The following is a 56,344-nucleotide window of genomic DNA, read 5'->3' as shown; positions in this document are numbered from 1 at the left end:
CGGCGGCCCTCACCGTGGTTGCCGCACTCAGCACGAGTGCCTGTGCGCACGCCGACCCCGAGCCGGTGCCGCAGGGACCGTCCGAAACCACGGCGCCTCAACCAGACTCGTCGTGCGCCGAGAACCTGGACGGGGCACTGACCCCTGCCGATCCCGCACAGACCGGCAACAACCGGCGTCTGTTGCAGTGCACGGCCGGGAGCTGGCAGACGTTCGGCGGCCCCTATCCCTCGTCGGATCGCTGGCTGACCGCCGGGCCCGAGGTGATCCTGCACGGGCAGGGCAGGCGAAACCCGGAAGCCCGGGCGGGCACCTGGACAGGGACCCCGCAGACTGCCGAGGCCCATTGTGGCGCCGAAGTTGTGGATGTCCTGGGCGCAGGCAGGACGTCGGAGCCGCAGACGTTCAGCGCAGACCCGGGCCAGTCGCTGACGATCGAGGTCAGCGACCACATGTTCACGACGAAGCTCAGCGGCTACTGCCTTTGGGCGCGTAGCTGACGAGCTACCCCACGCCCCTGTTCAGCCAGGACACCTCGGCGCCGTCGCCGCCGTTGCGGTAGGGCTCGAGCGACTCGTCCCATGCGGTACCCAGCACGGTGTCGAGTTCGGCTGCCAGCATGTCGGCGCCGCCGGCCATGAGGGAACGCAGCCGCATCTCACCGACCATCACATCACCGTTGGCACTCATCGCACCGCTCCACAGACCGAGGTGGGGGGTGTGGCACCAGCGGTGCCCGTCCACCCCGGCACTGGGGTCCTCGGTCACCTCGAAGCGCAGCACTGACCAGGAGCGCAGGGCATTGGCCAACTGCGCCCCGGTGCCGACGGGCCCAACCCAGTTGGTCACCGCGCGCAACTGGCCGGGCATGGCCGGTTGCGGCGTCCACTTGAGGTTCGCCCGCGCCGACAGGGTCGACGACAACGCCCACTCAACATGCGGGCATACCGCCGCGGGTGAGGCATGGACATACACCACGCCCGTCGCCGCGTCGGCGAACTGGTTCGACGCACGCATCTGCTACTCCTTCGGATACGAGGGACGTCTTCCCCAACGGCCTGGTATTCCGATCGAGCATGCAGTTGTGTGTGCCGCGCGTGTCTATTGTGCCCTGTGTGGCCAGTGTTGCGCTAGTGTGTCCCGTTTTCTCTCAGCACTCCATCAGATATCGCAGGCCACAGCGGGTAGGTCCAGTCGCCGAAGTCGCGGTCGGTGAGCACCACCAAGGCCAGGTCAGCGGCCGGATCGACCCATAGGAACGTCCCCGACTGGCCGAAATGCCCGAACGTGCGCGCGGAGTTCGCCGACCCCGTCCAGTGCGGCGATTTTCCGTTCCGGAGCTCGAAGCCCAGCCCCCAGTCGTTCGGCCGTTGCACCCCGAAGCCCGGCAACACCCCGTCGATCCCGGGAAACTGCACTGTCACCGCGTCGTCGTGCAGCTGCTGCGACACCAACGCCGGGCGGAGCAACTCCCGGGCGAATGCCGCCAGATCCCCGACGGTCGATACACCGCCGAACCCGGCGGCCTGCGTCCCGCCCAACAGAGTGGACTTGGTCATCTGCAGCGGCGCGAAGACCGCCTCGGTCAGATAGCTGGCGAACTCGATGTCGGCGGCATCCTCGACAGCACGCGCCAGCAGTTCGAATCCATAGTTCGAATAGATCCGACGCTGCCCCGGCCTGGCGAGCACCTCGGCCGAGCGCATCGACACGCCCGAGGCGTGAGCCAACAGGTGCCGGATCGTCGAACCGGGCGGGCCCGCCGGAGTGTCGAGTTCGACCGCGCCCTCTTCGATCGCGATCTGCGCGGCACGGGCGACGAGCGGTTTGGTCACCGAGGCCAACGTGAAGGGTTTGTCCAGATCGCCATGGCCGGCCATCACACCCGAGGGGCCGACCACTGCAGCAGCCGCTGTCTCGACGGGCCAGGTATCGATAACGCGGAGGACTTCGGCGGCGCTCATCGACACCAAATCTATCGGGCACGCCCCAGACTCCGGGACAGCAACTCCTCGACCATGCTCGCCGCCACCGCATCCACGTCGGCGACCAGGCGACGCAGTCCGACCACCCGCCGGACCAACTCCCCCGGATCGGGGTTCGCAACCGCCGAGAGCCGGTGCACGTCGAGGACCGCGCGGTAAGCCGACTCCGATGAGTCCGGTTCGGTGGCCTCACACCACTGCTGCATCGACTGCGTCCACGACGTCAACCGATCACCTGCGCCCTGGCGGTGCGCCAGGCTCAACGCCCGGCGGTACACATCTGCCGCCCATTCCACCGGCACCGGCTCATCGAGCACCGGCAGCAGCACCTGATCGAGCGCCTGGTAACCGGCCGGATCGCCTGCAGCGGCGGCCGCCACCCCGCCGAGCGCCCGCGCCAGTGTGGCCAAGGCGGCGTCGTCCAAGTTCTCTGCAAGGACGGACAACCGCCGCGTCTCAGCGCCGAATCGGTCGTTGTCGCCGGTATCGACCGCCGTCGCCGCGAGTAGGTATGCCAGGTAACCGTGCGCGGTGGTCTCCGGGACGCCGTCCAGCAGCATCTGCGCCCGCTGCCCCCAACTGCCGGCCAGCGACACGTGACCGCGAGCCAACCAGGCCAGGCCGAGTTCGGCCGCCTTCATCGCGGCCTGCACCTGGTCGGTGCGCAGCAGCCGGGTGTGTACCTGTTCGTTGATCCGCACCGATTCGCGGCCATGACCCTGCCGCCAGGCCGCCGCGGCGTACACGGCAAGATCGTCGGTGTCGAGGGACAGCACGCCGTCGACTCGGCTGAAGGATTCGTAGCTGGTACGCCAGTCATTTCGCTGATACGCAGAGCGTGCGACCACGAGCAGTTGGGTTCGATCGTCGACCACAACCCACGGTAACGCGCGGACGCTCCACCGGGCCGAGATTCAGTGGACGACGAGATCCGGCCACTAATTGGACACCTGTCCGGTTTGCATTAGGTTATAGGCATGAGCCAGACGGTGCGTGGTGTGATTTCTCGGTCCAAAGGTCAGCCGGTCGAACTGGTCGACATCGTCATCCCCGATCCGGGTCCCGGTGAGGTGGTGGTCGACATCATCGCCTGCGGCGTGTGTCATACCGACCTGACCTACCGCGAGGGCGGCATCAACGACGAATACCCGTTCCTGCTCGGCCACGAAGCCGCCGGCACCGTCGAATCCGTCGGTGAAGGTGTGACCCACGTCGAGCCCGGCGACTTCGTGATCCTGAACTGGCGCGCGGTGTGCGGGGAATGCCGCGCCTGTAAACGTGGCCGCCCGCACCTGTGCTTCGACACCCACAACGCTGCGCAGAAGATGACGTTGACCGACGGCACCGAACTCACCCCGGCGCTGGGTATCGGCGCGTTCGCCGACAAGACCCTCGTCCACGAAGGCCAGTGCACCAAGGTCGATTCCGAGGCCGACCCGGCCGTGGCCGGCCTGCTGGGCTGCGGTGTGATGGCCGGCATCGGCGCGGCGATCAACACCGGTGCGGTCACCCGAGACGACACCGTCGCCGTCATCGGCTGCGGCGGTGTGGGAGACGCGGCGATCGCCGGTGCCGCCCTGGTCGGCGCCAAGAAGATCATCGCCGTCGACACCGACAACAAGAAGCTGAACTGGGCCCGCGAGTTCGGGGCCACTCACACCATCAATGCCCGTGAGCTCGACGCGGTGAAGACCATCCAGGACCTGACCGACGGGTTCGGTGCCGACGTCGTGATCGACGCGGTCGGCCGCCCCGAAACCTGGAAGCAGGCGTTCTACGCGCGCGATCTGGCCGGCACCGTGGTGCTGGTCGGTGTCCCCACCCCGGACATGACGCTGGAGATGCCGCTGGTCGACTTCTTCTCCCGCGGTGGGTCGTTGAAGTCCTCCTGGTACGGCGACTGCCTGCCCGAACGTGACTTCCCCACCCTGATCTCGCTGTACCTGCAGGGCCGGCTGCCGTTGGAGAAGTTCGTCTCCGAGCGCATCGGGCTGGATGCGATCGAGGATGCGTTCCACAAGATGCACGCCGGACAGGTGCTGCGCTCGGTGGTGGTGTTGAAGAAATGAGCGGGCCTTCGCAAATCCAGCGGGTAGTCACCAGCGGCAAGTTCGAACTCGACGGCGGCAGTTGGGACGTCGACAACAACATCTGGCTCGTCGGGGATGACAGTGACGTCATCGTGTTCGACGCCGCCCACACCGCCGCCCCGATCATCGAAGCCGTGGGCGGCCGCAACGTCGTCGCAGTGGTCTGCACCCATGGCCACAACGACCACATCACCGTTGCGCCCGAACTGGGCAAGGCACTGGACGCACCGGTGCTGCTGCACCCCGCCGACGAGATGCTGTGGCGAGTCGTGCACCCCGACAACGACTTCCGCACGGTCGAGGATGGTCTCGTGCTGAAGGCCGGCGGCCTCGAACTGCACGCCCTGCACACCCCCGGACACTCCCCCGGCTCGGTGTGCTGGTCGATCCCCGAACTGGGCGCGGTGGTCTCCGGCGACACCCTGTTCCAGGGCGGCCCGGGTGCCACCGGTCGGTCGTTCTCGGACTTCCCGACGATCCTGGACTCCATCTCCAAGCGACTGGGGATGCTGCCCGGAGAAACCGTCGTCTACACCGGACACGGAGACACCACCACCATCGGCGACGAGATCATCCATTACGACGAATGGGTTGCACGCGGGCATTAGCCCTTGCGGCGGGAAGCGAGTCGATACCCTGACTCAATGGTCGACAGGCCAGTTCGCACCGCGGTGTTGCTTTGCGTGGCACTGCTGGTCTCGATGGCCTGTTCGCCTTCGCCGCCCGAGCCGATGCCGCCACTGCCCGGCACGACCGCCCAGCCCACCACCGGCCAGGCAGCCATTCCGCGGCTGGGTGTCTCGGGAACGTCGCTCACCCTCGATGGCAAACCGGTGTGGCCGATCGGCATCAACGCCTACCAGCTGGCCACCAACTGGTCTGTCAATGCTGGATGCGGCGCACAGGTTGATCTCGACGCGTACTTCGGCAGCCTGCCGGCGCATTCGGTGACGCGGTTCAACGCCTACTCCAGCTTCGCGGTGAACAAATACACCGGACAGCTCGATTTCACCGCGCTGGACGCGGTGTTCCGGGCAGCCGAGCGTCACGGCCAACTCCTGATCGCTGTGCTCACCAGTGACGACGGCGGTTGCGAGAACGACTATTTCAAGGATTACGACTGGTACGCGGGCGGCTGGCGCACCGAGGTCTCGCACGGTCTACCGATGACGTTCACTGCGTGGCTGGACACCGCCGTCAAGCGCTGGGGCGGCTCGCCATCGGTTGCCGGGTGGACGGCAGTGGGTGAACCCGAACCGTCCTACTGCCTGGATCACACCTGCCATTGGACCAAGCGCAGTTGCCATGCCACCGCCCCGGAAACACTGCGCGCGTTCCTGGACATCTCCGGGGCCCGGATTCGCGAATTGGATCCTGGCGCCATCATCTTCAGCGGTCACGCCGGCGGTGGGCAGTGCGGGTCGGCGGGAGACGAGTTCGAGATGGTGGCCGCCTCCCCCGGCGTCGATGTGCTCGAGTACCACTACTACGAGCAGATGGACTATCTGCCCGGAGACCCTTACGACGGGCTACAACGCCGCGTCGCGCAAACCCGTGCCGTAGGTAAGCCGTTGTTTGCCGCCGAGATCGGCATGGAGGCAGGTTCCTGTGCATCGCTGCGTGAGCGGAAACAGGTCCTCGGCGGGGCCATCGAAAAGATGCACGCATTCGGGGCCGCAGGAGCGATGTTCTGGGCTTTCGTGCCGGATCCACGGCCCAGCGAATGCACCCTCGACATCGGTCCCGCCGACCCCTTGCTGTCTATGATCGGCAACACCCCCGGGTAGAGAGGTTGCGATCACGCTGAGCCAGTTCCTTACCGGCAGGCGTCGACCCGCCCATAGTGGCACCCATGACGAGTTCAGATGGGCGGACCGCAGCGGTGATCGGTGCGGGACAAACCGGCGTGACGGCCGCCCTCGGGCTGCTGGACAACGGATTTGCGGTCACCCTCTACAACGACCGCGATCAACGCAGTTTGCGTGATGACGTTCCGGCCACCGGCACCGCGCTGATCTTCGGGGAGGCCCAGCGGGCCGAGGAGTCGCTGGGTCTGAACACCTATCTGGCCACCGCCCCGACCTTGACCGGGGAAAGTGTGCGCGTGGTGGACGGTTCCGGTCCGGACCGGTCGGAGGAGATCGCCTTTGACGTCGACTTCGACGGCTTCGTCGGGCTCGCGGTGGACACCCGGCTCAAGGCCGATGATCGGCTCACCTTGTTCCAGCAGCGCGGCGGAACGTTCGTGGTCGAGGCTGTAGACCCGGTGCGCCTGGACGAGATCGCCGCGAGTGTCGACCTCACGCTGGTTGCGACCGGCCGCGGTGGGTTGTCGTCCCTGTTTCCTGTCGACGCCGAGCGCTCCGCCTACGATCGGCCGCAGCGCAGCCTGTTGACGGTGACATTGACCGGTTTACCCTACGGTCCTGAGGTTTTCGCCCACCGCAGCGGCGCAGGGGGCCGCCACAGCGCCTTGACTGTGGTCTCCGATCAGGGCGAGGCTTGGTGGGGTGGGTACCTGCACAAGGATGCCGGACCGACCTGGGCGTTCCTGGGCTGGGCCCGCCCCGGTAGCGAGTGGGAGCACCGGTTCGCCGGCGCCCACGACGCGCAATCCGCGCTCGACATCGTCACCGCCCTGCACCGCGACTTCATCGACTGGGACCTGCCCGAAGTCGGTGAGCTCAGGACCATCGAGGCCGATCCGCACTCGTGGCTCAAAGGCGCCGTCACCCAGGTGGTGCGTGGCGGGGTGGGCCGCACCGCCAGTGGTCATCCAGTGGCCGCGCTGGGCGATACCGCGGTGTCTTACGATCCGATCGCCGGTCAGGGCGCACAAGGCGGCCTGATACAGGCCGCAGTACTGGTGCGCAAGGCAGCCCAACATGACGGACCGTTCGACGAGGCTTGGCTGCGCAACGCATTCGAGGATTTCTATGCGGACCGGGCACGGGCCGCGCAACTGGTCACCCGGTTGTTCCTGTCCGATCCCGAGCTGGCCGAGTACGGCAACCTGTTCTTCGCGGCGGCGCAGGGCAGCCCGCGGTTCGCCTCGAAACTCTATGGGCTGCTGAATGATCCGAGGCCGGTCGAACGTCTCGACTCGGTGGCCGCCGCCAAGCAGCTGATCACCGAGTTCTCCGGTGAGCCGGCTGACGCGTTACTGGAGCGGTTCGTGCCGGTCGGATCCTTCCAGCGCTCCGGCCTGGTGACGCGGGCCGCCTAGCCTCAGCTCCCCAGGATCCGGCGCTTCTCCGCTTCGAACTCGACCTCGGTCAGTGCACCGGTATCACGCAGGGCAGCAATGGTTTTGAGCTGTTCGAGCCGGACGGCCTGATCGTCGGGAACCTGGGATCCGGAATATGTCGGGGTGTACGTCGGGGTGCCGGTCGGTGCGTACGTCGGCGGGTAGCTGGGTGGCGGAGTCGGCCGCTTCCCCGAACGGAGGCTCCACATGATCGACAGGCCGAGCGCGACAGCGGCCAGCACCGTCATCCCGATGAAAGGCCACATCACCCAGTAGTAGGGACTGCTGTGCCCGAATGTCAGCCTGGGATTCTGAGACTCGAAGACCGAGGCCTTGGCGTCGATACGGTAGGTCCCTGCCTCCTTGATGTGGGCGGTGAAGACCCGCACCGTGATTTCCCGGTTGGTCTTCGATGAACTGCTCATCGAGTCGGTGATGAGCGGTGTGGCCACTCCGGCCGGCGGGGTGATGGCCAGTTGGATCGGAGGCACCATCACCCCCTTGCCGCCCACGGTGAGGGTCGTGGCGCGGTAGGCGATGTCCACGTCGCCGGCGGGCAACTCCAAACTCGCCGAGCCCGGGATCGGCACCTCGCCGTAGGCATCGTCATCTGCGATGACGAACGCGTTCACCATCACCGACGCGATGATGCCGAGAACACCGATCACCAAGGCGACGACGGACACGATGATCGCCGTCCGCGGGGCGCCCCCTCCGTTACTCATCGCCGAAGTGTGTCATAGCCGGTCGGTAGCGGGTTACCGTCGGGGTATGCCTCGCGACGACACGCAGAGCACCGAGACCGCCCGACCGGCACGCCGGTTGGCGCTGCGCTATTGGGTGGCGTTGATCTTGGTCGCCCTGGCCGCGATCTTCGTCGCGCAGAACCGTGATCGGGTGGGTGTACACGTGCTCTGGGTGACCGTCGAGTCGCCGATGTGGTTCATCTTGGTCATCATTTTCGTCATGGGCGTACTCATCGGACTGCTGCTGCGTCGGCGACGGCGAACCTGATCATGGCCAGGCCGCGCCGAGCCACACCCCGCCCGCACACCGCCGGAATGAGTTCGGCGATCAAGCTTCTCGAGCTCGCGGCGCACACGGTACCGATCCCGGCAGCGCCTCAACCCGTCGTCATCGCCGACTACGGAGCCGGCACCGCGCACAATTCGATGCAACCGATCAACGCCGCCATCGCGGCGGTGCGCAGCCGCACCCGACCCGAGCACTCGATTCTGGTGACGCACACCGATGTCGCCGACAACGACTTCTCCACGATGTTCCGGATTCTGGAGGAGGATCCGGAGTCCTATCGGTACAGGGATTCGGCCACCTTCAGTTCGGCGATCGGCCGGTCGTTCTACAGCCAGATCCTGCCGTCGAACAGCGTGCACCTGGGCTGGTCGGCCTGGGCGGTAGCACGACTGAGCAAGGTGCCGATGCCGGTCGCCGACCACGTCATCGCGGCCTACAGCAACGACGAGCAGGTGCGCGCCGCCTATGCCAGGCAGGCAGCTCACGATTGGCACGAGTTCATCGCCTTCCGCGGCCGCGAACTGTGTCCGGGTGGTCGCCTGGTGGTGTTGACGACGGCAGTGGACGACGACGGTGATTTGGGCTACCGCCCGCTGTTCCGCGCCGTCGTCGGTGCGCTGACCGAGCTGATTGCCACCGGTGTGGTGAGCGCCGAGGAGGCGACGCGGATGTCGTTGCCGATCGCGGGACGGCGTGCCGTGGATTTCACCGCACCGTTCGCCCCGTCGGGGCGGTTCGAGCGGCTTGAGATCCAGCACGTCGAACTGATCGAGGCGGAGGACCGAATCTTCAATGCTTACCGCAGCGACAGGGACGCAGGCGCTTTCGGCACTCGCTGGGCCGACTTCCTCAAGTTCACGGCATTCGCCGATCTGGGGGCGACGCTCGAGGGTGGCCTCGACCGGTTGCCGGTGTTCTACGACCGGCTGCATGCGGGCATCGCGGCGCGGCTGTCCGCCGAGCCCGAGGAGATGCGCATCCCGATCGCCGCGGTGGTGTTGGAGAAGCGCCGGCCGAGCCAGTGATCAAACCGGCGACCAGGCCGGTAGGGCCGCGTCGATCAGATGCGGTCCCGGCTCCGCCAGCGCCGCGCGGAACTGGTCGGCAATCTCGTCGGCCGTGGTGGCCCGGGTGGCCGGAACTCCGAATCCCTGTGCTATCGAGGCGAAGTCGATGTCCGGACGACTCAGATCAAGCAGTGAACGCGACCGTTCCCCGTTGGCCTGAGTCCCCACCCGCAACAACTCGAGCTGCAGGATGGCATACGCGTGGTTGTTCAGGATCACCACGGTGACGTCGAGCTGTTCGCGGGCCATCGTCCACAGGGCCGAAATGGTGTATGCGGCACTGCCATCGGACTGCAGGGCGATGACCGGTCGGTCCGGCGCGGCGATTGCGGCTCCCACCGCGACCGGCAGGCCCTGTCCGATGGCGCCGCCGGTCAGGGTCAGGACATCGTGGCGCGGAGCGGTTGCAGTGGCCGCCGGCAGAAACACGCCGCTGGTGTTGGCCTCGTCGGAGATGATCGCGTTCTCCGGCAGTAGCGCCGCGATCACCTGCGCCAGGTTCTGTGGATTGAGCGGGCCGGTGGGCAACTCGGTCGGGACGGGCGGCGGCGGGGCGGGTAGTTCACCGCCCAATTCGTCTGCCAGTGCGGCCAATTCATGCACCGACAGAGCACAGACCTCGGCACCTTCGGGCACCAGCACACTCGGCTTGCCCGGATAGGCGAAGAACGACACCGGCGATTTCGCGCCGACCAACACCAGATGCGTTGCCCCGAAGAGTTGTTGGGTGGCCTGCTCGGCCAGGTAGCCGAGCCGCTCGATGGGCGGTACGCCCCGTCCGCGGGCCAGCCGGGCCGGAAAAGTCTCGACCAGCACGCGCGTCCCGGTTGCCGCGCCGATCTGCGCCGCGGCCCGTAGACCCTCCGCGTGGGTCGCAGCACCGCCCAGCAATACCACCGCACGCTCCCCCTGGGTGCGCAGCAACTCGGCCGCACCGGCGACATCCAGGAGGCCCGCCGGTCCGTCGCCGACTGGATGTCCGATACCTGTGTCGGGCAAGGTGTTCTGCGGCGCGCTGCCCCAGGAGTAGTCAGCAGGCAGGACCAGGGTGGCGACACGTCCGGGCGTGCCAGTCGCGCTCTGCACCGCACCGTGCACGGCGGCATCGAGGTCGGCGGCCGATTCGGGCCGGTGCACCGAACCGCCCGTCCAGTACCCGAGCGCATCGATGTCAGACTCCAGCGGCGCGTCGAGCGGTTGATGGTAGGTCGCATGATCGCCGACGACGTTGACCACCGGAGTGAACGCGCGCCGGGCGTTGTGCAGGTTGGCCAGACCGTTGGCCATCCCTGGACCGAGGTGTAGGAGGGTCGCCGCGGGAGTGCCGGCGATGCGGGCGTATCCGTCGGCGGCTCCGGTGGCGACGCCTTCGAACAGACACAGCACCGGACGCATGGCCGGAGCGGCATCCAGCGCGGCCACGAAATGCATCTCCGAGGTGCCCGGGTTGGCGAAACACACGTCGACGCCCTCGGCCAGCAGCCGGTTCACCACCACTTCGGCGCCGGTGCTCACGAGACGCTCCCCGCGCCGTTTTCAGTTTTCTGCCAGCCGTTGTGCACCCGTCCATCTTGGTCGGCAGCCGTTCGGGATGCCACTACCAGACCTTGACTGATTATCAGTCAGTCTGGCACCGTGGGTCTACATCGTCCACATCGGGTCGACATCCCCACGGGCTGAGCGGAGCCAGACCATGCGACACCGCGGAATCCACCTTTCCGGCACGAAGGCTGTGATCACCGGCGCATCGAGCGGGATCGGACGCGAGCTGGCGCTGGCCCTGGCGCAGCGGGGCGCGACGCTGGCGCTCGCGGCCCGCCGCAAGGATCTGCTCGACGACCTCGCCGACGAGATTGCGGGCACGGGAGTGCCCCGCCCCGCCGTACTCCCCGTCGATCTGGCCATCCCCGGTTCCGCAGTCGAACTCGGCCGCCGGGCCCTGGATGCGCTCGGCGGGGTGGACATCGCGGTCAACAATGCCGGCACCAACTTGACCGGAGCGCAATCGCTCGTGGCTGACTCGGCCGCCGCCCGCGCCGTCTTCGAGGTCAATGTCTGGTCCCCGCTGGCGCTCACCTCCGCACTGCTGCCGGCCATGCGCGCGGCCGATTCCGGTGTGATCGTCAACGTCACCTCTACCGTTCAGGCCGTGCCACTCCCCCTGCTCGGTTATTACTCCGCATCCAAAGCCGCTCTGGCCCAGGCGACGAAGTCGCTGCGGCTAGAGCTGGCCGGGACCGGCATCCGGGTGGTGGAGGTGGTGCCCGGTGCGACCGACACAGCGCTGCGCGACATCGACGAGCTGCCGTGGAAGACCACCCCGCCACCGACGTTGCCGCCGGTGGCGCCCGCGTCCACCGCAGCGGCCATCGTCCGCGGGCTCGAGCGCGGCGCCCGCCGGGTCGTCCATCCACGCTATTCGCTTATCCCCCTGGAGGTTCCAGCCTTGGGTCGGATGCTCGCCACAGTGGGCGGCCGGCGGGTCGATACCCGCGGCGCACTGGCCGGGCCAATTCGGTGAACACGCAAGCCAAGTCGACCGATCGGCATCAGCTCATCATCGATGCGGCCCGGAGACTTTTCGCGACACGGCCCTACGATCAGGTCACCACGGCACAGGTCGCCAAGGACGCCGGTGTGGCCTACGGCTTGATCGCCCACCACTTCACCAACAAGCGTGGCCTGTATCTGGCGGTGATGAACGAGATCGCCGAGGAGATCGCTGCGGTTCAGACCGCCGCCGCACCGCCGGGTGCGAGCCTGGCAGATCAGTTACGCCATGCCCTGCGCAGCCATATCACCCACATCGATTCGTACTCGGGCAGTTTCGTCGCGCTGCTGCGTGGGGCGCTGGGCGCCGATCCCGAACATCAGTCGGCCGTCGAACACCTCCGATGGTCGGGAGCTCAACGCATCCTGTCGGCCCTGGGTATCGCCGAGCCCGTCGCGCCTGGCCTGCGCATCGCCATGCACGGTTGGATCGGTTTCCTCGACGAGATGATGATCGACCGCATCACCCACCGCGACGTGGACATCGAGGTCCTCGTCGACCTCGCCGCTGCCGCGTTGGCCGTTACGTTGCGCACCGCGGCCACACTCGACCGCTCCATCACTTACACCTCCGAGGCGACGGCGGCCATCGACGCGCTCACGCGAGGCTGATCCGGGCGACGCCACTCGCGCTCGGTCGATAGGCGTCCGGTCGGCAAGTCTTGCCGGGCGCAACTGATGAGATTTCCCGGCAAACGCACCCTCCGACGGGCTCGCACATTCTACGATGCGCTTACTTACGATACCGTCAATTCAAGATCACAAGGGAGTTCCCATGTTTCGCGCCTTTCTCCTCGCAGCAGCCTTGATCGGCGGCGCCATCGGTGTGGCCCCCATGGCACAGGCCGACCCGCCGTATCGTTACTGCAAAGACGCCTACGCGGACGGCAAGTCCAACATGACGACGGACGATCCCGGCTATGCCTCCCACCTCGACAGCGACGGTGACGGCATCGCCTGCGAGAAGAAGTCCTAGCGGGTCATGGCATCGACAAGCGCGATCCGCGTTGTCGGTGTCGTAGTGTGCCTGTTCGCCCTCATCACCCCTCTGCCCGCCTCGGCCGACCCCATCGCCACGACAGCAGTGGTGCTGCGAGTGGTCGACGGCGACACCATCGACATTCGCGACGATGTGCGGGGCCGACTTCGCGTGCGAATCCTGGGTATCGACACGCCTGAGACCAAGAAGCCCGGCTACACCGTCGGCTGCTGGGGCCCGGAGGCGACGGAGTTCGCGAGGTCGAACATGGTCGGACAGCGGGTGGCACTTCAGCCCGATCCGACTCAAGACAGAACCGATCGATATGGGCGCACCCTGGCGTACCTGGTCCGCGCCGACGGTTGGGATTACTCAGTGGAGGCCGCGCGGGCCGGGATGGCCCACGCCTACGTGTATGGTCACCGCCCCGTCACCCGCTATGACGCCATCTCGGCGGCCGAAAACGAAGCGCGACAAGCGCATCGCGGCCTGTGGGGTCCACCGTGTGACGGCAATACCGAGTCGGTTCCGCGCTGAGCCTCAGCCGCCGGTGTGACCGCCACCGGGTGCCGGCACCCATGGCAGGCCAGGGATCGTCGGATACGGGGCGGTCGGACTCCACGGTGCGTGCGTCGTGGTGGGCGCCTGCGTGGTGGTCGGCGGTTGCGTGGTGGTGACGGGCGCTTCGGTGGTCGTCGGCGGCGCTTCCGTGGTCGTCGGCGGGGGCGGTGTCTCGGCGGGCGGCGGGTTTTCCGTCACCGGCGGCGCCTCGGGGGCCGGCTGCTCCACCGTCTGCGTCACGGTGTGCGGGGCCGGCGCCTCGCGGATGACGGTCTGCGGCGCCTGGTCATTGTCCGGTTGGTCGACCGGCGTTGCGGGCGCCTGCTCATCGGGGGCTGCGGTGCTCGACGTCACCGCCTTGGAGGTGGACGCCGGACGGGTGGGCTCGTCACTCCCCATGATGCTCACCAACACCGCGACAACACCGACCAACACCGCGGCAGCGCCGGCACCCAGGATCACGGGCGGCCGCCGATACCAGGGCCGGGCTGCGATCTCGTCGCGTTCGGTCAGCTCCCGCTCACCGAACTCGAGTTGCGGTCGCGCCGTGGTCCGTCCGCCACCCGCAGCGTCCAAACCGGTATCGAAGTCGGCCCCGTAGTCGTCGCCGTACTCTTCGACCCGGTAGTCATCGACCGGCGCGACGTCGGGCACGTTCTCGGCGTCGGACCAGGCCAACGCCTGTGGCGCGGCGGGAGGTTCGGGCGCCACCAGGGCCGCGGCCTGCGTCGGCGGGGCCGCTGCGATGGAGGCCGGGGCCATGGCCGTCTTCCCGTCCTCCACGGTGCCGCGCACCGCGATGAGACCACCGCCGATGGCCGGGGTCAGCTCCGGCTGGGCCGCCGTGATGACCGGTACGCGCAGATGTTCGGACAGCGTCGTCGTGATCGCCGGGATCCGGGCGCCGCCGCCCGTGGACGCCACCGCGACGAGTTCGCCTGGGCGCAGCCCAGTGCGTTCAATCGCGCCCTGCAGGACCGACATGAACTCACGCAGTGGTTGGGCAATCACGTCATCGAGTTCGTTGCGGTTCAGCCGCACGTCGCTGCGATGGCCCGGGAGTTCGGCGACCAGTGCCGTGACGGATTCGGTGGACAGGCGCTCCTTGGCCCGCCGGCACTCGGCGCGCAGGCGGCCCAGGGACCCGATGGCCGATGTGCTGGCCAGGTCGATCGTTCCGGCCGCCGACAGGTCGTTCACCACGTGGGTGAGCAGTCCCTGGTCGATCAGGTCGCCGGACAGGTCGGGGTGCCGGATCGTCGGTGCGATCGGCTGAAAGCCCCGGTCGGCGTCGGCGAGGGTGATGCTGGTGCCGCTGCCCCCGAAGTCGCACACCGCGATCACACCGCGCGTGGGCACCCCGGGGTTGTCCTGCAGTGCGACCAGCGCCGCCTTCGCGTCGGGCACCAGGGCCGGATCTCCGAAGCCGCCGACGGCGGCGAGTTCGGCGCGCAACGCCTCGACCTGGTTGGGCCGCCAATGCGCGGGGTGGGTGACCGCGATCGGATCGGCCGGCGGGCGTCCTCCGGTCAGCGTGCGCAGCAGCGCCGCCAGGGCGTCTGCCAGCGCGGCCTCGCCCCGGTGTGACGAGCCGTCAGGGGCCAGCATCCCGACCGGGTCGCCCACCCGCTCGACGAAGTCGGTGAGAATCAGACCGCGTTCGTTCAGGTTGGGGTTCTCGCTGGGTACCCCCACTTCGGGAGCCCGGTGAGGGAAGAGCGTCAGCACCGGCGACCGCGTCACCGCGGCGCGGCCCACCACTACCGCTGTGAGGTTCGTCGATCCGATCGACAACCCGATCCCGTCAGCCATGTCACCCCGTTTCGAGAAGGACCCTATCCGGTATTCCATCTCGTTTGACGCGGCGGGCGTTACCTAGCGAATGGTGCCAAACCCAGGAATCAGAGGTAGATCCAGTGGAGTCACCCAGCCGGGCAAATGTTCATTCACCGCAGGCACGGCATTGAGCGCGCGCAGTCCGGTGGCCAGGCAGCCCGCGGCAGCGGCATCGCGACCGGAACCGTCGGTGAACCGGAACGCGGTCTCCTGGGAGATGCTCGGGGTGCCTTCGATGTCGACGCGGTAGACGTCGTTGTCGTTTCCGGATGGCCAGTCCGGTGCGGCGTCCAGGCCGATCCGGTTGACGTGTTCGAGCTGGATCCGGGTCTCGCCGCGGTATACACCGTTGATCGTGAACCGCACCGCAGCGACGTTGCCGGCCGGGATGATGCCCTTGGCGGACTTGCGTTCGTCGGGGGTGATCCACTTGTCCCACGTGGTGGTGATCTCGTCGAGTTCGATCCCCGCGGCGTGCGCGATCATCGGAACCGTTGCGCCCCAGGCGAAGATGAGGATGTCCGGGGTTTCGAGCAGGGCCCGGTGCTCAGGCGGTCTGCCGATGCCCATCTCGAATTCGTAGTCGCCCGTGTAGTTGGTGTAGTCGAGCAGTTCCGAGGCCCGCACCTGGCGTACCTCCGAGCACAGGCCCATCAGGGTCATCGGGAACAGGTCGTTGGCGAAGCCGGGGTCGATTCCGGTGGTGAAGCACGACGCCCCGCCTGCCTCGCACGCCTCGGTGATGGGCTCGATCCAGTTGGGCGGGTTGAGGTGCATCTTGGGCCACACCCACGGGGTCATCGCGGTCGAACAGACGTCGATACCGGCCCGCAGGAACCGGGTGATGACGTCGATGTTGACGTCCGCGTGGGCCGCCGTGGGACCGTAATGGACCAGCGCATCGGGCTTCAGCGCGATCAGCGCGGCGATGTCGTCGGTGGCGGTGACGCCGATCGGAGCGCCCAGACCGCAGATCTCGCCGACGTCGCGGCCCACCTTCTCCGGATTGCTGACACCGACGCCGACCAGCTCGAACAGCGGATGCCGCATGATCTCGGCGATCACCATGCTGCCCACAAACCCGGTGCCCCAGACCACAACTCGTTTCGTCACGGCGTTCACCTTAGGTGTACTACCTACCTCCCCGTGGCGGTTCCGGCCAGCCCGTCGACAGATGTGCGCGCCGTGATACCAGTCACACCGGGCATCGATGTCGCCCGGCCGCATGTCCTTAGTAATCGATCGGTTTCGCACAGCTTCGAACTCACGACGAGAGGGACTCCGATGAGCACAAACACACTGGCCGGACGACGCGCACTGGTGACCGGCGGATCCCGTGGAATCGGCGCGGGAATCGTGCGACGGCTCGCCGCCGACGGTGCCGCGGTGGCCTTCACCTATGGGGCCTCAGCCGCCGAGGCCGACAAACTGGTCGGCGAGTTGAGTGCGGACGGCGCGAAGGTCGTCGCGATCCAGGCTGACAGCGCCGATCCAGCGCAGGTGTCCAGCGCCGTCGAAGAGGCGGTGGGCGCGCTCGGCGGATTGGACGTATTGGTCAACAACGCCGGAACGGCGTACCTGGCACCGATCGACGACTTCCCGCAGGAGCAGTTCGACCGGCTGGTCGCCATCAACATCGGCGGGGTGTACTCGGCCATCCGCAGCGCGGTCAGCCATCTCGGTGAGGGATCCCGGATCATCAACATCGGCAGCATCAACGCCGACCGGGTACCCACCGGTGGGACCGCCGTGTACGCCATGACCAAGGGCGCGGTGTCCTCCCTGACCCGCGCCCTGGCCCGCGATCTCGGACCCCGAGGTATCACCGTCAACAATGTGCAACCCGGTCCGATCGCGACCGATCTGAATCCCGACGAAGGTGAATTCGCCGATGTCGTAAGGCAAACCACCGCGCTGGGCCGCTACGGGCACACCAGCGACATCGCCGCCGTGGTGAGCTTCCTGGCCGGCCCGGAGTCAGGCTACGTCACCGGGGCGAACTGGAACGTCGACGGCGGCTTCACCGCCTGATCGCTCACAGGTTGATCGGGTCGGGCCGTTGCGGTTTCCTGGATGTGTCCTTCAGCGTGGACTTGAATTGCATTGCGCGGTATGGCCATCCGGTGTCGGTGCGCCACTGCGAGACCACCAGCCCGACACCGCCGGTGACGCCGAAGCGCGAGCCCGGCAGCAGATAGCCGCCGTACAGCTGGGCGACCTTGCTGTCCGCCTGGTCCTCGGCGTCCCACGACGATCCGGTGATCGGTGTCTGAACCGGGGTGGTGTACATGTTGGCCACTGGCGAGGACACCACCCGGTAGCCCAACGCATATGAGGACGCCAGGAATCCGCCGAGGACCCATCGACCGGGGGCGGTGCGGCGAAAGGTCAGCTCACCCCAGTGCTCGTCGGGTGGGGTGATCGGGGTGGCCTGGGTTCCCCACTGCCAGCGCCCGTTGACGAACCCCCAGCTGGAGTACTGCGACCGCCGGCCGATCTGGTCGGGCCGCACCCGCATCAGGATGATGCCCTTGTCGCGCTGAAATCCGGTCGCCACCACGTATACCCAACCATCGTGGGGGTCGAAGTCCCAGGACCAGCATTGCGCGTGACCATCGTGCAGATCTGCCGGGAACTTCGCCTGCTCCCCCATATGGGTCCAGGACACCCCGCTGTCGTCAGAGCGCCAGATCTCGGTCCAGATGACCGTGCCGAAGCCATGGTTGACGATCGCGTGTAGGTACAGCGAGTCGCCGACGCGCAGCAGATCCGACGGGATCACGGTGCTGATGCCGCCGCGCCGCCATCCGGATGCCTCGTCGTCATGGAGGTAATCCCACAGTTGCCGCGCATAGGCGGGGTCAGGTCCACCGGCGGTTTCGTAGACGATCTCGTGGTTGGCGTCGCCGGTGCCGATCAGTACCACCGGTGAACGCCAGTCGCCCTGCCCGACGCGGCTGCCGGAGAACGTGTCACCGAACACCGACACCAACTTGCCGTTGGGGGCGATGATCGACGCGCCGAGATCGGTGGCGGTTACCCCGAACCGGTCGGTGCGTCCCGGCCCGGTGATGTCGACGACCTTGCCGTCGATCAACGGGACGGCACCGCTCACATGCACAAGCGCAGGCCCCAGGTCTGACAATTCAGCGGATAGGTGTCGACCGGAATCTGCAGCGGCCGGTCGTACTTCAAGCTGAACGGAAAGGTGTGGATCGCCGGCGCCAACGTGCCGCCACAGGCTTCGTTGTTCGCGACGCTGCGGGTGCCGGTGAGTGCGATGTCGTCGAATTTGTAGGTCTCGTTGGTCGGCGCCCAACTGCCATCCGAGCACTTGATGCCCTCGAGCACCGCAGTTGAATAGACCCACTGTCCGCCCGTCAGCCGGGCATCGCCGCCCTTGGTGCCGCGGGTGGTTTCCACGTGCAGTCGGCACGCCACCGCCAACTCCAGCGGCTCGCGCAGATCACCGACGGTCGGGACACAGGACGGCCAGACCGACCAGGACTCGTGCGCGATGCCCTCCTGCGTGTAGTTGTAGATGCCCTGCATGAGCGGCTCGGCCTGTGCAGGAGCTGCAACCCCCAGGCTGAGTCCGATTCCCAGGGTCGACATCAGGGCGGTCGCGGCCGCCGTGCGCTTGAAGGTCACAATGGGTGAGTATCGCAGTCTTCATCAGCGTCGTCACCGGTATGGGCCCATACGCGTCAATCTGGACCTGCCTGACGGCCCCAGCGGGTGAGCGCACTGGCGGATCGCCCGCGGTGATCCTGGAGAAATCGTGACCACACGACCAGCGGTGAGAACGTTGGCAGCAGTCCTGGCCTTCGTGCTGGCCGCCTGTTCGATGGCCTGTTCCACCGGCAGTCGGGTAGACCTCGGCGACGAATCGGCGGGCAATCTCATCGCGGCCATCGCGGGGGAACCCGATCAACTCGACCCGCACCGCACCAGTGCCTACTTCTCGTTCGAGGTGCTGGAGAACGTGTTCGACACGCTGGTCGAACCGGACGAGAACCTGCAGATGCGTCCCGCACTCGCCCGGTCCTGGGATGTCAGCGACGACCAACTGGTCTGGACCTTTCACCTGCGCGATGGCGTCCGCTGGCACGACGGCACCCCGCTGACCGCCGACGACGTGGTGTATTCGTACCGGCGCATCATCGACGAGCAGCTGACCAACGTCGACAAGTTCAGCGCCGTCAGCGGCGTCACCGCGCTCGATCCCGCGACCGTCCGGATCACGGTCCGCCGGCCCACGCCAAATCTGCTGACCAATCTCGGCGGATTCAAGGGCATGGCGATCGTGCAGCGGGCCAATGTCGAGAGCGGCCAGATCGCAACCCATCCCGTCGGCACCGGTCCGTTCTCGTTCGCCGGACGCCGCAGCGGTGACTCCATCACCCTGAAGGCCAACCCGCACTACTGGGGCGGCCCTCCCCCGATTTCGGGGGTGACGTTCCGGTTCATCTCCGAGCCGACGACGGCCTTGTCGGCGTTGCAGGCCGGCGAGGTCGACTGGACGGATTCGGTACCGCCACAGCGCGTCGCCCAGCTGCGTGATGACGATTCGCTGACACTGGCCGTCACACCGGGCAACGACTACTGGTACCTCGCACTCAACGAGGCCCGCGCGCCGTGGAACGACCCGCGGGTGCGGCAGGCCATCGCATACGGCATCGACCGCGACGCGATCGCCACGGCCACCAGTTATCGCACCGCCGCGACCAATCAACTGGCGATCCCGCAGGGCAGCCCGTGGTTCACCGACTACCACCGCTACCGCTACTCCGTCGAAGAAGCGCGAAAGCTCCTCGCCGAAGCCGGTGCCACGCCGCACGACCTGGACATGCTGGTGACCAGCGAGTACCCCGAGACGGTGACGGCAGCCCAGATCATCGCCGACAACCTTGCGCCCCTTGGTATCACGGTGAACATTCGCACCGTGGACTTCGCCACGTGGCTCGATGAACAGAACACCGGACACTTCGACATGTTGATGATGGGCTGGCTGGGAAACATCGATCCGGACGACTTCTACTACGCCCAGCACCACACGAACGGCACCAGCAACGCCCAGAAGTTCTCCGACCCCGAAGTCGACCGGCTACTGGACGCCGGCCGCACCGAAACCGATGTCTCCAAGCGAAAAGACCTCTACACCAAGGCCGCAACCCGGATCGCCGATGAGGCCAGCTACATCTACCTGTACAACCCGTCGGTGATCCAGGCCTGGGCCAACAACCTGTCGGGGTATCAGGTGCGCCGCGACGGCGCCGTCCGGTTCCGCACTGCCGACCTGGATGGAGGTGAAACCCGGTGAATCTGACAGCTTTCAACGAGGTCCGTGCCAACCACCCGATCGCGGAGTTCCTCGCCCGACGGCTGCTGTACTCGGCGGTGGTGCTCATCGGCGTGCTGATCGTGGTATTCGCCTTGGTCCATCTGGTGCCCGGCGATCCGGTCCGGATCGCGCTCGGCACCCGCTACACCCCGCAGGCCTACGACGCGCTGCGCGCCGCCAGCGGGATGGACCGGCCCATCGTCGAGCAGTTCTTCTCCTATCTCGGCTCCGCGCTGACCGGCGATCTCGGCGTCAGCTTCCGCAACGGTGACCCGGTCACCCTGACCCTGCTCGACCGGCTGCCGGCCACGTTGTCCCTCGGCGTGGTCGGGATCCTCATCGCCCTGGTGATCGCGCTGCCCGCCGGGATCTTCTCGGCGCTGAGGGAAGGTCGGCTCAGCGACGGAATCGTGCGGGTCGCCAGCCAATTCGGCGTGTCGGTCCCGGATTTCTGGTTGGGCATCCTGCTGATCGGGCTCTTCGCCTCGACGCTGGGATGGTTGCCCACCTCGGGATACCGCCCACTGCTTGCAGATCCGGGCGGCTGGGTGCGCCACATCATCCTGCCCGGACTGACCGTGGGCCTGGTGGCCGGCGCGATCATGACCCGGTATGTGCGCTCGGCGGTGCTGGAGGTCGCCGCCATGGGATACGTGCGGACCGCGCGGTCGAAGGGGTTGCCCCCACCGGTCGTAACCTTCCGCCACATCGTGCGCAACGCGCTGCTGCCGGTGTTGACCATCACCGGAATCCAGTTGGCCACGATCCTGGGTGGGGTGATCGTCGTCGAAGTCGTGTTCGCCTGGCCGGGCCTGGGTCGGCTGGTCTTCAATTCGGTTGCCGCCCGAGATTATCCGGTGATCCAGGGAGCGGTGCTATTGATCGCGGTCCTGTTCCTCCTGATCAATCTGCTGGTGGATGTGCTGTATGCGATCGTCGACCCGAGGATTCGGCTGTCATGACCCAAAACCAGGATTCCCGCGTCGCATCGTGGCGACTGTTGCTGTCCAATCCGGTCACGGCGATCAGCGCCGCGGTATTACTCGCTGTGCTGATCGTCGCCGTCGCCGCCTCCTGGATCGCGCCGTACGGGATCAACGACATCGACGTGCCCAGCGCACTGCAGGGCCCCGGCACCGCCCACTGGTTCGGCACCGATGAGCTCGGCCGCGACGTGTTCTCGCGGGTATTGGTGGCGATCGCGGCGTCGCTCCGGGTCGCGGTCGTTTCGGTGATGCTGGCCGCGGTGATCGGCGTGCTGATCGGCGTCCTCGCCGGTTACCGCGGCGGCTGGATCGACACCGTGTTCATGCGCGTCGTCGATGTGATGTTCGCGTTTCCGGTGTTGCTGCTCGCCCTGGCGATCGTGGCGGTTCTCGGCCCCGGTATCACCACCACCATGTTGGCCATCGGGATCGTCTACATCCCCATCTTCGCCCGCGTGGCCCGGGCGTCGGCGCTGGGAGTGCGGGTGGAACCCTTCGTCGCTGTGTCGCGGAGTATGGGGACCGGAGACGGCTACATCCTGATTCGGCACATCCTGCCGAATATCGCCGGGCCGTTGATCGTTCAGCTCTCGCTGTCGCTCGCGTTCGCGATCCTGGCCGAGGCCGCACTGTCGTTCCTGGGATTGGGCATCCAGCCACCGCAGCCGTCGCTGGGCCGGATGATCTTCGACGCCCAGGGATTCGTCACCCTCGCCTGGTGGATGGCAGTGTTCCCAGGTGCGGCGATCTTCGTGATGGTACTGGCGTTCAACCTGTTCGGCGACGGTCTCAGAGATGTCCTCGACCCCAAGCAACGAACGTCCATCGAGGCGAGAAGGGCGGGGCGACAGTGACTTCACCGACCTCACCAGTGCTGAAAGTCGACGATCTACGGGTCGCGATCGGCCGCCGCGAGATCGTGCGGGGTGTGTCGTTCGACGTGCATCGTGAGCAGACGGTCGGCATCGTCGGCGAATCCGGGTCCGGCAAGTCGATGACGGTGCTGGCCGCCACCGGCCTGTTGGACGCACCGGGGGCAGTCGTCGCCGGGAGCAGCACGCTGGCCGGTGACACGCAATTGGTCGGAGCCTCGGCGCGGGCCCTGCGGGCCGTGCACGGAAGCCGGATCGGATTCGTCTTCCAGGATCCCGGAACGTCGCTGAACCCCCTGCTGACTCTGGAACGTCAGATCACCGAAACCCTTGAGACACATCGTAAGATGACCCGCCGTCAATCCCGTGTCCGCGCAGGCGAGCTGCTCGATGCCGTCGGGCTCCCCCAGGACCGGCTCGATGCCTACCCGCATCAGCTGTCCGGCGGGCAACGTCAGCGGGTGATGATCGCGATCGCCCTGGCCTGTGATCCGGAACTGCTCATCGCTGACGAACCCACGACCGCCCTCGATGTGACCACCCAGGCCCAGATCATCGAACTGGTGGCGGATCTGCAGCGGGATTTCGGCACCGCGGTGGTGTGGATCAGCCACGATCTCGGGGTGATCGGTCAGGTGGCCGATGAGGTGACGGTGCTGCGTGACGGCGAAGCTGTCGAGCAGGCGCCGATCCTCGATGTATTCGATCATCCACAGCACGCCTACACCCGTGAGTTGTTGGCCGCCCGTCCCCTGGTGGACGGCCCCGGACCCGATCCGGCCGCCGACGACACACCGGTTCTGTTGCAGATCAAGGGACTTGAGGTGCACTACGGCGCGGTGCAGGCGGTCAAGGACATATCGTTCGAGATCCGCCGGGCGACGACGCTGGGGATCGTGGGCGAATCGGGCTCGGGCAAATCGACAGTGGCCGCTGCACTGACCGGGCTGGCCGCACCGTCGGCGGGCACGGCGACGCTGGCCGGCGACGACATTCTGGCCGGCGGGCGCGAGTTGCGCCGAAGGATCAGCCTGGTGTTCCAGGACCCGTTCGCCTCACTCGATCCGCGGGCCCGGGTGAGCTCAGCGATCGGTGAGCCGCTGCGGGTGCACCGGTTGGCGGCAGGGCGGCGGGCCCGCGCCGCACAGGTGGCAGAACTCCTCGAACTCGTCGGACTACCAACAGATTTCGCGTCCCGATATCCGCACGAGCTGTCCGGTGGGCAGCGCCAGCGGGTCAGCATCGCCCGAGCGCTGGCCACCGAGCCCGAGGTGCTCATCCTCGACGAGTCCACCGCATCGCTGGATGTGTCGGTGCAGTCACGGGTGCTCGACCTGTTGTCCGAGCTGCAGCGTGAGCTGGGTCTGACCTATCTGTTCATCGCGCACGACCTGGCGGTGGTGCACCGGATGTGCCACGACGTGCTGGTGATGCGGGCCGGCGAGGTGGTCGAGTACGGCCCGGCCGCCGAGTTGTTCAGGGCGCCGCAGCACTCCTACACCCGGACCCTGCTGGCCGCGGTTCCGCCGGCCAGGCCGCGTGAGAAGGTGTGAGCCATGACTGCTCTGGATGGAAAGGTCGCGCTCGTCACCGGTGCCTCATCGGGACTCGGCGCGGCAGTGGCCCAGTTGTTCGCCGCGCGCGGCGCGAAGGTGTTCGGGGTCGCCCGCGATGCCGAACGGATGGCCACGGTGTTCGAGGATGTGCGCGGAGGGGCGTACGCATCGGTGGACATCTCCTCGTCGGAAGCCTGCCGGGACGCGGTGGCCCAGTGCGTCGAGAAGTTCGGCCGTCTCGACGCACTGATCAACGTCGCGGGATTCCACCAGATGCGCCACACGATGTCGGTGACCGACGAGGACTGGGACAAGGATCTCGCGGTGAACCTGAACGGCCCGTTCTTCCTGTGCCGGGCGGCGCTGCCACATCTGCTGGAGGCCGGCGGCAACATCGTCAATGTCGCGTCCATCGCGGGCATCGAAGGTGAGGTCTACTCGGCGGGGTATTGCGCCGCCAAGCACGGACTCGTCGGACTCACCCGCGCCCTGGCCATTGAGTTCACCTCGGAGCGCCTCCGCGTCAACGCGGTGTGCCCGGGCGGCATGCTCACTCCCCAGACCACCGAGTTCGCCGCCCCGGAGGACGCGGACTGGAATCTCATCATGAGAATCGCTGCGCCCCGCGGAATGATGGACGTGGCCGATGTCGCCAAGACCATCGCGTTCCTGGCCAGTGACGACGCGGCCGCCGTGCACGGTGCGGTCTACATCGTCGACGCGGGCAAGACAGCCGGATGAGCAGTTAAGACTCCTAACCGCCCGGCACCACCAGCACCGGCCGGTACGTGCGCTGCAGCGTCGCCGCAGCCACACTGCCCAACAGCACCTTCTTCAGCGCCGATCGCCCGCGCGAGCCGACGACCACGACAGCGGCCCGTTGGTCCTCGGCAAACGCCACGAGCGCGTCTGCCGTGGCGCCGGCGCCTGATCCGCGGAACCTGGGCACGCGGTGCCCAGGTTGGGCGGCAGCCACGTCGACCGCGCCACCGTCGTCCACCCCGACCGAGACCACCTCGCGGTCGGGGAACAGCGCGCCGGCGGCGGCAAGCGCCCGGTCGGATCCCTTTGAGCCGTCGACTCCGACCACGACCGGCCCGTCGGCCACCGCCTCGTATTCGGCCGAGATCATGTTCTGTGACACCACGAGCACCGCGCGGGGGGCGTGGTGTACCACCAGATCCGAGACGCTGCCCAGCTTCGAGTCGCTCGCGCCTGCGCCGCGGGCGCCGACGATCAGCACGTCGGGTTCGAGTTGTTCGGCCACCTGCGCCAGTCCGAGGCCCTCTCCGGCCCAGGTCCGCTTGACCAACGCCTCCGGATTCCAGCCGGCGGCCCGGGCGAGGATCACGCCGGTGTCGACCAGTCGCGCGGCCTCACCTTCGCTTTCACTGTCGACAAGATCGATCAGCTCGTCGACATTGCGTGCCGAGTGCCGCAGCCGGGCCCGCAGTCCCTTGCTGCCGAACGGTGGCGTGCACAGATAGACGACCACCGCATCGGCTGCCGGGAACAGCGCAGCGCCGCTGTTGATCGCCGCGTTGGCCGCCAGCGACCCGTCATACCCGAGCACTACCTTCATGTGGGTCCCCTTGCTCCGTTCGTGCGGTCCGGTTCGTGCCTCCGATCCCAGACTAGAGGGCTGTGGGAGTACCCATCGGGTTTGCACGCCGACCGGGAAGCAGGTAGCCGACTACGCTATCGGCCGTTCTGGTTACGCGCGCAAGCTCAGCTCATGGACGTCACCGTGAACGGCCTGGCCCACCTCAGGGCACCCGTCGCTGTCGCCTCCGACGTCATCCACCGCGACGCCGGGGCCGAACTTCGGGATCAGACCTTCAAGCGCTGGGTGCGCAGTGCGGCCGTGGTCGGCGCCGGTGGCGGCGGGATAGTCGGCGCCTTCCTGGCCTTCGCTGCTCCCATCGTGTTGAGCCCGGCCGACACCCAACGCCTGCTGATGCGCGGCGGCACCGTACTGATCGTGTTCCTGGCCGTCGCGGTCCCGGTGATGATGCGGGTCCGGCGCCACCGGTTCGCCGCAGGCACCGCCTGGCTCAGCGAGGGCCGTGCGCCCACCCCGAAGGAGCAGCGGATGACGCTGGGCGCCTCCGGGGAGGCGGTGCGACTGTCGGCTGCGGTGTGGGGTGTGGGCGCGGTGATCTTCGGGTCGCTGGCGCTCAGTCAGCAGGTGTCCACTGCGGTGTACATCTTCAGTGTGGTGGCGCTGGGCGGTATCTCGACGAGCGCGGTCTGGTATCTGATCGTCGAGCGGGTCATGCGGCCGGTGTCGGCTCGTGCCCTCGACGGCGCCACCCCGGACCGACGGTTCGGACCGACGATCGGGCGCAGGCTGATGATGGCCTGGCTGTTGGCGACCGGGGTTCCGTTGTTCGGTGTGGCGGTCTTGGCGGTGGGCTATCTGGCCGACGTCGGTTTCCGCGCCCAACGCACGTTCGCGGCGATCCTGATCCTGGTGGCGGTGGCGATCGTGGTCGGGCTGTTCGCGATCCTGATCGCCATCCGCTCGGTCACCGAACGGGTCACCGCGCTGCGCCGGGCCCTGGCCCAGGTGCAGGCCGGCGATTTCGGTGCGCGGGTCGAGGTCGACGACGCCAGCGAGATCGGGCGCCTGCAGGCCGGTTTCAACACGATGACGGCGGGCCTGGCCGAACGCGAGCGAATCCGTCATACCTTCGGCACCTATGTGGATCGCGATGTGGCCGAACACATTCTGTGTGCTGCCGGATCGGTGGAAGCCCAGGAGGTGGACGTCACGCTGATGTTCGTCGACGTCCGCGGATTCACCACGCTTGCCGAGCAGTTGCAGCCCACCGAGGTGGTCACGACGCTCAACCGACTGTTCGAGCGAATCGTCCCGATCGTGCACGATCACGGCGGCCATGTGGACAAGTACGCGGGCGACGGCCTGATGGCCGTTTTCGGTGCGCCCCGGCACCAGGACCGGCACGCTGACGACGCCCTGGGTGCGGCGCTGCAGATCGCCGCCGCCGTGCACGACGAGTTCAGCGGCACGCTGTCGGTGGGCGTGGGACTGAACTCCGGGCCGGTGGTAGCCGGAAATGTCGGTGGCGCAGGACGTTTGGAGTTCTCCGTGATAGGTGATGCGGTGAACATCGCCTCCCGAGTGGAGACCGCGACCCGCCAGACCGGCGACACCGTGCTGCTCACGGGTGCCACGTTGAGCCAACTCACCAGGGACCAAGGGCGTTTCGAGGCTCGTCCCGGGTTGGCTCTCAAGGGCAAGACCAACCCGGTGGCCGTGTACGCCCCGGCGTGTCAGCGCTCGCCGTACTCCAGTGGCGGTTCTGACGAATCAACGTGGCCGTAGCTGCTGATGGTGAGTCCGTCGGGCCCGACCTCGTAGCGGGCACCATCGGCGGGATTGGTGGCCACGAATCCGTTGCCGGAGCGCTCGGCCGTGGGGATCTGAAGATTGGCGCCGTCGCTGAGCCGCTCACCGCGGTAGGAGAAGGAATCGGGGCCACTTTGGCAGATGACCGCCAGCGACGACGCGGTTCGAATCACGGCGGCCGGGGTGGTCCCCTCGACGCAGCGCGCGGTGTGATCGATGAAGCCCTGGTCGTCGGTGCCGCTGACGTTGGCGGTCGCCGAGGCGGCCGTGGTGGTGGTCGTCGTCGGCGCCTCGGACGTGGCGTTCGGTGGGGTCGGTGCGGTCAGCGTCTCGTGTGTGGAGGAGCTGTCGCCGCCGCTCGCCAACACTGCGGCCAGCACGGCGGCGATCCCGAGCAACCCCACGGACGCCACGATCAAGCTCAGCTGGGTGCGGCTGAACCGCGGCTTGCGGGCCGGAGGCTGCGGCGCTTGAGGTGCGGGCGGCACCGGCGGGTACGGCGTGAAGCCGGTGTGATCCGGGTTCGGGTAGATCGACGAGAACTCTCGGGTGCCCGGCGGATGTGACTGTGTCGGTGCTGGAGGGGACGGCGTCGGTGACGGCAGCGGTGGTGGCGCGGGAGCAGGAGCGGGCGGTACCGGTGGTGGTGGCGGAGGTGCCGCCGAGGCACCGGATGTGGTGGCAACGCGGGCGGCTTTGGCCAGTTCGCCGGCACTGGGATAGCGGTCGACCGCGTCCTTGGCCATGCCTTTGGCGACGAGTTCGTCGAATGCCCGCGGGATGCCGCGACGCATGATGCTGGGCCGGGGGGCCGGGGAGAACATGTGGGCGCTCATCAGCTGGCGCAGATCACCGGCCTCGTACGGCGGCCTGCCGATCATCATCTCGTAGAGCAGGCAGGTCAGCGCATAGACGTCGGCGGCCGGTCCGACGGGGCCGCCGGAGAATCTCTCGGGCGCCATGTAGGCGCTCGATCCGATCAGCACGCCCGTCATGGTGACGCTGGCCTCACCCCCGACGTGGGCGATGCCGAAGTCCACCAGATAGGCGAAGTCGTCGGGGGTGAGCAGTACGTTCTCCGGCTTGATGTCGCGGTGCACCAGGCCGTCGGCGTGCGCGGCGTCCAGCGCGGCGGCCACCTGCGTGACGATGGCAGTGGCGCGTTCCGGGGTGAGCGGGCCGCCCGACCGCAGCAGTTCCTTGACGCTGGCGCCCTCGACGAGGCGCATGTCGATGTACAGGACGCCGTCGATCTCTCCGAAATCGTGTACGGGGATGACGTGGGGTTCCTGTAGCCGGGCCGCCACGCGGGACTCCCGCCGAAACCGCTCCTGAAAGCTCGCGTCGGCGGCGATCTCGGTGCGTAGCAGCTTGACCGCCACCGTGCGTTCCTTGACCGTGTCGTAGGCGCGGTACACCTCGCCCATTCCACCGACACCGATCAGCGATTTCAGCTCATACGGTCCGAACCGGGTGCCGAGGCGCGAGGCACCAGGGGGCGGCGTCATTGCACGATCCTTTCAGCCCTCCCCGACTGTCAGCGGTCCGCCGACCGTGTCGCACCGGCGCGGCGCATCGGGGTCCGGTGACGAGGATATACGTGCGCCGTCAGCCGAACGACGAGTGCGGCGCTCCCATACCAGGGTCGATCTTCGTCGGCCCCGAAGCCGACGGGGCTACCGGGAAATCGAAGATGGCTGTCGGGATGTACACCGTCGCACAGGCATTCGGGATGTCGACGACGCCGGACAGCCGCCCCTCGATGGGTGCGGCACCCAACAGCAGGTAGGCCTGCTCGGGGCTGTAGCCGAATTTCGTCAGATATTCGATCGCGTGCAGGCAGGCCCGCTGGTAGGACAGGTGCGAGTCCAGGTAGCGCTGCTCACCGTCGAGAGTGACCGAGGTACCCGAGAACGCGATCCATTCGGAGTACTGCGGATCAGTGTTGCCCGGCATGAATATGGCGTTCTCGCTCACCCCGTACGTCTCCATGCCGCCCGGGATCACGTCGACGCGCAGGTCGATGAAGCCGCCCATCTCGATGGCACCGCAGAAGGTGATCTCACCGTCGCCCTGCGAGAAATGCAGGTCACCCACCGAGAGGTTCGCCCCGTCGACGTACACCGGATAGAACACCCGGCTGCCCTTGGTGAGGTTCTTGATGTCCTGGTTGCCGCCGTTCTCCCGCGGCGGCGCGGTGCGGGCAGCCTCAGCGGCCGCCTTCGTGAAGGCGTCGCCGGTCAGCCCGCCCAGAATCGCGTCGCGCGGTTCCGGCGGCAGGGCCAGCGGCGGCACCCGGTCGGGATCCGTCGCGATCAGTGCGGCCTCGCGGGTGTTCCACTTCCCCAGCAGCCCGGTCGAGGGCGCGGTCCCCATGAGCCCGGGATGCACGATGCCGGTGAACTCCACGTGCGGCACGTGGCGTGAGGTGGCCTTCTGGCCGGAGAAGTCCCAGATCGCCTTGTAGGCGTCCGGGAACTGATCGGTCAGGAACCCGCCGCCGTTGAGCTTGGGAAAAATGCCCGTGTAGCCCCAGCCCTGGCCCGCGAGCGGCCCGGAGTCCTCCTGCGGGATCGGACCGACGTCGAGGATGTCGACGATCAGCAGGTCGCCGGGCTTGGCGCCCTCGACCGCGATCGGGCCGGAGAGCACATGCACTGTGGTCAGCGGGGCGTTGAGGATGTCGTCGGCCGAATCGTCGTTGACGATCGCGCCGTCGAACCACTCGCGACAGTGGACCCGGAAAGAGTCGCCCTGTTTGACCGTCACCGCGGCCGGGATGTCAGGGTGCCACCGGTTGTGGCCCAGCTTTTCCTGATCGGTGAACTTCTTGGTCGAGTCGAGTGGGAATACGACTTCAGGCATTGATCCTCCTTCGAAGACTTCAGGGACGGGGCAACTTCTGATGTAGCGGGTTGGTGGTGATGTTCTGTCGCCGTGCGGACTGGCCGGGTGCCGGTCGTCCGGTGACCACCGTGGGACGGTCCGCCGACGCGCGTGTCGAGTCCTGAAGCGCCATGGCGGTCGAGCCGCCGTGGCCGAGGTTCGGTGCCGCGATGGTTCGGCGCGCCGGTCCCCGGCAGTCGGGGCAGTCGATGACGTCGGGACGTGCGCTCATCGAATACATCTTTTTCGTCACGCCGCAACCGGACGCACAGCGAAATTCGTAGAGAACCAACAGGTTTCCTTTATGTTGCCGGGAGCTGCTCTGTCGACAACGGTCACACTACCGACGAACCCCGCTGTTGGCGCGCCACTTCGGCAATAGAGCCCCAAAGTTTGGACCTTTTAACGCTCGAAGGCCACGCGGTCTGGACCCAAGTTCCACGCTGTGCCAGAGCGCTCTCCCACGGCAGGGGCGCTATCGACCCACCCAGTTCATGTCGCGCGCATATGGATCGTCGAATAGAAATGCGACACCCAAATCGGATCCGAATTGTTCGTGTGCGGCCGATGCCTCACCGATGAACCGGGCGCGCTTGGCCGCGGGGCCGAAGTCGGCGGGATCCCGACGATCCGATACCAGTGCTGGGAGTCGGGTGCTGTCCGAGAGACCGAGTCGGTCGAGAATGAAGGCCAACTCGGGTCCGATCACTGGGCCTCGCAGCAAAAGGCGAGCGATGCGCAACACGACGCGGCCACGTTGAGTGGCACGAGAGTACGACCCATCGACTGCTTGATCGAGCATGCCCGCCGCCAACAAGGACTGAACGCGCGGTCGGAGTGTCGACGGGTTCGCACCGACCGATCGTCCAAGGGCGGGAAAGTTTAAGAATCCTGTTGTCGCGATTGCGTTCAGTGCTGCCAGCAGCAGCCCTGGTATCCCGGTTCCTTGCAGGAGAATTTCTATGTCGACTGCCGCGATTCTGCCGAACAACACGTTGAGTACTAGATCATCTCGTACCTGACGATGAATGTTGTCCTGCACCAACTTTCGTTCCGACTCATTGTCGGCATCGAATACCGGGTAGCGTATCAACCGCAGAAGCTCGACACGGTCGCCCAAGCGTGGTTGCGCACTGTGAAGAAACTCCCGGACGCGGCCTTCATTTCGGGCTTCAAGTGGGTACAGATACACGGGAATCTGCCCGGTCGTGTCCAGCAGGAGCGATGCCAGATCCTTGTCGATGCCCGCCGCATGATGCGTGAGAGTCTGTCCGACCAATAGCCGGGAATGATCCTGCGTGAGTACGGCGGCAAAATCGAATCTACTTCGATCGGCCTCTGCGTACGTGAACAATTCCGACTTCGACAGTGACTCCGCGCATTCGATGAAAGCAGCCGTCACGAACTGGTGTTCCGCCGACGTCGCCATATCGACAAATTACAGTGACAGCCGATGCATCGCTCTTGCCACGATGGCGAACGCGCCGGGTTACGCGAGTGTTGCCATGAGCCCGGACCCACCGACTGCGGTAGCTTCACGCACACGCGTCGGCAGACCGGAAGAGGCCCCAGTGAGCGATCTGAAACCGTTCTCGCCGTCGATCGACTGGAGCGCCGAACCCCTGCACTCGCTGTGGTGGCTGGCCCAGGCCTGGACCATCACCGCGATTTGCACTCTGGCGGTCCTGACCCTGCTCGCCCGGTTCACCACCTGGGGGCGGCAGTTCTGGGCCGTCACCGGCGCATACTTCACCGGACGCCACAGCATCAAGCCCTGGCTGATCCTGGCCGCGATGTTGCTGTCGGTCATCATCGGCGTGCGCCTGTCGGTGTTGTTCAGCTATCAGGGCAACGACCTGTTCACCTCGGCCCAGGTCGCCGTCGAAGGTTTGGCCACCGGCAACGACCAGGTCAGGGACTCCGGGATCCGCGGCTTCTGGATCGCGCTGGCGACGTTCATGGGGCTGGCCGCGATCCTGGTCACCCGGGTTCTGATCGACCTCTTCATGACGCAGCGCTTCATGCTGGCCTGGCGTGCGTGGCTGACCGATCGGCTCACCGGTGACTGGCTCGACGGCCGCGCCTACTACCGGTCCCGGTTCATCGACCAGACCATCGACAACCCGGATCAGCGCATCCAGTCCGACATCGACGTATTCACCGCGTTGTCGGGTCCGCAGCCCAACACCCCGCACCAGACCAGCAACGGCACACTGCCGTTCGGCGCCATCTCGTCGATCGTCTCCGTCGTCTCGTTCACCTCGATCCTGTGGAACCTCTCCGGTGACCTCTCGCTGTTCGGGGTCGAGATACCGCGGGCGATGTTCTGGTCGGTGTTCGTCTACGTCGCGTTCGCCACGGTGGTCGCCTTCGCCCTCGGTCGCCCGCTGATCCGGCTGTCGTTCAACAACGAGAAGTTCAATGCCGCATTCCGTTACGCGCTGGTGCGCCTGCGCGACGCGGCCGAATCGGTGGCGCTGTACCGCGGGGAGAGGGCCGAGCGGTCACAACTGCGCGAACGCTTCACCGCCGTCGTCACCAACTACAAGCACTTCATCAACCGGACCATGGCCTTCACCGGATGGAACCTGTCGATGAACCACATCATCATTCCGCTGCCGTGGATGCTGCAGGCTCCGCGACTGTTCGCCGGCCAGATCCAGCTCGGCACGGTCAACCAGTCGGTGGCCGCGTTCGGCGCCATCCAGGACGCGTTGTCGTTCTTCCGCAATTCCTATGACACCTTCGCCGGTTACCGCGCGTCGATCATCCGCCTGCACGGGTTGGTCACCGCCGACAAGCAGAGCCGCGAGCTGCCCAAGCTGGACGTCGCGGGGCTCGCCGCGGACACCGACAGCCTGGTCGAACTGGACGACGTCGAGGTGCGCAACCCGGCGGGCGAGCAGTTGATCGACGACCTGAACCTGTCGCTGGCCGCCGGCGAGGCCCTGATCATCACCGGCAAGTCCGGCACCGGCAAGACCACGCTGCTGCGCAGCATCGCCCAGCTGTGGCCGTACGCGTCCGGGGCGGTGCGGTGTCCGCAGGGCGACAACGAGACGCTGTATCTGTCGCAGGTGCCCTACATCCCGCTGGGTGATCTGCGGACCGTGGTGTCCTATCCGCAGCAGCCCGGGGCGCTGCCCGATACGGCGCTGCGCGATGCCCTGCTCGCGGTCGCGCTGCCGCGCTACGTCGACCGGCTCGACGAGGACGCCGACTGGGCCAAGGTGCTCTCCCCCGGCGAACAGCAACGGGTCGCGTTCGCCCGGGTGCTGCTGACCAAACCCAAGGTGGCGTTCCTCGACGAGGCGACCTCGGCGCTCGACGAACCGCTGGAGTTCATGATCTACAGCCTGGTCCGCCGCGAACTACCCGACACCGTGCTGGTCAGCGTCACCCACCGCTCCACGGTCCACCGCCACCACAACACCCACCTGGAACTGCTCGGCGAGGGAAAGTGGCGGCTGGGCCCAGTCGACGAGACCGAACCGGTCGGCGTGTAGCGCCTGGTGACGAAAGCTGGCCGCCTGTCGCCGTAGCGCGTCTGGTAAGACGGTGGGAACGACACCGCGTAGTAAGGTAAGCCTTCACACAATGCCCGACCGCTGCATCGTGTCCTCCCCACCGACCACCAAGGGTTCCTGATGGCCGATTCCAGAGCTCCCCACACGGGGATCGCTCGATGGATCCGTCGATTCGCCATTCCGGTGATTGTCGGCTGGATCGCGCTCCTGGCGTATCTGAGCGCCACCGTCCCACCGCTCGAGGTGGTGGGCCAGATGCGCTCGGTGTCGATGAGCCCCAGCGACGCGCCGTCGGTGATCGCGATGAAACGCGTCGGCACGGTGTTCGACGAGTTCCATTCCGACAGCTCGGCGATGATCGTGCTGGAGGCCCAGGGGGACGGGGCCAAGCTCAACGACGACGCGCACCGGTTCTACAACGACATGGTCGACCGGCTCGAGGCCGACAAGAAGCACGTCGAGCACGTCCAGGACTTCTGGGGCGACCCGCTGACCGAGGCAGGCGCGCAGAGCAACGACGGCAAGGCCACCTACGTGCAGGTGTACCTGGCCGGCAACATGGGTGAGGCGCTGGCCAACGAATCGGTGGAGGCCGTCCAGAAGCTCATCGCCGGACTGTCGCCGCCGCCCGGGCTCAAGGTGTACGTCACCGGGCCCACCGCCCTGGCCGCCGATCAACAGATCTCCGGCGACCGCAGCGTCAAGATCATCGAGGGCGTCACCTTCGCGGTCATCATCACGATGCTGCTACTCGTCTACCGGTCGATCGTCACGGTGATCCTGGTGCTGGCAATGGTGGTGATCGAGCTGTCGGCGGCCCGCGCCGTGGTGGCGTTCCTGGGCTATCACGAATTGATCGGCCTTTCGACCTTCGCCACGCAGCTTCTGGTCACCCTCGCGATCGCCGCATCCACTGATTACGCGATCTTCCTGATCGGGCGATATCAGGAGGCCCGGGCCGTCGGCGAGGACCGAGAACAGGCGTATTACACGATGTTCCACGGCACCGCCCATGTGGTGCTCGGTTCCGGTATGACCATCGCCGGCGCGACATTGTGCCTGCATTTCACCCGGCTCCCCTATTTCCAGACCCTGGGCATTCCGATGGCCGTCGGCATGACGGTCACGGTTTTTGCCGCACTCACGCTGGGGCCGGCGGTCATCTCCGTGGCCAGCCGGTTCCGCAAGGTGCTCGAACCCAAACGCGCCATGCGGATCCGCTTCTGGCGACGCCTGGGCGCCTTCGTGGTGCGCTGGCCCGGGCCGGTGTTACTGGGCACCATCCTGCTGTCGCTGGTCGGTCTGCTCACGCTGCCGGGCTACCGGACCAACTACAACGACCGCAACTACCTGCCCACCGATCTGCCCGCGCAGGAGGGCTTCGCCGCGGCCGACCGGCACTTCTCGGCGGCCAAGATGAACCCCGAGTTGCTGCTCATCGAAACCGACCACGACGTCCGCAATTCGGCGGACTTCCTGGTGATCGACCGGATCGCCAAGCGCGTCTTCGAGGTACCGGGGGTCGGCAGTGTGCAGGCCATCACCCGCCCTCAGGGTGAGCCGCTGGAGTTCAGCACCATCCCGGCCCAGATGAGCATGGGCGGGGTCATGCAGACCATGAACCGCAAGTACCTCACCGACCGCGCCGACGACATGCTGCTGCAGGCCGACGAGATGCAGAAGACCATCAACACGATGGATCAGATGATCGCGCTGATGGAGGAGATGAGCTCCATCACGCACAACATGGTCGGCAAGATGGACACGATGGTCGTCGACGTCAAGGAATTGCGGGACCACATCTCCGATTTCGACGACTTCCTGCGCCCGCTGCGCAATTACCTCTACTGGGAGCCGCACTGCTCCAACATCCCGGTCTGCTGGTCGATGCGGTCGGTGTTCGACGGCCTCGACGGGGTGGACGCCCTGACGGACAGCATCCAGGAACTCATGCCGGACATGCACCGACTCGATGCCCTGATGCCACAGATGGCGACGATGATGCGGCCGCAGATCGAGACCATGCGGACCATGAAGACCATGATGCTGACCATGTATCAGACCCAGAAGGGTCTGCAGGATCAGATGGCCGCGATGCAGGAAAACCAGACCGCCATGGGCACGGCGTTCAACGACGCCAAGAACGACGACACCTTCTACTTGCCGCCGGAAACCTTCAACAACGCCGACTTCAAGCGCGGCATGAAGAGCTTCATCTCACCCGACGGAAAAGCGGTGCGCTTCATCATCTCTCACGAGGGTGATCCGCTGACGCCAGAGGGCATCGAGATCATCGACGACATAAAACTGGCCGCCAAGGAGGCCATGAAGAACACGCCGTTCGAGGGCTCCAAGATCTACATGGGCGGTACCGCGTCGGCCTTCAAGGACATGCAGGAAGGCAACAACTACGACCTGATCATCGCCGGGATCTCGGCGATCTGCCTGATCTTCATCATCATGCTGATCATCACCCGCAGCCTGGTGGCTGCCGCGGTGATCGTCGGCACGGTGCTGATTTCGCTGGGAACCTCGTTCGGATTGTCAATCCTGGTGTGGCAACACCTGATCGGGATCGAACTGCACTTCATGGTGATGGCGATGGCGGTGATCGTGCTGCTGGCCGTCGGCGCGGACTACAACCTGCTGTTGGTGGCAAGGCTCAAAGAAGAGCTGCCTGCCGGTATCAACACCGGCATCATCCGGGCCATGGGCGGCAGCGGATCGGTGGTGACCGCGGCCGGGCTGGTGTTCGCATTCACCATGATGTCGATGGTGGTCAGCGAGATGATCGTGGTCGCCCAGGTGGGCTCGACGATCGGTCTGGGTCTGTTGTTCGACACCCTGGTGATCCGCTCGTTCATGACCCCGTCGATCGCCGCACTGATGGGCAAGTGGTTCTGGTGGCCGCAGCTGGTGCGTCAGCGCCCGGCGCGCGGTGTGGTGGCGCGCGCGATGGAGCGGTCGAACCGTTGATGGCACCGGTGGCCCTGCGCGCCGCGTAGTGTCAGAGACATCGGGACCACTCAGGCCCTCACAAACAAGGGGCCCAGCAATGTCTGACACATCTCCTCGAAGATCCAATGCTCAGCGCATCGAGGTGGCACTGCATGACCAGAAACGCTGAGGTGAAACAGCTTTCGTTAGGCGTTCTGGCCCACTCCCGCAAACCCAACGAGCGTAGGCTGCCCATCCACCCGGCGCACTTGAGCAGGATCGATCCACCGATCCGGCAACGGGTCTACCTTGAGCGCGGCTACGGCCAGGCGTTCGGCTCCACAGATGATGCACTGGCCGAACTGGTCGGCGGCATCAAGACGCGCGACGAGATCCTCGCGGACTGCGACATCATCCTGCTGCCCAAGGTGCAGGCGGATGATCTGGCGGAGCTGAGGGTCGGACAAATCGTCTGGGGATGGCCGCACTGTGTGCAGGATGCCGCCCTCACGCAGATCGCCATTGACCGGCGGCTGACGTTGATCGCCTTCGAGGCGATGAACCACTGGCAGGCCGACGGTGGATTCGGTCTGCACGTCTTCCACAAGAACAACGAGCTCGCGGGTTACTGCTCGGTGCTCCACGCGATGCAACTGGCTGGGATCACCGGCAGCTACGGTCGTCGGCTCCGCGCTGCCGTCATCGGATTCGGGGCGACGGCACGCGGTGCGGTCACTGCGCTCAACGCCCATGGCGTCGATGATGTCCGCGTCCTGACCAACCGTGACGTGGCGGCCGTCGGATCACCGATCCACTCGACGCAGATCGTGCAAATGGGACGAGACAAGGACACTCCCGAGCAGACGTGGGCCGACACACCAGAGGACGGCTTGGTGCCGGTGGCTCGCTTCCTTGCCGAGAACGACATCGTCGTCAATTGCGTGTTGCAAGATCCCAACGCTCCCCTCACCTTCGTTACCGAAGACGATCTCGCCATGTTCAACCCCGGCAGCCTGCTCGTCGACGTCTCCTGCGATGCCGGCATGGGGTTCAGCTGGGCGCGCCCGAGTTCCTTCACAGACCCGGTCTGCACGGTGGCCAACGGCATCTACTACTACGCCGTGGACCACAGCCCGTCCTACCTGTGGAACTCCGCGACCTGGGAGATCAGCGAAGCGCTGATGCCACACATCGAGACCGTGCTCGACGGCTCCACGGCATGGGAGGCGGACAACACGATCTCGCGGGCCATCGAGATTCGCGACGGCACCGTACAGAACCCCGACATCCTGAAGTTTCAGCGCCGCGAGGATGCCTACCCTCATGCCGTCTACCGGCAGATCCTCAGTTGATAGGTGCGGCTACGGCCGCCGCGATCAGGAGGCCGGCGGCTGCGTCTACCCGTGACCTGTCCTCGGTGACCAGACCGTCCTGGCACAGCCCGCGCAGGCCGGAGACCACCAGGGTGGCCCGCGCCCGCGCGTCGTCGGCGCCGTAGCCGATCGCGGTCAAGGCTTGAGCGATCGGGCCGATCATGGTCTCGACCGCGTTGCGGGCCGACCCGCCATAGGTCTGCGGATCGGTGATGGCCAGGCTGAGGACCTGAAGCAGCAGCCGAACATTCCGCCGTTCACCGCCATGGGTCAGCTCCCGCCACAATGTCGTTGCCGCATCGACGAATTCGTCAGAGCTCGTGACACCGGCGAACATCTCCCCCAGCTCCGGGCGGCTCGCATCCAGGGCCTGCGCCAGGAGTTCGGCCCGGTCACCGAAGTAGTACAGCAGCATGCGCTTGCTCGTGCCCAGGGCCTCGGCCATCGGCGCCAGCGACATCTCACCGATCCCGTGCTCTTCGAGGTACCGCACGATGCCCTTCAGCAGTTCTTCACGCTTTGCTGGATCTGCTGTCCTGGCCACCCCTTGACCGTACCGATCGGTACATTTATAGTCAATAGCGTACCGCTCGGTACATTTTCCGTGATTGAGGAGAATCTCATGGCTGAGCTACGAGTTGCCGTGGTCGGCGCCGGCATCGGCGGTTTGACCGCCGCGATCGCCATGCGCGCCAACGGAATCGACGCGACCGTGTACGAGCAGGCCCACGAGCTCAAGGCGCTCGGCGCGGGCGTCTCCATCGCGACGAACGGATCCCGCATCCTGAACACACTGGGAGTGGGCGCTGCGGTGGCCGCGATCGCGGGTCCCGTCACGCATTATCAGTTCCGCACCTGGCAGGCTGAGCCGATCGCCGGTGAGCCGTCGGCCCTCGGCTTCGGGGACCCGGCGACAACGTGGTGCCTGCACCGCGGCGGATTCCAGAAGGTCCTTGCCGACGCGCTGCCTGCCGGTGCCCTGCAGTTGGGTCGTTCCTGCGTCGGCGCCTCCGAGCACGGCGACGGGGTCCGCGTCGAATTCGCTGACGGCACAACGGTCGACGCGGACCTTCTGGTCGGCGCCGACGGTATCCATTCCTGCCTACAGGCCCGCGTGGCCCGCGCCGCCCAACCTGTGAGCGAGGGAATCATGGCCTACCGCGGGCTCATTCCCGCCGACCGAGTGCACGGCGTCGTCGATATGCATGCCAGCTCCATGTGGCTGGGTCCTCGGCAGAGTTTCCTCGCCTACCCGGTATCGGCCGGCGCACTGCTCAACATCGTCGCGTTCGTCCCCACCAACCTCACCGTCGACGAATCCTGGACCGCCCCTGGCGATGTCGCCGAACTCGCCGCCGCCTACCAGGGGTGGGACCCCACGGTGCTGTCGATCATCGAGGCGATGGATTCCACGTTCCGGTGGGGTATCTACGACCGTGAGCCGTTGGCGCGATGGTCCACCGATCGAATCACGCTGCTGGGCGACAGTGCCCATGCGGTCACGCCGCACCTCGGGCAGGGCGCCAATCAGGCCATCGAGGACGCCATAACGCTGGCCGTGCTTCTGCGCGGCGCGCAGCCCGAACAGATCGGTGCGCGGCTGCGTCGGTACGAAGACCTGCGTATGAGTCGCACCCGCCACGTGCGCCGCCAGGCGCGGGCCGCCGGACTCGTCTACCGCTCGACCGAACTCGCCCCGCCCGCACAGGCAGAGCAACTGCACGCGATTCTCGACAGCGTCGCCATCAACACCTACGACGCCGAGCGGGTCGCCCTCGACGCGGACGTGGCCGCCTGAACCGCCTGGGCCACAACCGCTCCTGACTCACCGGGTGAGCAGCGCTGCTTCCTGCGGGGTGACCAGACGCTCCTGCTTGGCGGGATACCGCCGGCTCTTGATGGGGCAACGGATCAGCGAAAGGGCGATCCGCGTGGTGCGCGTGTCAACTGTTCGGCTGAGGTACACGATGGTTCACTCCGTTCCGCTGATTGATTGTTCTCGGCTCGGTATCGGATATACGGTGCATGACGGTACCGGGTTCACGGCTCCCCCGGCAGGACCGGCACCCCGGGGAGCATCGGGTAGGCCCCGCTGGGTTGCTCAACGGTGCCTACAGCGCCTCCCGGCCGTCGAACCGCGCCGACCGGACCGCCGAGGCCGGGCTGAGCACGGTGGCCTCCGGTCAGTATCGACAACAGGTTCGCGTAGTCGTCGATGGCGTTGACCAACGCACCCGGGTCGAACGGCACCGCGGGCGCCTGGTCGTCGGATGGCAACGGCGCCCGCGGCGCGGCCGCCGCCATACCGTGGCTGACCGTCAGTGCCGCCAGCGCGCCGGCGACGCTCAGCGCCGTGTACCCGAACAGTCGGCCGACGGTGGCGTGCGCTGTCATGGTGGTCCTCCCCGATCTGACGTCGAGTGCTTCAGTGCACTTGTGTCACTCGGGCAACACTGGTCGGCAAGGGTCACATTCAGGCCACGACACCATCACGAATCGCACGCTATGGCGTGGCTTGGTCTTTGCCTGCAGTCCGCTGTGAGAAGGTGCCACGCTCCGCGCGAGGTCAGTCGTCCTTCAGTCCCAGGGCGCGGGCCATCGTGAAGTACAGGTCGGTCTGATCGCTCAGGCCCACGACGTTGGCCGCACTCGGACCGTAGGCCGCGACACGCAACTGCGCTCCCGTGTGGCCCTGGTCCATCGCATCGAGGTTGTCCGACGTGCCGTAGGAGATGGTCAGATCCTGTCCATCCTTACCGCGCAGCACGCGGGTCAGGCCCGGGTAGATGGCATCGCGGGTGACCTCGAACGGCAGCTTCGCCTCGGCCGCGGCCTCGCGGACGTCATTGACACTCATGGTCTCGACGATCTGGCTGCTGTGGGCGTGGTCGGCGGTCACGATCACCAGGGTGTCCTTGTTCTCCTCGGCGAAGTCGAGGGCCACCTTCGCGGCCTCGTCGAGGTCGACCGTTTCGCCGATCTGCCCGCACGGGTTGGCAGCGTGATCCTGCTTGTCGATCGACGCGCCCTCGACCTGCAGGAAGAATCCGTTCTCATTGCCCTTGAGCAGGTCGATGGACTTCTGGGTCATGGCGGCCAGCGTCGGCACCGACGCGCCGCGCTCCGGGTTGTCCTTGCATTCGACGGCCGGCTCCAGGTAGCCGCCCTTGCCTGCCACCGGACCGCTCCACCGGGTCGGCATGTTGCCCTCGGCGAACAGGCCGAGCAACGGGGCTTCCTGGTCGGCCTTGTCGGCCTTGCCGAGTTCGTCGGCGTTGCGCACGATGGTGAATCCGCGCTCCTTGGCCTGAACCTCGAGCGTCTTGCCTTGGTAGTCACCGGCTTTGGCGACCTGCTGGAAGGTTTCGACGCCGCCGCCCATCACGACGTCGGCGCGCGTGCTCAGCAGCTGCTCGGTGATCGACCCCTTGCCGCCCTTCTCCAACGCGTTGGTCGGGCATTTCGCGGTCGTCTCATCCGGCCCATAGCACTTGCGTCCGGTGACGTGCGCGAGTTGCACCGCGGGTGTGGCGTCCTGGATCTCGGCGGTGGAGATGTCTCCGGTCGCCTTACCCGCATCCTTGGCAAGCTGCAGCAACGTCCGCTGTTCCTTGCCGTGGATGTCTACCGAGATCGCGCCGTTGTAGGTCTTGGTCCCGGTGGCCCAGGCCGATCCGCTGGCGGCCGAATCGGTCACGTAGGTGGGCTTGCCGTCCTTGTCCAGGGAGTAGTGCGTGTACTGGCCGGTCAGCGGGAAGGCGTCGAGACCCGGGAAGGCGCCGCCGGCTCCTTGTGCGTAGTTACGGGCGACCGTGATCTCTGAGTCGCCCATCCCGTCGCCGATCAACAGGATGACGTTCTTGGCGCCGGTGTTCTTGATGGAGTCGGCGATGAGCAAGCTGCGGTCGTCGCCGGCGCGGGTAGCTCCGCCGTGCTCGGACAGGGTGCCCTTAGCGGCAGGGTCCAGCAGCGGAAGGGACGCGTCGTCCCCCTTGCCGCCATTGCAGGCGGTAACCAGAGCCGCCGTACACACCAACGCTGCCGCCACCGGGTACCGCTTGCGCCTCATCCATGTCTCCGTATCGTCGTCATCCGTCAAGCCCACACATGGTTGAAGCCGCACGTGAACTGATACTTTCCCGACAGTCGACACCCGGGTAACGACAATCAAACAGATAGCCGGTCTATCGGCGTCGACGGTTGCGGCAACGGGCGCGATGCGTTGTTGCAATCGGAACGACCTGTGGTTTCTCGCGTCAATATCGTCCAAACGCCTTTGCCTGCGTTGGTAGCGTGCGGCGAGACGAACGGGGACGCCATGACGAAGCAAACCACGACCTGCCTCATCGGGGCGTTGGCGATCGGCCTGGCCGCCACGGCGTGCAGTCCGGTCACCGAGAAGGCCGAGGCCACCACGACGACGGCGCCGGTCGGCACCAGTGCCACTACCACCGCGGGCGGGGGCAGCGCGGCGGTGGCGGCACTGGTGCCGACACCGGCGGACGTGCAGCAGAGCAGAGGACCCGACGACATCGCCGACGGCGGAATCCACGTGCACTACCAGGTCAACGGGTCGCCGAATGACGTGATGACCGCCTACAAGGACGCGCTACAGAGCAAGGGATGGACGGTCACCACGATCATCACCTCGGGCGGCGGCGGAGGCGGCGGTGCCACCTACACCGGCACCCACGGCGACGCCTATGGGGTGTTCGACGGCGGCGGATACGCCAACACCACCTACATCGACGTGTGCAGTTGGCCTGCCAAGCCGGCGAATCCGAACTGCAGTCGCGGCGATCGTTAGCGACGCTCCGTCGGACCGGTTGCGCATCGGGTCGCCGATGCACAGCGGGCGGCGGCCGTCGGCCGCGGGAACCTCATCAGATCCGAAAATCCGGGGTTCTGAAATCACAACGTAGCCAACGTGTTGCGTGCGATCTATCCATCGCCGACCACTGAGCGCCTTACGCTTGAGGGCATGTCCGGCCCGCCACCGCGGTCGCGGTCTACGGTTGCCAAGTTGGCCATGCACTGTGTGCTGGCCGGATTGCTCGCGGCGGTCTTGATGTTTCCCGTCGTCGGCGGCATCGGCATGATGACGGCACGGCTGTCCGACACCGTGGCACAGGATTCCGCGGAGGTGCTCAAAGGGGACGCACCGCTCGTCACCACCATGGTCGACGCGTCGGGCAAACCGATCGCCTGGCTGTACGAGCAGCGCCGATGGGTGGTTCCTCCCGAACGGATCGCCGACACCATGAAACTGGCGATCGTCTCGGTGGAGGACAAGCGATTCGTCGAACACAACGGTGTGGATGTCCAGGGCACACTGAACGGACTCTTCGGCTATCTGCGCGGCATCGACGAGGTCCGCGGCGGGTCCACCATCGAGCAGCAGTATGTCAAGAACTACAACCTTCTGGTCAACGCCAAGACCAACGCCGAGCGCCTGGCCGCGGTCGAGGTCAGCCCCGCACGCAAATTGCGCGAGATCCGCATCGCGCTGGCGATGGACAAGACGCTTCCCAAAAGCGAGATCCTGGCCCGCTACCTGAACCTCGTGTCGTTCGGCAACGGCGCCTTCGGAGTTCAGGACGCGGCACGTACCTACTTCGGCGTCGACGCCGCCGACCTCACCTGGCCGCAGGCCGCCCTGTTGGCCGGCGTGGTGCGGTCCACCAGCGCTCTTGACCCCTATACCAACCCCGACGGTGCGCTGGCCCGGCGCAACCTCGTGCTCGACACCTTGATCGACTATCTGCCCGACCGCGCCGAGGAACTGCGCGCCGCCAAGGCGACACCGCTCGGGGTACTCCCCCACGCAGACCCACTTCCGCAAGGCTGCATCGCCGCCGGGAATCGGGCCTTCTTCTGCGAGTACGTCTTGAACTACCTGGCGCGCTCCGGTCTCACGATGGAGGACGTCGCGCGCAACGGTTACCTGATCCGCACCACACTGGACCCCAAGGTGCAGGACAGCGTCCAGTCGGCCATCGAGAAGTATGCGGACCCCAACTCCGCCGGGGTCGCGAGCGTGATGAGCGTGATCACTCCCGGCAAGGACACCCATCGATTGATCGCGATGGGCGACAGCCGCACCTACGGACTCGATCTCGATGCCAACCAGACCGTGCAGCCCCAACCCTTTTCGTTGGTCGGTGACGGCGCCGGGTCGATCTTCAAGATCTTCACCACCGCGGCGGCACTCGACATGGGCATGGGCATCAATGCTCAACTCGATGTCCCCGGAACGTTTGTGGGCAAAGGTCTGGGCAGCAGCGACACTCCCGGGTGCCCGAAGGAAGCCTGGTGCGTGCGCAACGCGCACGGCTTCCGCAGCCCGCTGAGTGTCACCGACGCCCTGGCGCAATCACCCAACACCGCCTTCGCCAAACTCATCTCACAGATCGGGGTACCGCGGGCGGTGGACATGGCGGTCCGACTGGGGCTGAGGTCCTACGCCGAACCCGGCAGTGCGCGTGATTACAACCCCGACGGGACGAACCCCGACGAGAGCATCGCCGACTACGTCAAGCGGCAGAACATCGGATCCTTCACGCTCGGCCCGCTCGAGCTCAACGCGCTCGAGTTGGCCAATGTCGGAGCGACTCTGGCCTCGGGCGGCACTTGGTGCCCGCCGAGCCCGATCGACAAGATCTTCGATCGGAACGGCCATGAGGTGGGCGTGGAGACGGTCCCCTGTGACCAGGCGGTGCCCGAAGGCCTCGCCAATACGTTGGCCAACGCACTGAGCAAGGATCACGCCGGCGGAACCGCCGCCGGCGCAGCGAGTTCGGTCGGCTGGAAGCTGCCGATGTCGGGGAAGACCGGCACCACCGAGGCCCACCGGTCATCGGGTTTTCTCGGCTTCACCAACCGGTACGCCGCCGCGAACTACGTCTTCGACGACTCGTCGTCACCGTCGGGGCTGTGCTCGTACCCGTTGCGCAAATGCGGCGATGGCACCCTGTTCGGCGGTACCGAGCCGGCGTTGACATGGTATGCCGCAATGAGTCCCATCGCCGAGGACTTCGGCCCGATCGGCCTGCCACCCACCGACCCGCGTTACGTCGACGGTGGCCCCGGCGGCGAAGTGCCGAGCGTGACAGGTCTGAAGGTCGACGACGCCCGGAAACGCCTGCTGGACTCCGGCTTCCGAGTGGCCGACAAACCCACCGCCGTCAACAGCAATGCCACGAAGGGTTCGGTGGTCGGCACCACCCCGAGCGGTAGGACCGTTCCCGGCTCGATCATCACGATCAACACCAGCACGGGATATGTGCCGCCGCCGGTCTACATTCCCCCGCCCGAAGCGCCACCTCCGCCTCCCGGCGACCTGCTCAATCAGCTGGGCCCGCCCCCGCCGCCCAACGTCATCGAGATCCCCGGGCTGCCGCCGATCACGCTGCCGCCACCCGCACCGCCACCGCCTCCGGCACCGCCCCCTGCGTGACTGTCTGAACCGGGCCGGCGCCGAGCAACACTCTGCGTCGGTGCAGATTCGCCATGATCGAGGACGCTAGCGGCGCCTACGTATCTGCACGTTTGAATATCGACGGATCTGGCAATTACTCCTGCGACAGACCGCGAGGTTTCCTACGTCGAACGGATTGACCATGATCGTGCTCGGCATCATTCTCTTGTTGATCGGCTACTTCGCCGGCATCTCCATCCTCTACACCATCGGCGGAATCCTCGTGGTGATCGGGGTCATTCTGTGGATTCTCGGCGCCGTCGGTCGCCCGGTCGGCGGGCGAAAAGTCTGGTTCTAGCGCAACCCGACCACCGGCCGTGATGGGCGTTCCCGCCCATCACGGCCGGTGGTTTTCGGGTGCGACGACTCAACGGTGGCGTTCGAAATACTTCTGGTAGGCCTCGGCGGACGCAGCCAGATCTGGTCTCGCGGCCAGCACGGGCTGCAGCTTCCTGCGAGCCTCTTCTCGCTTGTACGGGATGAACTCCGTCGGGAAATTTCCCTCGTGCGGGTGGTAATCCCTGAGCACGCGGCGCGCCACCGTCGCCTTGTGCACCTCGTCGACGCCGTCGGCGATGCCCATGGTCGGCGCGCCGGCGTACATCGCCTGAAGGGGCGTGAGATCAGTGGTGCCAAGCGAACCGAGGATGTGCAGAGCGTTGAACGACACCTCCCGCAGCACCTTCGCCATGGTGAACTTGACGGCGGCGATCTCGGTGCGCGCTTCCTGCGTGGAGGTGTTGTCGATCTTCCACGCCGTTTCGAGGACGAACAGTCGCAGCATCTTGATCATCGCGTAGGACTCAGCGATCTTCTCCTGCACCATCTGGTGTTCGGATATGACCTTGCCGTGAGATTGCCGACTTAGTGCCCGCTCGCACATCATGTCGAACGCCAAGTTGCACTGGGCGATGGTGCGCATCGCGTGGTGGATCCGTCCACCACCAAGACGCCTCTGCGCCAATACCTTTGCCCCGTCCTCCGGGCCGAGCAGGTGGTCGAGCGGCACCCGAACATCGCGGTAGACGATGTGGTTGTGATTTCGCGGCTCGGGCATGATTTCGACACCCGGTGACGTGCGTGGCACCACGAACATGCCGTTGGTACACATCACGAACAGAATGTCGGCGACCCGGCCCGCCGACGTGAACCATTTCTCGCCGTTGATCACCCATTCGTTGCCGTCACGCACCGCGTGCGTCTTGAACAGGCTGGGGTCGCTACCGCCCTGAGGTTCGGTCATCGAATACGCCGAGAACAGGTCCTGGTTGAGCAGTGGAATCAGCCAGCGTTCTTTCTGTTCGTCGGTGCCGTAGGCGGCGAGCATTTCCATGTTCCCGGTGTCGGGAGCCGACGCTCCGAACATGTGCGGTGCGCCCGCATATCGTCCGATGATCTCGTTGAGCAAGCCGAGCTTGAGCTGTCCGAAACCGGGACCGCCGAGCTCAGAGTCCAGGAAGATGGCCCACAAGCCCTGATCCTTGACCTCCTGTTGCAGCTCTCGGACATACGATTTCACCACGGGATCGGGTGAACGCACCGCATATGGGAAGACGTGGTCGAGCGGCTCGACCTTGTCCTCACAGAATTGCTTGACCCAGTCGAGCTTCTTCTGGAACTCCGGTTCGGTGCTGAAATCCCATGCCATACAGGCCTCCTCGAGTGATGCCCTGATCGTCAGGCATGGCGTGACTTACCCGCGCGGCGATGGTGGATCCACCTTCGAGGCGATCTGACCCGCGATGTTGGTGGCAGAGTCCGCCGGGTTGGCGCTGCAGGTGTTGACGTCGACGACAACGTTGATGTCAGCAGTCAACGCCCGCCCGCACGCCCAACCGCCTGCCTTGGCCTGCAGTTGGGTGGTGATCACGCTCAGCATTCCTGCTTTGTTCGAGATGGGTCCGACCTGCCACTGGGTACCGGACTGGGTGTGCCTGTACTGGTGGCACTGCGTCCACTGTTGCGCCGACGCGTCGTAGAAGGCCTTGGCCTTCTCGGCGTCGGGGAACAGCACCACCGCCTGATGGGCGTAGTGGGTGAAGTCGTCACCATTTCGGAGCGTCACATCACGCACATCGGTGAAACCGCTGTCGGCGTACACCACTGCCTGCGCGGCACCGTCGACGGCCAGGCACTCCCGTGGTTCCATCGTTGCGCTGTCGTCCGGCAGTTCGGTCTGGGTACTGGTCACGGTCATATCCGGCGCCCCCGTCGCCGCACCGATCTGCTCAGGGGTGAGCAACAGTTTCGGCAGCGCTTTGTTCAACACCGGCGCCGGGGCGAATGACGTGATCATCGGCCTGGTCGGGGTGCTGGCGGCGGTCGGTTCGGGTGACTCGCCGCAGCCCGCGGCAAGGGCACAGGTAGCAGCGATGGTGATCACGGTTGTCGCTAAGCGCATTCGTCATTCCCCCATTTCTGCGCTCACACATCGGGTCCGCGGCTTTGGCCATGGTGGACACATCCAGAGAAACAGCAAGGTCGTATTCAATACAGAACATCGCTCGTTAACGTGTGAAGACTTTTCGAAACCGTAACCGAATCACCACCTGGCTGGTCACCGAACGTGGCGAGGGGCGCTCGTCGAACTGTTGAGTGGGGCGGGCGGGGCTCGAACCCGCGACCTAGGGATTATGAGTCCCCAGCTCTGACCAACTGAGCTACCGCCCCCGGGCGCATCTGCGCCGCAATATGGTCGCACACAGCGCAGACACAGACGCCAATGAGGGGCCGCAGGCACGCCCGTCGCGGATACGCTCACCCCATGGTCCGCTTTCTGCTGCGTATCGCGATCTTTCTGGGCTCGTCGGCCCTCGGCTTGTTGGTCGCCGCGTGGCTGATACCCGGCGTCTCGGTGTCGGCATGGGGCTTCGTCGCCGCGGTGGTGATCTTCGCCGTCGCGCAGGGCGTCCTGTCGCCGTTCTTCCTCAAAATGGCCAGCCGCTACGCGTCGGCGTTCCTGGGTGGCATCGGACTGGTCTCCACCCTGGTTGCGCTGGTCCTGGCGTCGGTGTTCACCCACGGGCTCAGCATCAGCGGAATCGGCTCCTGGATCGCGGCCACCGTGGTGGTCTGGCTGGTCACGGCGGTGGCCACGGTGGTGCTGCCGGCCGTGTTCCTCAAGAAGAAGGACGCCTCGACGTAGCCGTCGCCGGTAGGGATCATGGCGAAGGTGCCTTCTCACGCGTTCGCCTCCGACAACGCCGCGCCCGCTCACCCGAAAGTCATGGACGCGATCGTCGCGGCCAACAACGAGGCCGTCGCTTCCTACGGGAATGACTCCGCCACGCCGCGCGCCGCCGACGCGATCAAGGCCGTGTTCGACTCCCCGGACGCCGAGGTGCTGTTCGCGCTCACCGGTACCGCAGCCAACATCATCGCGCTGGCCTCGGCGGTGCGGCCGTGGCAGGAGATCCTGTGCAGCGACATCGCGCACTCACTGGTCGACGAGGCCGGCGGACCGGTCCGGCTCTCGGGCGCCCCGCTGACGAAACTCATCAGCGATGACGGCCTGATCGATCCGGCCACGCTCGACACCGCGGTGGCCCGCCGCGGGCCGGTGCACCACTCACAGCCACGCATCGTCAGCATCACCCAGTCCACCGAGAACGGCCGCGTCTGGACCCCGCAGGCCATCAAGGACTTCATCGATCACGCCCATGATCTCGACCTGTTGGTCCATATCGACGGCTCGCGGATCGCCAATGCGATTGCCGCCCTGGATATCTCTCCCCGTGAGGCCATCGCCGATGCCGACATCGTCACCGTGGGCGGCACCAAGAACGGCATGCTGATGGGCGACGCGATCCTGGTGCGCCGCCCCGAGTTGTTCGACGGAATCCAGTTCGTGCAGAAGCAGATCGGCCAGCTGGCCAGTAAGCAGCGATTCGTCGCGGCCCAGTTCGAGGCGATGCTGCACGACGGGCTGTGGCTGCAGACCGCGGCCCACGCCAACCGGATGGCCACCCAGCTCAGCACGGGCTTCCAAGCGCTCGGTCTGAGGCTGGGCCCTCCCACCGAGGCCAACGAGGTGTTCGTCGACCTCGAACCCGCGGCCTACACCGCCATCTCAGCGAGCTATGCCGTGCACCGTCCCGAACCACTGCGGCCGACGGTGCGGTTCGTCTGCTCGTGGGCGACAACCGAAACCGAAGTCGACGATGTTCTGCGGTTGCTGTCGTCGATTTCTACCTGAGGGCGGTAGTTTCGGCGGGGCCACAACCCCCGGGTAGAAAACGGCGCAGGCCAGGCGCAAGCCAGGCGCGACCTACGCAACTCAGCTGTAGATCGGCTGTCCGTCAGCGCCGAGCCGGTACTCCTCAGTGCCCTCGTCGACGCGTGCCGCGTCGGCACCCAACGCTACGGCCACCTTGTTGCAGGCGTTGCGCATGACGTCCAGGGTCAACTCGACGGCTTCTTCTTCCGAAAAATGTTGGCGCAGTTCCTCACCTGACACCTGGGCGGGCGTCCAGATCAGCGCGTCGACGTAGCGCAGCGCGGCCTTGTGCCGATCGGACAGCTCGGAGTTCTCGAAGTCGTCGATACCGTCATAGTCGGACTCGGTGGCACCGGCCTCCAGGGCCGCGGCCTCCCGCAGCGACTTGCACAGCCGGCAGTTGTGCTGGCGGGCCCCGCGCAACCGCACGATCTCGGAGGTCACCGGGTCCAGCTCGCGCATCCGCCCCACGGCCGGGATGAAGGTGTCGAGCACGTAGTCGGCGGGATTGGTGTCGTGGTCCCACACCACGGGGCCCTCCGGCCAGTCCACGCCCAGGGCGGTCAGCCCGGCACGCATCCGAGGCACGAAGTCGGCTACATAGATCAACGTTGCCACGGTGAACACGTCGGACCCGAGCAGATCGGAGAACGCCGCCCGCTGGGCAGTGGTGATGCCGGTGACGTCGATGCTGAACTGCTCGGCGAACTCGGTGACCATGGGGTCGACCGCACCGCCGCGGGTCTCCGCGGGCAGGGGTGGCAATCCCAGCGTCGACGCGCACACCTCACGCACATCGGCGTTGATATCGGCCAACTTTGGTGGAGACAACGCGACCAGGTGCGTCAACTCGTTGAACAGATCGGCAGACACACCGGCAGTATCCTCCACCGCGTCCCGCGCCGTGGGGTTACCCGGAAGCTGACTTTCGACGACTCCGACCTCGACGTTCCCATGGCCACGTCATGAGCGCCCACACACTCGCCACCAAGGCACTGGCCACCAACACATAGACCGGCCATGGCCCCATCAGGTCGAGCAGCGACGCGGTGGTGGGTTTGGCATTGAGGAAGCCGTAGTTGGTACCCGCCATGGCGTTGAACGCCATGGTTCCCACCGCCCACACCACGGTCACCACCACCGCGAACCGATAATCGCGCCACTGCGGACGCATCCCACGGCCCCAGGTCAGATAGATGGCGGCCCACACGACGAGCAGGTGAATCGCCCAGAACGCCAGGAAGGCGTGATGCGGGAAGTCCGGGCTCTTCAGCACCGGCGAGATCAGTGCCTGCGTGCTCAGCACCAGGCCCCAGTAGTAGGTCAGTACGAAGGCCCACTGACGCTGCGACCAGAGCGCGTACGCACCCGCGACGGTCGCCAGGTCGGTCAGCTGCAGGGGCACCGACCGTCCGATCGACGGTGGGATCAGGTTGTAGACGAGGATCGCGGCATAGATCGCGGCCGTCGATGCACCGAGGATGCGGCCGCAAAGCCGGGATTGACGTTCGGTCTGGCGACGGCCGAGCCAGACGAGTAGCAGTGCCCCGACGACAAACACGGCGATCACGGCCCAGTGCGACGGGCCGTAGGCCGTGAACTGCCGTTGGGACAGCACCCTTAACTCATTGTGCTTGGCTCACCGAGGACATGTGGAAATCCGGGATCCGCAGGGTCGGCATCGACGCGCGCGTCGCCCAGTCACCCCATTCGCGCGGGAGGGTGACCTCGCTGATGCCCGCCTCGGTGGCGCGCCGCAGCAGGTCCAGCGGGCTCTCGTTGAACCGGAAGTTGTTCACCGCGCCCGTCACCTCGCCGTCCTCGATCAGGTAGACGCCGTCACGGGTCAGCCCGGTCAACAGGAGCACGGTCGGGTCCACCTCGCGGATGTACCACAGCGTCGTCAGCAGCAGACCGCGTTCGGTGCCGGCGATCATGTCCGCCAAATCCTTTGCGCCACCGGTCATCAGCAGGTTGTCGGCGGGCACCGCGACGGGTGTGCCGTATTCGGCGGCCACCGCCCGTGGATAGGCCAGTGCATTGACCACACCGTCGCGGATCCAGTCCACCCGGCCGATGTCCATGCCGTTGTCGAAGATCGACACCCGCTCCGAGGAACTCGGCACCGCCACGAACGGTTGGCAGGCCAGCGCGTCGGCGCGCGGATCGGAGTACAGGGTCAGCCCCAGGTCGGTGAGCTTCTCCCCCACCCGGGTCCCCCCGGGCGCCGACAGTGCGGTACGCCCCTCCTGCGCCCCGCGGCCATCCATGGTCCAGGTCAGGTAGATCATCATGTCGGCCACCGTCGACGGTGGCATCAGTGTCTCGTACCGGCCGGCCGGGAGTTCGACGGTCCGCTCCGCCCACCCCAACTTCAGCGACAACTCGTCGAGCAGCGAATCCACCTGCACGTCAGCGAAATCCGCGGTGCTCACCCCGGCCCAGGCACTCGCCCCGTCGCGTTTGGCATTGATCTCCACCGACCCCGTCGGCTGGGTGTAACGACGACGCAGACCGGTCGAGGTGGCCACGAACGTGGTCTCCAAGACGTGGCGGGCGTATCCGTAGAGCTGGTCGGACCCGGCGAAACCCTTGGCCAGGTCATCGGCGATGCCGGTGAACACCTGCGCCCCGGTGCCCGCCACCGGCGCATCCCAGTCGACCGGCACCTCGGAGCCCGGCAGCGGCGGTGCCGCGTCCCGTGCCTCGGGCGAGGACACCGCTGCCCGCTGCGCGGCGACCACCAATTCCGGGATCACCGCCGGGTCCACCTCGGTGGAGCGCACCGACCCGACATGGGCTTTGCCCCCGCGGCGCACGATCGAGATCACTGTGATGGTGCGGCTGACCGACTCGCCGTTGGTGGTCATCGAGTTGCCGGCCCACCGCAGCGACGCGTCTGCCCGATCGGTGACCAACACCATGGTTTCCGTGCCGGGATCGGCGGCGCCCAAGGCGATCTCGACGACCTGCTGTGCGCCGATCATCGGCCGCCCTCCGTCCGGGTGTTCAGTACGTTGATGCCGCGGAACAGCGCGCTCGGGCAACCGTGGCTGACCGGCGCCACCTGCCCGGGTTGCGCCTTGCCACAGTTGAATGCCCCACCGAGGCGCCAGGTGGACGGTCCGCCAACCGCTTCCATCGCACCCCAGAAATCGGTCGTGGTGGCCTGGTACGCCACGTCGCGCAACTGCCCGTCGAGGCGCCCATCACGAATCCGGTAGAAACGTTGGCCGGTGAACTGAAAGTTGTACCGCTGCATGTCGATCGACCAGGACTTGTCGCCGACGATGTAGATGCCGCCGGACACCCGCGAGATCAGGTCGTCCGTGCTGAGATCCTCCGGACCTGGCTGCAGCGACACATTCGCCATCCGCTGGATGGGCACATGGTGGGGCGAATCGGCGTATGAGCAGCCGTTGGAGCGAGCCTGCCCGAGTCGCGGCGCGAAAACCCGGTCCAGCTGGTAGCCGACGAAGACGCCGTCACGCACCAGGTCCCAGCTCTGGGCCCGCACCCCCTCGTCGTCGAAACCTACGGTGGCCAAACCAAATTCGACAGTGCGGTCGGCGGTTACGTTCATCACCGGGGAGCCGTACCGCATGGTGCCGAGCTTGTCCGGGGTGGCGAACGACGTGCCGGCATAGGCCGCCTCGTAGCCGATGGCCCGGTCGTATTCGGTGGCATGCCCGATCGATTCGTGGATGGTGAGCCACAGGTTGGACGGATCGATCACCAGGTCGGTGGGGCCGGCGACGACCGAGGGAGCCTTGGTCTTCTCCGCCAGGAGCGTCGGCAGCTCCGCCAGCTCGGAGGTCCAGTCCCACACATCATCACCGGCCAGCGCCTCCCAGCCCCGGGCGGTCGGCGGCGCCAACGTGCGCATCGTCTCGAACGACCCGGCAGCGGAGTCGACGGCCACCGCCTCCATCGTCGGCATCACCCGCACCCGCTGCTGGGTGAGAGACGATCCGAAGGTGTCGGCGTAGAAGGTCTGTTCCTTGACCGCATGCACCCCGGCCGACACATGGTCCACACCGTCGGAGGCCAGCAACCGGCCCGAGTACTCGCCCAGCAGCGCGATCTTGTCGGAGGCGGGGACGGCGAACGGGTCGACGCCATAATCGGACACCCAGGTCACATCCGCGTACACCGGTTCGGCGGCCAACTCGATGCGCTCGGCATTCAGCGGCCCCAGTGTCGTCGCCACCTGCACGGCGCGGCGAGCCGTCTCGGCCGCCACCTCCGGTGCCAGCTCGGCGTTGGAAGCAAACCCCCACGCGCCGTCGACGATCACCCGGACCGCCAGACCCACCTCACGGTTGACCACGGACATCTCCAACTCGCCGTCGCGCAGCTGGATGATCTCGGTGGTGATCCGGTGAATCCGCAGATCGGCATAGCTGGCGCCGGCTGCGACTGCCGCGGACAGTGCCGCATCAGCCAACTCGGACCGGGGCAGCTCCAGAAAATCGGCGTCCACATGTCGTTGAGCGGTCATGATTCCCCACACTAAAGGGTGCTTGTCACCAAACTCATGCTGCGCACAGCAAGAACCCATAGCCTGACTAAATGGTGGAGCTCAGCAGGCGGACGGTTCTGGGTGGTGCGGCAGTGGCGGCAGGCGCGGCTGCGGTCGGACTCGGCGGCTATGAACTACTCAGCAGACGGACCCAGGACACGGCCGGTCAGCCCAACATCCTCGTCGTGATCGTCGACCAGATGCGGGCACCCCAGTGGTTCCCCGATACCCAGCAACTCGGCGCACTGCTGCCCAACCTCGACCGGTTGCGGACGCGAAGCACCTCGTTCGGTTCGCACTACAGCGCATCGAACATGTGCACACCGTCGCGCGGGGTACTTACCACCGGGCTGTACTCACACCAGACCGGGTGCCTCTACACCGGCGAGGGCCCCACCGAATCGACATTGGCGGCCCGCTTCCCCACCTGGGGCACGATGCTGCGCGATGCCGGCTACCGCACCTGGTGGTGGGGCAAGTGGCACCTGGGCAGTGCGGCCGACAACACCCCCGACGGCCTGGACGTCCACGGCTTCTCCGGTGGCACCTACCCGTCCCCCAACGGCGCACCGAACCAGGGCCTGCAGCAGGATCCCTCGATCGTCGATCAGTTCACCGGGTGGTTCGATGCCCACGCGACCGAGGGCCCCTGGTGCACCACGGTGTCGTTGGTCAATCCGCACGACATCTGTTGGTGGCCGAAAAACCCGCTGCCCGACAATGTTCCGCACGTATTCAGCGCAAAGCCGGTGAACTTCGAGACCGCGGACGATCTGCGCCGCAGGGGCAAGCCCCAGCTGCAGATCGACTACATGAACTTCATGTCGCCGCTGATGACCGGCGCGATGGACTACACCGGACCCGACGCCGCCGCACAGTGGGCCAGGTGCCTGGACATGTACCTGTGGCTGCATCAGCAGGTGGACACCCAGATCGGCCGGGTGCTCGACACTCTCGCCGCCAGGCCGGACATCGACAACAACACCGTCGTGGTCTTCACCTCCGATCACGGCGAGTACGCCGGGTCGCACGGCCTGCGCGGCAAGGGCGCCGCGGTGTACGAGGAGAGCATCCGGGTGCCGCTCTACATCCGTGACCCGTCCGGCCATCTGACACCTGGGCCTGGTGACACCCGCACCCAGTTGACTTCCAGCGCCGACCTGGCGGCGTTGCTCATGACCATCGCCCACGGCGGCGCCGGTTGGCGCTCCGACTCCCGCTACTCCTACCTGTCCGAGCGTGCCGACATCGCCGAGATGGCCGCCGATGCAGCCACACCCGGCCGGCCGTGGATCGCACACGCCACCGACGACATGTCGGTCGAGGAGATGGCGGCGTTGATGAAATCGCCACTGGCAAAGAAGTTCTTCGGCGCCTCCGGCCCGCCGATGGAAATCCCGACATCGGCGCCCAGCCACATCGTCGCCGTCCGTACCCCCGAGGCCAAGCTCGGCATGTACACGTACTGGAAACCCGGCACCATGGACATCGACACGTCCCGGCCCATCCATCACGAACTGTACGACTACGCAACCGATCCCGGTGTGCAGGAGCTCGACAACCAGGCAGGCCACAGCCCGAAGCAGGCTGATCTGCAGGCCCTGCTCGACCATCAGGTGCTTCCCGAGCTGCGGGCCCCCTTGCCGAGTTTCCTGGATGAGGCGCAGGAGCAGGGGTTGGCGAATATGAAGGAGCTCGCGGAGCTTCGCGGAGGCTGAGCCGACAGATTTGACCCGGAGGCTGAGCCGACAGATTAGGCGCGGAGGCTGAGCCGACCCGACCAGCACGGAGGCTGAGCCGAAACCGCTTCCCCTCAGCGCCGGACGTACTAGCGTCCTAGCGACGGTCGTCGCTTGCTAGTGTCCCGAGTCGTTAATTCGGTCTCGTTTGTTATTGTGGGCCATGGCGACTCGGGGTCCTGCTGC

At 66.4% G+C, this 56,344-nt stretch carries 52 protein-coding genes and 1 tRNA gene (1 of these 53 cut by a window edge); 29 read left to right on the top strand and 24 right to left on the bottom strand.

Annotated features, from left to right (window positions below; genetic code table 11):
• On the top strand, nt 1-500 hold the 3' portion of the coding sequence (locus AC4ELH_RS20270; RefSeq protein WP_448443326.1) for a hypothetical protein. Its footprint begins 25 nt before the window's first position; only the last 500 of its 525 coding nucleotides appear in the window; the start codon falls outside the window, past its left edge; the stop codon is at nt 498-500.
• Nucleotides 501-504: 4 nt separating this feature from the next.
• Here the strand turns inward: AC4ELH_RS20270 and AC4ELH_RS20265 are convergent, their stop codons facing one another.
• The 3 genes from AC4ELH_RS20265 to AC4ELH_RS20255 form a co-directional block, all read right to left on the bottom strand.
• On the bottom strand, nt 505-1,017 hold the full coding sequence (locus AC4ELH_RS20265) for a DUF3145 domain-containing protein (RefSeq protein ID WP_064931052.1): 513 nt from the start codon (nt 1,015-1,017) through the stop codon (nt 505-507).
• Nucleotides 1,018-1,130: 113 nt separating this feature from the next.
• Nucleotides 1,131-1,964 (bottom strand): serine hydrolase domain-containing protein, encoded by an 834-nt coding sequence (locus tag AC4ELH_RS20260; protein WP_448443328.1) that lies wholly within the window; start codon nt 1,962-1,964, stop codon nt 1,131-1,133.
• 11 nt (nt 1,965-1,975) lie between these two features.
• Complete coding sequence (locus AC4ELH_RS20255) at nt 1,976-2,860, bottom strand: chemotaxis protein CheY (protein ID WP_448443330.1); 885 nt, start codon at nt 2,858-2,860, stop codon at nt 1,976-1,978.
• Between the two features lie 102 nt (nt 2,861-2,962).
• Between AC4ELH_RS20255 and AC4ELH_RS20250 the strand changes: the two genes are divergently transcribed.
• From AC4ELH_RS20250 to AC4ELH_RS20235, 4 genes are all read left to right on the top strand, one after another.
• Nucleotides 2,963-4,054: an S-(hydroxymethyl)mycothiol dehydrogenase gene (locus tag AC4ELH_RS20250; RefSeq protein WP_498886286.1), complete on the top strand. Its 1,092-nt coding sequence runs from the start codon at nt 2,963-2,965 to the stop codon at nt 4,052-4,054.
• The gene (locus tag AC4ELH_RS20245) at nt 4,051-4,683 is read left to right on the top strand and encodes an MBL fold metallo-hydrolase (protein ID WP_064960905.1); all 633 of its coding nucleotides are present in this window, start codon (nt 4,051-4,053) and stop codon (nt 4,681-4,683) included. The genes AC4ELH_RS20250 and AC4ELH_RS20245 overlap by 4 nt, the downstream gene beginning before the upstream one ends.
• Before the next feature lie 36 nt (nt 4,684-4,719).
• A complete protein-coding gene (locus AC4ELH_RS20240; protein WP_448443336.1) occupies nt 4,720-5,862 on the top strand; it encodes a beta-mannosidase in 1,143 nt (380 codons plus the stop codon).
• A gap of 65 nt (nt 5,863-5,927) precedes the next feature.
• On the top strand, nt 5,928-7,301 hold the full coding sequence (locus AC4ELH_RS20235; RefSeq protein WP_448443338.1) for a styrene monooxygenase/indole monooxygenase family protein: 1,374 nt from the start codon (nt 5,928-5,930) through the stop codon (nt 7,299-7,301).
• A gap of 2 nt (nt 7,302-7,303) precedes the next feature.
• On the opposite strand, the gene AC4ELH_RS20230 is transcribed toward AC4ELH_RS20235, so the two are convergent.
• Complete coding sequence (locus AC4ELH_RS20230) at nt 7,304-8,047, bottom strand: SHOCT domain-containing protein (protein WP_448443340.1); 744 nt, start codon at nt 8,045-8,047, stop codon at nt 7,304-7,306.
• A gap of 46 nt (nt 8,048-8,093) precedes the next feature.
• Between AC4ELH_RS20230 and AC4ELH_RS20225 the strand changes: the two genes are divergently transcribed.
• On the top strand, nt 8,094-8,336 hold the full coding sequence (locus tag AC4ELH_RS20225; protein WP_064878050.1) for an LPXTG cell wall anchor domain-containing protein: 243 nt from the start codon (nt 8,094-8,096) through the stop codon (nt 8,334-8,336).
• A gap of 47 nt (nt 8,337-8,383) precedes the next feature.
• A complete protein-coding gene (locus AC4ELH_RS20220) occupies nt 8,384-9,382 on the top strand; it encodes a class I SAM-dependent methyltransferase (RefSeq protein WP_448443342.1) in 999 nt (332 codons plus the stop codon).
• On the opposite strand, the gene AC4ELH_RS20215 is transcribed toward AC4ELH_RS20220, so the two are convergent.
• Nucleotides 9,383-10,939, bottom strand: a complete 1,557-nt coding sequence (locus tag AC4ELH_RS20215; protein ID WP_448443344.1) for an acetolactate synthase large subunit — start codon at nt 10,937-10,939, stop codon at nt 9,383-9,385.
• 178 nt (nt 10,940-11,117) lie between these two features.
• Here AC4ELH_RS20215 and AC4ELH_RS20210 point away from each other — a divergent pair, with 178 nt between their 5' ends.
• From AC4ELH_RS20210 to AC4ELH_RS20195, 4 genes are all read left to right on the top strand, one after another.
• Nucleotides 11,118-11,945 carry an SDR family NAD(P)-dependent oxidoreductase gene (locus AC4ELH_RS20210; RefSeq protein WP_498886281.1) on the top strand — a complete coding sequence of 276 codons (828 nt, stop codon included), beginning with the start codon at nt 11,118-11,120 and terminating at the stop codon, nt 11,943-11,945.
• Nucleotides 11,942-12,586 (top strand): TetR/AcrR family transcriptional regulator, encoded by a 645-nt coding sequence (locus AC4ELH_RS20205; protein WP_448443348.1) that lies wholly within the window; start codon nt 11,942-11,944, stop codon nt 12,584-12,586. Before AC4ELH_RS20210 ends, AC4ELH_RS20205 begins: the two co-directional genes overlap by 4 nt.
• A 163-nt stretch (nt 12,587-12,749) precedes the next feature.
• On the top strand, nt 12,750-12,950 hold the full coding sequence (locus AC4ELH_RS20200; protein WP_448443350.1) for an excalibur calcium-binding domain-containing protein: 201 nt from the start codon (nt 12,750-12,752) through the stop codon (nt 12,948-12,950).
• A 6-nt stretch (nt 12,951-12,956) separates the two neighbouring features.
• Complete coding sequence (locus tag AC4ELH_RS20195; protein WP_448443352.1) at nt 12,957-13,490, top strand: thermonuclease family protein; 534 nt, start codon at nt 12,957-12,959, stop codon at nt 13,488-13,490.
• 3 nt (nt 13,491-13,493) lie between these two features.
• On the opposite strand, the gene AC4ELH_RS20190 is transcribed toward AC4ELH_RS20195, so the two are convergent.
• On the bottom strand, nt 13,494-15,326 hold the full coding sequence (locus AC4ELH_RS20190) for an Hsp70 family protein (RefSeq protein WP_448443354.1): 1,833 nt from the start codon (nt 15,324-15,326) through the stop codon (nt 13,494-13,496).
• Between the two features lie 63 nt (nt 15,327-15,389).
• Nucleotides 15,390-16,463, bottom strand: a complete 1,074-nt coding sequence (locus AC4ELH_RS20185) for an NAD(P)H-dependent amine dehydrogenase family protein (protein ID WP_448443356.1) — start codon at nt 16,461-16,463, stop codon at nt 15,390-15,392.
• Between the two features lie 171 nt (nt 16,464-16,634).
• Here AC4ELH_RS20185 and AC4ELH_RS20180 point away from each other — a divergent pair, with 171 nt between their 5' ends.
• Nucleotides 16,635-17,381: an SDR family oxidoreductase gene (locus tag AC4ELH_RS20180; protein ID WP_448443358.1), complete on the top strand. Its 747-nt coding sequence runs from the start codon at nt 16,635-16,637 to the stop codon at nt 17,379-17,381.
• A 4-nt stretch (nt 17,382-17,385) separates the two neighbouring features.
• Here the strand turns inward: AC4ELH_RS20180 and AC4ELH_RS20175 are convergent, their stop codons facing one another.
• Both AC4ELH_RS20175 and AC4ELH_RS20170 read right to left on the bottom strand, forming a co-directional pair.
• Complete coding sequence (locus AC4ELH_RS20175) at nt 17,386-18,465, bottom strand: glycoside hydrolase family 183 protein (RefSeq protein ID WP_064878068.1); 1,080 nt, start codon at nt 18,463-18,465, stop codon at nt 17,386-17,388.
• Complete coding sequence (locus AC4ELH_RS20170) at nt 18,462-19,001, bottom strand: hypothetical protein (protein WP_082941463.1); 540 nt, start codon at nt 18,999-19,001, stop codon at nt 18,462-18,464. Before AC4ELH_RS20170 ends, AC4ELH_RS20175 begins: the two co-directional genes overlap by 4 nt.
• 5 nt (nt 19,002-19,006) lie before the next feature.
• On the opposite strand from AC4ELH_RS20170, the gene AC4ELH_RS20165 reads away from it, so the two are divergent.
• The 6 genes from AC4ELH_RS20165 (at nt 19,007) to AC4ELH_RS20140 (ending at nt 24,849) form a co-directional block, all read left to right on the top strand.
• The gene (locus AC4ELH_RS20165) at nt 19,007-19,135 is read left to right on the top strand and encodes a hypothetical protein (protein ID WP_264010623.1); all 129 of its coding nucleotides are present in this window, start codon (nt 19,007-19,009) and stop codon (nt 19,133-19,135) included.
• 62 nt (nt 19,136-19,197) lie between these two features.
• Nucleotides 19,198-20,673 carry an ABC transporter substrate-binding protein gene (locus AC4ELH_RS20160; RefSeq protein WP_498886387.1) on the top strand — a complete coding sequence of 492 codons (1,476 nt, stop codon included), beginning with the start codon at nt 19,198-19,200 and terminating at the stop codon, nt 20,671-20,673.
• Nucleotides 20,670-21,656: an ABC transporter permease gene (locus AC4ELH_RS20155; RefSeq protein WP_448443360.1), complete on the top strand. Its 987-nt coding sequence runs from the start codon at nt 20,670-20,672 to the stop codon at nt 21,654-21,656. The genes AC4ELH_RS20160 and AC4ELH_RS20155 overlap by 4 nt, the downstream gene beginning before the upstream one ends.
• Nucleotides 21,653-22,534, top strand: coding sequence for an ABC transporter permease (locus AC4ELH_RS20150; RefSeq protein WP_064960896.1), 882 nt, complete (start codon nt 21,653-21,655; stop codon nt 22,532-22,534). The genes AC4ELH_RS20155 and AC4ELH_RS20150 overlap by 4 nt, the downstream gene beginning before the upstream one ends.
• Nucleotides 22,531-24,105, top strand: coding sequence for a dipeptide ABC transporter ATP-binding protein (locus AC4ELH_RS20145; RefSeq protein ID WP_498886276.1), 1,575 nt, complete (start codon nt 22,531-22,533; stop codon nt 24,103-24,105). The genes AC4ELH_RS20150 and AC4ELH_RS20145 overlap by 4 nt, the downstream gene beginning before the upstream one ends.
• Nucleotides 24,106-24,108: 3 nt before the next feature.
• Nucleotides 24,109-24,849 carry an SDR family NAD(P)-dependent oxidoreductase gene (locus tag AC4ELH_RS20140; RefSeq protein WP_498886274.1) on the top strand — a complete coding sequence of 247 codons (741 nt, stop codon included), beginning with the start codon at nt 24,109-24,111 and terminating at the stop codon, nt 24,847-24,849.
• A gap of 13 nt (nt 24,850-24,862) precedes the next feature.
• On the opposite strand, the gene AC4ELH_RS20135 is transcribed toward AC4ELH_RS20140, so the two are convergent.
• Nucleotides 24,863-25,690 (bottom strand): universal stress protein, encoded by an 828-nt coding sequence (locus AC4ELH_RS20135; protein ID WP_498886272.1) that lies wholly within the window; start codon nt 25,688-25,690, stop codon nt 24,863-24,865.
• Between the two features lie 153 nt (nt 25,691-25,843).
• Here AC4ELH_RS20135 and AC4ELH_RS20130 point away from each other — a divergent pair, with 153 nt between their 5' ends.
• Entirely contained in the window at nt 25,844-27,457 is a 1,614-nt protein-coding gene (locus AC4ELH_RS20130) for an adenylate/guanylate cyclase domain-containing protein (protein WP_498886270.1), read from the top strand.
• Here the strand turns inward: AC4ELH_RS20130 and AC4ELH_RS20125 are convergent.
• From AC4ELH_RS20125 to AC4ELH_RS20110, 4 genes are all read right to left on the bottom strand, one after another.
• Nucleotides 27,406-28,989, bottom strand: coding sequence for a serine/threonine-protein kinase (locus tag AC4ELH_RS20125; RefSeq protein WP_498886268.1), 1,584 nt, complete (start codon nt 28,987-28,989; stop codon nt 27,406-27,408). The genes AC4ELH_RS20130 and AC4ELH_RS20125 overlap by 52 nt on opposite strands.
• 100 nt (nt 28,990-29,089) lie before the next feature.
• On the bottom strand, nt 29,090-30,346 hold the full coding sequence (gene fmdA / locus AC4ELH_RS20120) for a formamidase (protein ID WP_498886266.1): 1,257 nt from the start codon (nt 30,344-30,346) through the stop codon (nt 29,090-29,092).
• A gap of 19 nt (nt 30,347-30,365) precedes the next feature.
• Nucleotides 30,366-30,599 carry a zinc ribbon domain-containing protein gene (locus AC4ELH_RS20115; protein WP_498886264.1) on the bottom strand — a complete coding sequence of 78 codons (234 nt, stop codon included), beginning with the start codon at nt 30,597-30,599 and terminating at the stop codon, nt 30,366-30,368.
• A 243-nt stretch (nt 30,600-30,842) separates the two neighbouring features.
• Nucleotides 30,843-31,796, bottom strand: a complete 954-nt coding sequence (locus AC4ELH_RS20110) for a hypothetical protein (RefSeq protein ID WP_498886262.1) — start codon at nt 31,794-31,796, stop codon at nt 30,843-30,845.
• 142 nt (nt 31,797-31,938) lie between these two features.
• Here AC4ELH_RS20110 and AC4ELH_RS20105 point away from each other — a divergent pair, with 142 nt between their 5' ends.
• The 3 genes from AC4ELH_RS20105 (at nt 31,939) to AC4ELH_RS20095 (ending at nt 38,183) form a co-directional block, all read left to right on the top strand.
• Nucleotides 31,939-33,873 carry an ABC transporter ATP-binding protein/permease gene (locus AC4ELH_RS20105; protein ID WP_498886260.1) on the top strand — a complete coding sequence of 645 codons (1,935 nt, stop codon included), beginning with the start codon at nt 31,939-31,941 and terminating at the stop codon, nt 33,871-33,873.
• Nucleotides 33,874-34,014: 141 nt separating this feature from the next.
• Complete coding sequence (locus tag AC4ELH_RS20100) at nt 34,015-36,870, top strand: MMPL/RND family transporter (protein ID WP_064878083.1); 2,856 nt, start codon at nt 34,015-34,017, stop codon at nt 36,868-36,870.
• A 134-nt stretch (nt 36,871-37,004) separates the two neighbouring features.
• A complete protein-coding gene (locus tag AC4ELH_RS20095) occupies nt 37,005-38,183 on the top strand; it encodes a N(5)-(carboxyethyl)ornithine synthase (protein WP_498886258.1) in 1,179 nt (392 codons plus the stop codon).
• Here AC4ELH_RS20095 and AC4ELH_RS20090 read toward each other — a convergent pair.
• Nucleotides 38,176-38,748: a TetR family transcriptional regulator gene (locus tag AC4ELH_RS20090; RefSeq protein WP_498886256.1), complete on the bottom strand. Its 573-nt coding sequence runs from the start codon at nt 38,746-38,748 to the stop codon at nt 38,176-38,178. The two genes, AC4ELH_RS20095 and AC4ELH_RS20090, sit on opposite strands and share 8 nt — an antisense overlap.
• Nucleotides 38,749-38,826: 78 nt before the next feature.
• On the opposite strand from AC4ELH_RS20090, the gene AC4ELH_RS20085 reads away from it, so the two are divergent.
• Complete coding sequence (locus AC4ELH_RS20085) at nt 38,827-40,002, top strand: FAD-dependent monooxygenase (protein WP_498886254.1); 1,176 nt, start codon at nt 38,827-38,829, stop codon at nt 40,000-40,002.
• 242 nt (nt 40,003-40,244) lie between these two features.
• Here AC4ELH_RS20085 and AC4ELH_RS20080 read toward each other — a convergent pair whose 3' ends face one another.
• Complete coding sequence (locus AC4ELH_RS20080; protein ID WP_448443396.1) at nt 40,245-40,598, bottom strand: hypothetical protein; 354 nt, start codon at nt 40,596-40,598, stop codon at nt 40,245-40,247.
• 172 nt (nt 40,599-40,770) lie between these two features.
• The gene (gene phoA / locus AC4ELH_RS20075; protein WP_498886252.1) at nt 40,771-42,273 is read right to left on the bottom strand and encodes an alkaline phosphatase; all 1,503 of its coding nucleotides are present in this window, start codon (nt 42,271-42,273) and stop codon (nt 40,771-40,773) included.
• 249 nt (nt 42,274-42,522) lie between these two features.
• Here phoA and AC4ELH_RS20070 point away from each other — a divergent pair, with 249 nt between their 5' ends.
• The 3 genes from AC4ELH_RS20070 to AC4ELH_RS20060 all read left to right on the top strand — a co-directional run bounded on the left by AC4ELH_RS20070 (nt 42,523) and on the right by AC4ELH_RS20060 (nt 45,979).
• Nucleotides 42,523-43,011: a hypothetical protein gene (locus AC4ELH_RS20070; RefSeq protein ID WP_498886250.1), complete on the top strand. Its 489-nt coding sequence runs from the start codon at nt 42,523-42,525 to the stop codon at nt 43,009-43,011.
• A gap of 174 nt (nt 43,012-43,185) precedes the next feature.
• A complete protein-coding gene (gene ponA2, locus AC4ELH_RS20065; RefSeq protein WP_463804911.1) occupies nt 43,186-45,660 on the top strand; it encodes a transglycosylase/D,D-transpeptidase PonA2 in 2,475 nt (824 codons plus the stop codon).
• Nucleotides 45,661-45,823: 163 nt separating this feature from the next.
• On the top strand, nt 45,824-45,979 hold the full coding sequence (locus AC4ELH_RS20060; RefSeq protein WP_110777212.1) for a hypothetical protein: 156 nt from the start codon (nt 45,824-45,826) through the stop codon (nt 45,977-45,979).
• A 69-nt stretch (nt 45,980-46,048) separates the two neighbouring features.
• Here AC4ELH_RS20060 and AC4ELH_RS20055 read toward each other — a convergent pair whose 3' ends face one another.
• The 3 genes from AC4ELH_RS20055 to AC4ELH_RS20045 form a co-directional block, all read right to left on the bottom strand.
• Complete coding sequence (locus tag AC4ELH_RS20055) at nt 46,049-47,329, bottom strand: acyl-CoA dehydrogenase family protein (RefSeq protein WP_064886547.1); 1,281 nt, start codon at nt 47,327-47,329, stop codon at nt 46,049-46,051.
• Between the two features lie 45 nt (nt 47,330-47,374).
• Nucleotides 47,375-48,082, bottom strand: a complete 708-nt coding sequence (locus AC4ELH_RS20050; protein WP_498886246.1) for a sensor domain-containing protein — start codon at nt 48,080-48,082, stop codon at nt 47,375-47,377.
• Nucleotides 48,083-48,277: 195 nt separating this feature from the next.
• Nucleotides 48,278-48,351: transfer RNA gene (locus AC4ELH_RS20045), tRNA-Ile, on the bottom strand.
• Nucleotides 48,352-48,445: 94 nt separating this feature from the next.
• Here AC4ELH_RS20045 and AC4ELH_RS20040 point away from each other — a divergent pair.
• Both AC4ELH_RS20040 and AC4ELH_RS20035 read left to right on the top strand, forming a co-directional pair.
• Nucleotides 48,446-48,826 (top strand): phage holin family protein, encoded by a 381-nt coding sequence (locus tag AC4ELH_RS20040; protein ID WP_448443406.1) that lies wholly within the window; start codon nt 48,446-48,448, stop codon nt 48,824-48,826.
• An 18-nt stretch (nt 48,827-48,844) separates the two neighbouring features.
• Entirely contained in the window at nt 48,845-49,876 is a 1,032-nt protein-coding gene (locus AC4ELH_RS20035; protein WP_498886244.1) for a threonine aldolase family protein, read from the top strand.
• An 81-nt stretch (nt 49,877-49,957) separates the two neighbouring features.
• Here AC4ELH_RS20035 and AC4ELH_RS20030 read toward each other — a convergent pair whose 3' ends face one another.
• Genes AC4ELH_RS20030 through AC4ELH_RS20015 form a run of 4 tightly spaced genes read right to left on the bottom strand, consistent with a single transcriptional unit; the run spans nt 49,958 to nt 54,398 of the window.
• Nucleotides 49,958-50,770, bottom strand: coding sequence for a carboxymuconolactone decarboxylase family protein (locus tag AC4ELH_RS20030; protein ID WP_448443410.1), 813 nt, complete (start codon nt 50,768-50,770; stop codon nt 49,958-49,960).
• Between the two features lie 37 nt (nt 50,771-50,807).
• Nucleotides 50,808-51,515 (bottom strand): YwaF family protein, encoded by a 708-nt coding sequence (locus AC4ELH_RS20025; RefSeq protein ID WP_448443412.1) that lies wholly within the window; start codon nt 51,513-51,515, stop codon nt 50,808-50,810.
• 7 nt (nt 51,516-51,522) lie between these two features.
• Nucleotides 51,523-52,884: a metallopeptidase TldD-related protein gene (locus tag AC4ELH_RS20020; RefSeq protein WP_498886241.1), complete on the bottom strand. Its 1,362-nt coding sequence runs from the start codon at nt 52,882-52,884 to the stop codon at nt 51,523-51,525.
• Nucleotides 52,881-54,398 (bottom strand): TldD/PmbA family protein, encoded by a 1,518-nt coding sequence (locus AC4ELH_RS20015; RefSeq protein WP_498886239.1) that lies wholly within the window; start codon nt 54,396-54,398, stop codon nt 52,881-52,883. The genes AC4ELH_RS20020 and AC4ELH_RS20015 overlap by 4 nt, the downstream gene beginning before the upstream one ends.
• Nucleotides 54,399-54,469: 71 nt before the next feature.
• On the opposite strand from AC4ELH_RS20015, the gene AC4ELH_RS20010 reads away from it, so the two are divergent.
• The gene (locus tag AC4ELH_RS20010; protein ID WP_498886237.1) at nt 54,470-56,137 is read left to right on the top strand and encodes a sulfatase-like hydrolase/transferase; all 1,668 of its coding nucleotides are present in this window, start codon (nt 54,470-54,472) and stop codon (nt 56,135-56,137) included.
• The last annotated feature ends 207 nt before the right edge of the window (nt 56,138-56,344 follow it).

This window comes from Mycobacterium shunyiense (assembly GCF_058270075.1).
This window is presented reverse-complemented; position numbering and strand designations above follow the sequence as displayed.

What these genes read in the sequence shown, in the direction of transcription:
- AC4ELH_RS20180 (WP_448443358.1), top strand. Translation starts at nt 16,635, where the DNA reads ATGAGCACAAACACACTGGCCGGACGACGCGCACTGGTGACCGGCGGA.
- AC4ELH_RS20035 (WP_498886244.1), top strand. Translation starts at nt 48,845, where the DNA reads ATGGCGAAGGTGCCTTCTCACGCGTTCGCCTCCGACAACGCCGCGCCC.
- AC4ELH_RS20210 (WP_498886281.1), top strand. Translation starts at nt 11,118, where the DNA reads ATGCGACACCGCGGAATCCACCTTTCCGGCACGAAGGCTGTGATCACC.
- AC4ELH_RS20250 (WP_498886286.1), top strand. Translation starts at nt 2,963, where the DNA reads ATGAGCCAGACGGTGCGTGGTGTGATTTCTCGGTCCAAAGGTCAGCCG.
- AC4ELH_RS20140 (WP_498886274.1), top strand. Translation starts at nt 24,109, where the DNA reads ATGACTGCTCTGGATGGAAAGGTCGCGCTCGTCACCGGTGCCTCATCG.
- AC4ELH_RS20195 (WP_448443352.1), top strand. Translation starts at nt 12,957, where the DNA reads ATGGCATCGACAAGCGCGATCCGCGTTGTCGGTGTCGTAGTGTGCCTG.
- AC4ELH_RS20230 (WP_448443340.1), bottom strand. Translation starts at nt 8,047, where the DNA reads ATGAGTAACGGAGGGGGCGCCCCGCGGACGGCGATCATCGTGTCCGTC.
- AC4ELH_RS20070 (WP_498886250.1), top strand. Translation starts at nt 42,523, where the DNA reads ATGACGAAGCAAACCACGACCTGCCTCATCGGGGCGTTGGCGATCGGC.
- AC4ELH_RS20135 (WP_498886272.1), bottom strand. Translation starts at nt 25,690, where the DNA reads ATGAAGGTAGTGCTCGGGTATGACGGGTCGCTGGCGGCCAACGCGGCG.
- AC4ELH_RS20260 (WP_448443328.1), bottom strand. Translation starts at nt 1,964, where the DNA reads ATGAGCGCCGCCGAAGTCCTCCGCGTTATCGATACCTGGCCCGTCGAG.
- AC4ELH_RS20190 (WP_448443354.1), bottom strand. Translation starts at nt 15,326, where the DNA reads ATGGCTGACGGGATCGGGTTGTCGATCGGATCGACGAACCTCACAGCG.
- AC4ELH_RS20050 (WP_498886246.1), bottom strand. Translation starts at nt 48,082, where the DNA reads ATGCGCTTAGCGACAACCGTGATCACCATCGCTGCTACCTGTGCCCTT.
- AC4ELH_RS20100 (WP_064878083.1), top strand. Translation starts at nt 34,015, where the DNA reads ATGGCCGATTCCAGAGCTCCCCACACGGGGATCGCTCGATGGATCCGT.
- AC4ELH_RS20115 (WP_498886264.1), bottom strand. Translation starts at nt 30,599, where the DNA reads ATGAGCGCACGTCCCGACGTCATCGACTGCCCCGACTGCCGGGGACCG.
- AC4ELH_RS20235 (WP_448443338.1), top strand. Translation starts at nt 5,928, where the DNA reads ATGACGAGTTCAGATGGGCGGACCGCAGCGGTGATCGGTGCGGGACAA.
- AC4ELH_RS20015 (WP_498886239.1), bottom strand. Translation starts at nt 54,398, where the DNA reads ATGACCGCTCAACGACATGTGGACGCCGATTTTCTGGAGCTGCCCCGG.
- AC4ELH_RS20240 (WP_448443336.1), top strand. Translation starts at nt 4,720, where the DNA reads ATGGTCGACAGGCCAGTTCGCACCGCGGTGTTGCTTTGCGTGGCACTG.
- AC4ELH_RS20020 (WP_498886241.1), bottom strand. Translation starts at nt 52,884, where the DNA reads ATGATCGGCGCACAGCAGGTCGTCGAGATCGCCTTGGGCGCCGCCGAT.
- AC4ELH_RS20245 (WP_064960905.1), top strand. Translation starts at nt 4,051, where the DNA reads ATGAGCGGGCCTTCGCAAATCCAGCGGGTAGTCACCAGCGGCAAGTTC.
- AC4ELH_RS20160 (WP_498886387.1), top strand. Translation starts at nt 19,198, where the DNA reads ATGGCCTGTTCCACCGGCAGTCGGGTAGACCTCGGCGACGAATCGGCG.
- AC4ELH_RS20200 (WP_448443350.1), top strand. Translation starts at nt 12,750, where the DNA reads ATGTTTCGCGCCTTTCTCCTCGCAGCAGCCTTGATCGGCGGCGCCATC.
- AC4ELH_RS20130 (WP_498886270.1), top strand. Translation starts at nt 25,844, where the DNA reads ATGGACGTCACCGTGAACGGCCTGGCCCACCTCAGGGCACCCGTCGCT.
- AC4ELH_RS20150 (WP_064960896.1), top strand. Translation starts at nt 21,653, where the DNA reads ATGACCCAAAACCAGGATTCCCGCGTCGCATCGTGGCGACTGTTGCTG.
- phoA (WP_498886252.1), bottom strand. Translation starts at nt 42,273, where the DNA reads ATGAGGCGCAAGCGGTACCCGGTGGCGGCAGCGTTGGTGTGTACGGCG.
- AC4ELH_RS20080 (WP_448443396.1), bottom strand. Translation starts at nt 40,598, where the DNA reads ATGACAGCGCACGCCACCGTCGGCCGACTGTTCGGGTACACGGCGCTG.
- AC4ELH_RS20055 (WP_064886547.1), bottom strand. Translation starts at nt 47,329, where the DNA reads ATGGCATGGGATTTCAGCACCGAACCGGAGTTCCAGAAGAAGCTCGAC.
- AC4ELH_RS20085 (WP_498886254.1), top strand. Translation starts at nt 38,827, where the DNA reads ATGGCTGAGCTACGAGTTGCCGTGGTCGGCGCCGGCATCGGCGGTTTG.
- AC4ELH_RS20010 (WP_498886237.1), top strand. Translation starts at nt 54,470, where the DNA reads ATGGTGGAGCTCAGCAGGCGGACGGTTCTGGGTGGTGCGGCAGTGGCG.
- AC4ELH_RS20125 (WP_498886268.1), bottom strand. Translation starts at nt 28,989, where the DNA reads ATGACGCCGCCCCCTGGTGCCTCGCGCCTCGGCACCCGGTTCGGACCG.
- AC4ELH_RS20040 (WP_448443406.1), top strand. Translation starts at nt 48,446, where the DNA reads ATGGTCCGCTTTCTGCTGCGTATCGCGATCTTTCTGGGCTCGTCGGCC.
- AC4ELH_RS20265 (WP_064931052.1), bottom strand. Translation starts at nt 1,017, where the DNA reads ATGCGTGCGTCGAACCAGTTCGCCGACGCGGCGACGGGCGTGGTGTAT.
- ponA2 (WP_463804911.1), top strand. Translation starts at nt 43,186, where the DNA reads ATGTCCGGCCCGCCACCGCGGTCGCGGTCTACGGTTGCCAAGTTGGCC.
- AC4ELH_RS20110 (WP_498886262.1), bottom strand. Translation starts at nt 31,796, where the DNA reads ATGGCGACGTCGGCGGAACACCAGTTCGTGACGGCTGCTTTCATCGAA.
- AC4ELH_RS20220 (WP_448443342.1), top strand. Translation starts at nt 8,384, where the DNA reads ATGAGTTCGGCGATCAAGCTTCTCGAGCTCGCGGCGCACACGGTACCG.
- AC4ELH_RS20225 (WP_064878050.1), top strand. Translation starts at nt 8,094, where the DNA reads ATGCCTCGCGACGACACGCAGAGCACCGAGACCGCCCGACCGGCACGC.
- fmdA (WP_498886266.1), bottom strand. Translation starts at nt 30,346, where the DNA reads ATGCCTGAAGTCGTATTCCCACTCGACTCGACCAAGAAGTTCACCGAT.
- AC4ELH_RS20095 (WP_498886258.1), top strand. Translation starts at nt 37,005, where the DNA reads ATGACCAGAAACGCTGAGGTGAAACAGCTTTCGTTAGGCGTTCTGGCC.
- AC4ELH_RS20060 (WP_110777212.1), top strand. Translation starts at nt 45,824, where the DNA reads ATGATCGTGCTCGGCATCATTCTCTTGTTGATCGGCTACTTCGCCGGC.